This window comes from Corynebacterium sp. TUM25020 (assembly GCF_056388495.1).
This window is the reverse complement of sequence record NZ_JBWJFG010000010.1, coordinates 1-57,671: the sequence shown is the minus strand read 5'-3', so window position 1 is coordinate 57,671 and position 57,671 is coordinate 1. Positions and strand designations below refer to the sequence as shown.

46 protein-coding genes, 2 tRNA genes, 1 other RNA gene and 1 pseudogene are annotated in these 57,671 nt (G+C 61.6%); 22 read left to right on the top strand and 28 right to left on the bottom strand.

The window, feature by feature from the left end; translation table 11 throughout:
* Positions 1-609: 609 nt before the first annotated feature.
* From AC05K6_RS09410 to AC05K6_RS09400, 3 genes are all read left to right on the top strand, one after another.
* Positions 610-1,599 carry a DUF418 domain-containing protein gene (locus AC05K6_RS09410; RefSeq protein ID WP_476728406.1) on the top strand — a complete coding sequence of 330 codons (990 nt, stop codon included), beginning with the start codon at positions 610-612 and terminating at the stop codon, positions 1,597-1,599.
* Positions 1,600-1,616: 17 nt separating this feature from the next.
* The gene (locus tag AC05K6_RS09405) at positions 1,617-2,819 is read left to right on the top strand and encodes a trypsin-like serine protease (protein WP_476728404.1); all 1,203 of its coding nucleotides are present in this window, start codon (positions 1,617-1,619) and stop codon (positions 2,817-2,819) included.
* A 627-nt stretch (positions 2,820-3,446) separates the two neighbouring features.
* The gene (locus AC05K6_RS09400; RefSeq protein WP_448308477.1) at positions 3,447-4,484 is read left to right on the top strand and encodes a hypothetical protein; all 1,038 of its coding nucleotides are present in this window, start codon (positions 3,447-3,449) and stop codon (positions 4,482-4,484) included.
* A gap of 23 nt (positions 4,485-4,507) precedes the next feature.
* Here the strand turns inward: AC05K6_RS09400 and AC05K6_RS09395 are convergent, their stop codons facing one another.
* Positions 4,508-5,530, bottom strand: coding sequence for a prephenate dehydrogenase (locus tag AC05K6_RS09395; protein WP_476728403.1), 1,023 nt, complete (start codon positions 5,528-5,530; stop codon positions 4,508-4,510).
* A gap of 40 nt (positions 5,531-5,570) precedes the next feature.
* Here AC05K6_RS09395 and AC05K6_RS09390 point away from each other — a divergent pair, with 40 nt between their 5' ends.
* From AC05K6_RS09390 to AC05K6_RS09370, 5 genes are all read left to right on the top strand, one after another.
* Positions 5,571-6,086: a tRNA adenosine deaminase-associated protein gene (locus AC05K6_RS09390; protein ID WP_476728402.1), complete on the top strand. Its 516-nt coding sequence runs from the start codon at positions 5,571-5,573 to the stop codon at positions 6,084-6,086.
* A 147-nt stretch (positions 6,087-6,233) separates the two neighbouring features.
* Positions 6,234-6,662, top strand: a complete 429-nt coding sequence (locus AC05K6_RS09385; RefSeq protein ID WP_293790924.1) for a nucleoside deaminase — start codon at positions 6,234-6,236, stop codon at positions 6,660-6,662.
* Positions 6,663-6,898: 236 nt separating this feature from the next.
* Positions 6,899-7,057, top strand: a complete 159-nt coding sequence (locus AC05K6_RS09380; protein ID WP_011274294.1) for a hypothetical protein — start codon at positions 6,899-6,901, stop codon at positions 7,055-7,057.
* Positions 7,058-7,260: 203 nt separating this feature from the next.
* Positions 7,261-7,349 (top strand) — tRNA-Ser (locus tag AC05K6_RS09375).
* Between the two features lie 832 nt (positions 7,350-8,181).
* Positions 8,182-10,851, top strand: a complete 2,670-nt coding sequence (locus AC05K6_RS09370) for an MMPL family transporter (RefSeq protein WP_476728401.1) — start codon at positions 8,182-8,184, stop codon at positions 10,849-10,851.
* A 59-nt stretch (positions 10,852-10,910) separates the two neighbouring features.
* Here the strand turns inward: AC05K6_RS09370 and tgt are convergent, their stop codons facing one another.
* Together tgt and AC05K6_RS09360 are read right to left on the bottom strand one after the other, a co-directional pair.
* Positions 10,911-12,431 carry a tRNA guanosine(34) transglycosylase Tgt gene (gene tgt, locus AC05K6_RS09365; RefSeq protein WP_476728400.1) on the bottom strand — a complete coding sequence of 507 codons (1,521 nt, stop codon included), beginning with the start codon at positions 12,429-12,431 and terminating at the stop codon, positions 10,911-10,913.
* A gap of 459 nt (positions 12,432-12,890) precedes the next feature.
* A complete protein-coding gene (locus tag AC05K6_RS09360; protein WP_293790911.1) occupies positions 12,891-14,024 on the bottom strand; it encodes a hypothetical protein in 1,134 nt (377 codons plus the stop codon).
* 71 nt (positions 14,025-14,095) lie between these two features.
* On the opposite strand from AC05K6_RS09360, the gene gluQRS reads away from it, so the two are divergent.
* The gene (gluQRS, locus tag AC05K6_RS09355; RefSeq protein WP_476728399.1) at positions 14,096-15,100 is read left to right on the top strand and encodes a tRNA glutamyl-Q(34) synthetase GluQRS; all 1,005 of its coding nucleotides are present in this window, start codon (positions 14,096-14,098) and stop codon (positions 15,098-15,100) included.
* Here the strand turns inward: gluQRS and AC05K6_RS09350 are convergent.
* Positions 15,097-15,942, bottom strand: coding sequence for a crotonase/enoyl-CoA hydratase family protein (locus AC05K6_RS09350; protein ID WP_476728398.1), 846 nt, complete (start codon positions 15,940-15,942; stop codon positions 15,097-15,099). The two genes, gluQRS and AC05K6_RS09350, sit on opposite strands and share 4 nt — an antisense overlap.
* Before the next feature lie 111 nt (positions 15,943-16,053).
* Positions 16,054-16,142, bottom strand: a tRNA-Ser gene (locus AC05K6_RS09345).
* Between the two features lie 164 nt (positions 16,143-16,306).
* Between AC05K6_RS09345 and ffs the strand changes: the two genes are divergently transcribed.
* An RNA gene (gene ffs / locus AC05K6_RS09340) (signal recognition particle sRNA small type) lies at positions 16,307-16,401 on the top strand.
* 36 nt (positions 16,402-16,437) lie between these two features.
* On the opposite strand, the gene AC05K6_RS09335 is transcribed toward ffs, so the two are convergent.
* Positions 16,438-17,481 (bottom strand): magnesium and cobalt transport protein CorA, encoded by a 1,044-nt coding sequence (locus tag AC05K6_RS09335; RefSeq protein ID WP_011274287.1) that lies wholly within the window; start codon positions 17,479-17,481, stop codon positions 16,438-16,440.
* Between the two features lie 244 nt (positions 17,482-17,725).
* Here AC05K6_RS09335 and AC05K6_RS09330 point away from each other — a divergent pair, with 244 nt between their 5' ends.
* The 6 genes from AC05K6_RS09330 (at position 17,726) to AC05K6_RS09305 (ending at position 24,070) form a co-directional block, all read left to right on the top strand.
* A complete protein-coding gene (locus tag AC05K6_RS09330; protein ID WP_476728405.1) occupies positions 17,726-18,970 on the top strand; it encodes an aspartate aminotransferase type Ic in 1,245 nt (414 codons plus the stop codon).
* 62 nt (positions 18,971-19,032) lie between these two features.
* Positions 19,033-19,719: a hypothetical protein gene (locus AC05K6_RS09325; RefSeq protein WP_473964132.1), complete on the top strand. Its 687-nt coding sequence runs from the start codon at positions 19,033-19,035 to the stop codon at positions 19,717-19,719.
* Between the two features lie 44 nt (positions 19,720-19,763).
* Positions 19,764-22,382, top strand: coding sequence for a DNA polymerase III subunit gamma and tau (locus AC05K6_RS09320; RefSeq protein WP_476728397.1), 2,619 nt, complete (start codon positions 19,764-19,766; stop codon positions 22,380-22,382).
* A 132-nt stretch (positions 22,383-22,514) separates the two neighbouring features.
* Positions 22,515-22,829 (top strand): YbaB/EbfC family nucleoid-associated protein, encoded by a 315-nt coding sequence (locus tag AC05K6_RS09315; RefSeq protein WP_293790906.1) that lies wholly within the window; start codon positions 22,515-22,517, stop codon positions 22,827-22,829.
* Positions 22,830-22,859: 30 nt separating this feature from the next.
* Positions 22,860-23,579, top strand: coding sequence for a recombination mediator RecR (gene recR / locus AC05K6_RS09310; protein ID WP_293790905.1), 720 nt, complete (start codon positions 22,860-22,862; stop codon positions 23,577-23,579).
* 59 nt (positions 23,580-23,638) lie between these two features.
* The gene (locus AC05K6_RS09305; protein ID WP_293790904.1) at positions 23,639-24,070 is read left to right on the top strand and encodes a DoxX family protein; all 432 of its coding nucleotides are present in this window, start codon (positions 23,639-23,641) and stop codon (positions 24,068-24,070) included.
* On the opposite strand, the gene AC05K6_RS09300 is transcribed toward AC05K6_RS09305, so the two are convergent.
* The 3 genes from AC05K6_RS09300 to AC05K6_RS09290 all read right to left on the bottom strand — a co-directional run bounded on the left by AC05K6_RS09300 (position 24,067) and on the right by AC05K6_RS09290 (position 26,700).
* The gene (locus AC05K6_RS09300; RefSeq protein ID WP_476728396.1) at positions 24,067-24,876 is read right to left on the bottom strand and encodes a type 1 glutamine amidotransferase; all 810 of its coding nucleotides are present in this window, start codon (positions 24,874-24,876) and stop codon (positions 24,067-24,069) included. The genes AC05K6_RS09305 and AC05K6_RS09300 overlap by 4 nt on opposite strands.
* A complete protein-coding gene (locus tag AC05K6_RS09295; protein WP_476728395.1) occupies positions 24,877-26,286 on the bottom strand; it encodes a MurT ligase domain-containing protein in 1,410 nt (469 codons plus the stop codon).
* Positions 26,287-26,352: 66 nt separating this feature from the next.
* On the bottom strand, positions 26,353-26,700 hold the full coding sequence (locus AC05K6_RS09290) for an ArsR/SmtB family transcription factor (protein ID WP_476728394.1): 348 nt from the start codon (positions 26,698-26,700) through the stop codon (positions 26,353-26,355).
* Positions 26,701-26,805: 105 nt separating this feature from the next.
* Between AC05K6_RS09290 and arsB the strand changes: the two genes are divergently transcribed.
* Complete coding sequence (gene arsB / locus AC05K6_RS09285) at positions 26,806-27,912, top strand: ACR3 family arsenite efflux transporter (protein ID WP_476728393.1); 1,107 nt, start codon at positions 26,806-26,808, stop codon at positions 27,910-27,912.
* A 3-nt stretch (positions 27,913-27,915) separates the two neighbouring features.
* Positions 27,916-28,335: an arsenate-mycothiol transferase ArsC gene (locus AC05K6_RS09280; RefSeq protein ID WP_476728392.1), complete on the top strand. Its 420-nt coding sequence runs from the start codon at positions 27,916-27,918 to the stop codon at positions 28,333-28,335.
* A gap of 200 nt (positions 28,336-28,535) precedes the next feature.
* Here the strand turns inward: AC05K6_RS09280 and AC05K6_RS09275 are convergent, their stop codons facing one another.
* The 3 genes and pseudogenes from AC05K6_RS09275 to AC05K6_RS09265 all read right to left on the bottom strand — a co-directional run.
* A complete protein-coding gene (locus tag AC05K6_RS09275; protein WP_476728391.1) occupies positions 28,536-30,245 on the bottom strand; it encodes a DNA polymerase III subunit epsilon in 1,710 nt (569 codons plus the stop codon).
* Between the two features lie 66 nt (positions 30,246-30,311).
* On the bottom strand, positions 30,312-32,099 hold the full coding sequence (leuA, locus tag AC05K6_RS09270; protein ID WP_476728390.1) for a 2-isopropylmalate synthase: 1,788 nt from the start codon (positions 32,097-32,099) through the stop codon (positions 30,312-30,314).
* Positions 32,100-32,493: 394 nt separating this feature from the next.
* Positions 32,494-33,339 (bottom strand): annotated as a pseudogene (locus AC05K6_RS09265) (DMT family transporter); the annotation flags it as partial.
* A 285-nt stretch (positions 33,340-33,624) separates the two neighbouring features.
* On the opposite strand from AC05K6_RS09265, the gene AC05K6_RS09260 reads away from it, so the two are divergent.
* Together AC05K6_RS09260 and AC05K6_RS09255 are read left to right on the top strand one after the other, a co-directional pair.
* A complete protein-coding gene (locus AC05K6_RS09260) occupies positions 33,625-34,890 on the top strand; it encodes an aspartate kinase (RefSeq protein ID WP_293790898.1) in 1,266 nt (421 codons plus the stop codon).
* 89 nt (positions 34,891-34,979) lie between these two features.
* Positions 34,980-36,059: an aspartate-semialdehyde dehydrogenase gene (locus AC05K6_RS09255; protein WP_293790897.1), complete on the top strand. Its 1,080-nt coding sequence runs from the start codon at positions 34,980-34,982 to the stop codon at positions 36,057-36,059.
* 3 nt (positions 36,060-36,062) lie between these two features.
* On the opposite strand, the gene AC05K6_RS09250 is transcribed toward AC05K6_RS09255, so the two are convergent.
* From AC05K6_RS09250 to AC05K6_RS09240, 3 genes are read right to left on the bottom strand one after another with little or no spacing between them, the layout of a single operon-like run.
* Positions 36,063-37,337 (bottom strand): ferrochelatase, encoded by a 1,275-nt coding sequence (locus AC05K6_RS09250; protein WP_476728389.1) that lies wholly within the window; start codon positions 37,335-37,337, stop codon positions 36,063-36,065.
* A gap of 34 nt (positions 37,338-37,371) precedes the next feature.
* Positions 37,372-38,781: a TIGR01777 family oxidoreductase gene (locus AC05K6_RS09245; RefSeq protein WP_476728388.1), complete on the bottom strand. Its 1,410-nt coding sequence runs from the start codon at positions 38,779-38,781 to the stop codon at positions 37,372-37,374.
* Positions 38,782-38,801: 20 nt separating this feature from the next.
* Entirely contained in the window at positions 38,802-39,428 is a 627-nt protein-coding gene (locus AC05K6_RS09240; protein ID WP_476728387.1) for an RNA polymerase sigma factor, read from the bottom strand.
* A 77-nt stretch (positions 39,429-39,505) separates the two neighbouring features.
* Here AC05K6_RS09240 and AC05K6_RS09235 point away from each other — a divergent pair, with 77 nt between their 5' ends.
* Positions 39,506-41,137 carry a catalase gene (locus AC05K6_RS09235; RefSeq protein WP_476728386.1) on the top strand — a complete coding sequence of 544 codons (1,632 nt, stop codon included), beginning with the start codon at positions 39,506-39,508 and terminating at the stop codon, positions 41,135-41,137.
* A 160-nt stretch (positions 41,138-41,297) separates the two neighbouring features.
* The gene (locus tag AC05K6_RS09230; RefSeq protein WP_293790892.1) at positions 41,298-41,723 is read left to right on the top strand and encodes an organic hydroperoxide resistance protein; all 426 of its coding nucleotides are present in this window, start codon (positions 41,298-41,300) and stop codon (positions 41,721-41,723) included.
* 128 nt (positions 41,724-41,851) lie between these two features.
* Here the strand turns inward: AC05K6_RS09230 and AC05K6_RS09225 are convergent, their stop codons facing one another.
* The 13 genes from AC05K6_RS09225 to AC05K6_RS09165 all read right to left on the bottom strand — a co-directional run bounded on the left by AC05K6_RS09225 (position 41,852) and on the right by AC05K6_RS09165 (position 57,344).
* Complete coding sequence (locus AC05K6_RS09225; protein WP_293790891.1) at positions 41,852-42,253, bottom strand: Na+/H+ antiporter subunit G; 402 nt, start codon at positions 42,251-42,253, stop codon at positions 41,852-41,854.
* On the bottom strand, positions 42,254-42,532 hold the full coding sequence (locus AC05K6_RS09220) for a monovalent cation/H+ antiporter complex subunit F (RefSeq protein ID WP_293790890.1): 279 nt from the start codon (positions 42,530-42,532) through the stop codon (positions 42,254-42,256).
* The gene (locus tag AC05K6_RS09215) at positions 42,533-43,414 is read right to left on the bottom strand and encodes a Na+/H+ antiporter subunit E (protein ID WP_476728385.1); all 882 of its coding nucleotides are present in this window, start codon (positions 43,412-43,414) and stop codon (positions 42,533-42,535) included. It lies immediately after the preceding gene.
* Between the two features lie 3 nt (positions 43,415-43,417).
* Positions 43,418-45,100 (bottom strand): monovalent cation/H+ antiporter subunit D family protein, encoded by a 1,683-nt coding sequence (locus AC05K6_RS09210; RefSeq protein WP_476728384.1) that lies wholly within the window; start codon positions 45,098-45,100, stop codon positions 43,418-43,420.
* Complete coding sequence (locus AC05K6_RS09205; protein WP_293790887.1) at positions 45,100-45,588, bottom strand: cation:proton antiporter subunit C; 489 nt, start codon at positions 45,586-45,588, stop codon at positions 45,100-45,102. Before AC05K6_RS09205 ends, AC05K6_RS09210 begins: the two co-directional genes overlap by 1 nt.
* A complete protein-coding gene (locus AC05K6_RS09200) occupies positions 45,585-48,821 on the bottom strand; it encodes a DUF4040 family protein (protein ID WP_476728383.1) in 3,237 nt (1,078 codons plus the stop codon). The genes AC05K6_RS09205 and AC05K6_RS09200 overlap by 4 nt, the downstream gene beginning before the upstream one ends.
* A gap of 216 nt (positions 48,822-49,037) precedes the next feature.
* Positions 49,038-49,808, bottom strand: a complete 771-nt coding sequence (locus tag AC05K6_RS09195; RefSeq protein WP_293790885.1) for an ABC transporter ATP-binding protein — start codon at positions 49,806-49,808, stop codon at positions 49,038-49,040.
* 65 nt (positions 49,809-49,873) lie between these two features.
* Positions 49,874-50,998: a FecCD family ABC transporter permease gene (locus AC05K6_RS09190; RefSeq protein WP_293790884.1), complete on the bottom strand. Its 1,125-nt coding sequence runs from the start codon at positions 50,996-50,998 to the stop codon at positions 49,874-49,876.
* A complete protein-coding gene (locus AC05K6_RS09185; RefSeq protein WP_476728382.1) occupies positions 50,995-52,152 on the bottom strand; it encodes an ABC transporter substrate-binding protein in 1,158 nt (385 codons plus the stop codon). The genes AC05K6_RS09190 and AC05K6_RS09185 overlap by 4 nt, the downstream gene beginning before the upstream one ends.
* A gap of 162 nt (positions 52,153-52,314) precedes the next feature.
* Positions 52,315-53,736 carry an MATE family efflux transporter gene (locus AC05K6_RS09180; protein WP_476728381.1) on the bottom strand — a complete coding sequence of 474 codons (1,422 nt, stop codon included), beginning with the start codon at positions 53,734-53,736 and terminating at the stop codon, positions 52,315-52,317.
* A complete protein-coding gene (locus AC05K6_RS09175) occupies positions 53,691-54,836 on the bottom strand; it encodes a PLP-dependent cysteine synthase family protein (protein WP_476728380.1) in 1,146 nt (381 codons plus the stop codon). Before AC05K6_RS09175 ends, AC05K6_RS09180 begins: the two co-directional genes overlap by 46 nt.
* A gap of 19 nt (positions 54,837-54,855) precedes the next feature.
* The gene (locus tag AC05K6_RS09170) at positions 54,856-56,274 is read right to left on the bottom strand and encodes a Y4yA family PLP-dependent enzyme (RefSeq protein WP_476728379.1); all 1,419 of its coding nucleotides are present in this window, start codon (positions 56,272-56,274) and stop codon (positions 54,856-54,858) included.
* Positions 56,265-57,344, bottom strand: coding sequence for an ornithine cyclodeaminase (locus tag AC05K6_RS09165; RefSeq protein WP_293790879.1), 1,080 nt, complete (start codon positions 57,342-57,344; stop codon positions 56,265-56,267). Before AC05K6_RS09165 ends, AC05K6_RS09170 begins: the two co-directional genes overlap by 10 nt.
* Positions 57,345-57,671: the final 327 nt, after the last annotated feature.

The following is a 57,671-nucleotide window of genomic DNA, read 5'->3' as shown; positions in this document are numbered from 1 at the left end:
GTGGTCTGGGGTTATGGTGGCATGCGGACACACTTTTCTTTACTTAACCCGGTTCCGGGGTGTGGGTGCTGTGCGGGGGCCCAGGGTGGGTGCTGTGCGGTGGCTCCGGGGGCTCCGGGGGGCGGTGTGACGGCCGGCATGGGGCCAGTGTGGCTGGTGGGGTGGGGATGTCCAAAATTCCATATCTTAGAATATAACTATTCTGTTTGCGCAGGTCAGAGTGTTGCAATTTTCCGCTGCAAACTTGCTACTTTTGATAACTCGTAGATTTTGGACATTGGGACCCGTAAGACGTGGAAAGCGGCACGGTTTCAGGCAGGTCGGGGCTAGGTTGCCGGAAACTTAGAAGGAACTAACAGGGGGCTCACAAAGACGGGGCAGTGGGGCTCAAGGATTGGAGATTAAAAAAGACAATCGTTCCGCTTTAGCGGGTCGGCGCGCGAACCCTGCGCGCTGACTGCCGCAGTGCGGTTTGTTTGAGAATTTGAGAACTAAAAAGGAGATAGCTGGGTGGTTAGCACACCTACCTCTAAGAGCGCCGCGCGGGAGCCCGGGAAGCGGCAGCGCATTCTCGGGCTGGACATCGCCCGCGGAGGCGCGATCATCGGAATGGTCTACCTGCACCTTGGACATCCGCTGTGGCAGGCGAAGGTGGTGCTCTCCGGACTCCCGGCAGCACTATTCGCCGTTATCGCGGGCGTGACCATGATGCTTATTTGGAACAACGCCAAGCGCAGGGCCACTGTTGCCTCTGCCGCCGCTGCCGCCTCTGCTGCCGCTGCCGCCTCTACTGCCACCGTCGCCTCTGCTGCTACTGCTGCTACTACGTTGCAGACGGTAGCGAAGCTCGCAGCACGTGGAGCAATCATCACGCTCATCGGCCTGGCGCTGCTGCCGGTTGGTGGTGAAATCCAGGTGGTACTCGTCGTGCTGGGCATTACGATGCTCGCCACCGCCTGGATTCCTCCACTGCCCACAGCTGCGAAAGTCGCCCTACTGCTGCTGGCTACAGCCGCCGCAACGTGGCGCTACGCCCCGCTGGAACTGCCACTTCCATACCCTCACTTCGCGTGGGTCGCATACATCATCGCCGGGATGATCCTCTTCGACGTGTACGTAGGGAAGGATGGCACTGGGACTGGTGGCGTCATAAAAAAGGCAACGACTACCGCGTGCCTCATCATCGCAGGCATCGGCATTTACCTGCGCTTCCAGACGGACCTATCCGGCTGGGCGCGCACCACCGGCCACACGGGCGTGCTCGGCGAGATCGTGCTGTCCGTTGCCGTTGCCGCTATCGTGCTGCATCTCTGCCTGGTCATTGGCCAGCGTATGCGGGCAACGAATTCGCTGGTCGCGCTAGGTTCCATGGCGCTAACGGTTTACATCCTCCACGTGCTATCGGCCTTCTGGTGGCAGACACACGTGGCGCTGCACTCGGACCTGTGGGCGGCGGCGTTTATCGCGGCGTTCCTGGTGCTCGCATGGCTGTGGAAGAAGCTCGCTGACGGCCCGGCGAAAACGTTGTTTGCAGGACAAGGGCCGGCAGAGCGCTGCGTCGCGCAGACTGTCCGAGTGATTTCGGGGGAACGAGCATGAGCCGTGGAAGGACCAGCATGAAGAATTTTGTAACCAAGGGAGCTGCCGTAGCGGCAGTTGCTGCAACTTTGAGCGGCGCATGCATGGCACCCGCCAGCGCAATGGAATACGGCGAGCGCGCCGCGGACAACGCGGAATCGCGGGCCGTGGCCTCGCTGCGGATCGGGCGCGTAGGCAACTTCGGAGACTGCACCGGTACGCTCGTCGCCCGGCAATGGGTGCTGACGGCCCGCCACTGCCTGGAATCCGTCTCCAATGAGGGCACGCAGGCGCGCATCGGAGGTGCTGTGTATGACGCGGACTCGTGGTCGCTGTCTCCTGTTATGGACGCCGGGCTCTTGCACCTCACCCGGCCCGTCGAGGGAGTCGAGCCGGCGAAGTTGGCCGATAGTTCGCCAAAGAACGGCGACGAGGGGAACCTGTACGGCTGGAGTAGCAGCTCCCTGATGGCTCGCAAGGGTCAGCTGCCTGTGGCGCGAATGCGAGTGCGGGAGATTTTGACCGGGCCAGGCGCCTCCGGTTCGCCGGGCGGCGACGGAGGCGACGGAGGCGACGGAGGCGACGGCGGCGACGGCGGTGCAGGTGGTGCCGGTGGAGTCGCTGGATCGGATGGCAAGGTCGATGGCGGAGTTAAAGTGGCTCCGGGCGGCCCGGAGGTCCTCCACGGCGACGACTCCGAACTGATCCCCGGTGCACCTGCACCAGAGGCTTCCAAGAAGTCTGGCGCGAAGAAAGTCACTGAATCATCCAGCCCGGAGGGCGTGGAATCTGTTCCCGCAGACATTGCCATGGGTGGTGGGGCGATTCCCGCAGATGGAGCGGGTGGCGTCATGCCGAAGATCGCCGGGGGCATTCTTGAGGCAGAATCCCTCACGCGCGCGGCGATGCAAGGCGGCGACTCGGGAGCGCCATTCTTCGTCGGCGGGCGGCTCGCAGGCCTCGCAACCGCCGGTACCGCAAATGGTGACCCGGATCTGCCTTCGCCGACGGCGGCTATCACCACGCTGTCCGACGCCAAGTCCTGGATCGAGGACGTCACCAGCGGACGCGACACATCGAGCGTGCTGACAGCGGCCACTACCCCCACTCCGCCGAGAACCCCGCAGACCAGCGCCGATTACGTTGGGCGATATCTCGCGGGAGCACTGGCCGGGCTGGTGCTTGCGGTGGCGCTGGGCTGGTTTGGCCGACGGAAGGTGTCGGAGTTGCGTCAGGCCTGACCGGCGCCGGGCACTTGGCGCGTCTGACCGGCGCCTGGCGGGTCCCTGAAGTCCCTGGCTCGCGTCTGTAGCCCTCGCGGGACCGGGCCCCTGGCATCCCAGGGCGTCTCAGGTGCAAGGAGTCTTGGAGGGTAATGTCCCAAATTCCAGCTCTTAGAATATAACTATTCTGTTTTCGCAGGTCAGAGCGTTGCGTTTTTTTACTGCAAACCCGCTACTTTCAATAACTCGTAGATTTGGGACATCCAGGCTTTCACGACCGCGCCCGCTTGAGGGGTTTAAGCGTGGCGTCGTTGGAGACTAAGAGTATTGCTGCAGGGGGTTAAGAGTCTCTGCAATGGAAGTTGTACGGGGCGCAAGCATGGGGATTCCTGGCTAGACTGAACGCGATCGCTCTCGGTGGTGGTTTGTCGCACAGTGGAAACGCTGCTCGGAAGCGTTGAGCGGCGGAACGCTGCGTGGTGAAGTGCTAGGCGGTGGAGAGCTGCGTGGTGAAGTGCTAGGCGGTGGAAACGTTGCTCGGAAGTGTTGCGCGGCTGAGCTGCTGTATGGCGGACGTGCCACGCGGCGGAGAATGCGCAGCCGAGACGGAAGAGTTCGAAGAGACTGCTGGTCAAGGAGGAAAAAGTGGCGAGCAATGAACGCTCCGAAGAGAAGCCGCGGAGCGGAGGTGCCGGCGACCGCGGTGCCACCGGCGGACTCGTCGCGAGCCTCGGAGTGGGAGCCGCCGTCCTCGCCATCACGGTCGGTCTGGTAGTGGGGCTAAACGGCGGGGAAGGGGGCGTCGAGGAGAAGGGCGAAGAGAGCGCACCCGCCGCCAACACCGCCGCCGCGCCCGACAATGGCGGTAACGGCGGCAACGACAGCACCGACGGCGCAGACGCCACCCCGCCCACCGACGAGGAACAGCAGGCGAAGCTGGACAAGCTCGCCGCCGACATCGCCAAGAAGAATAATGTGCAGGTCGGCGTGGCAATCCTCGGTCAGGAAGGTCCGCTCCACGCGGGCACGCTCAACGCGGAGAGCGCCTGGTCGACCATTAAAGCCCCCATCGCAGGCGCCGTTGAAGAGAAACTGCGCTACGCCGAGGCTCACCACCAGTCCGCCCCGCGCGCGGCAATGGAAGCCGACATGGATGCGGCGATTCACTATTCGGATAATGACGCTGCCTTCCGCCTCTGGATGTACCTAGGCGACTGGTCCGACAGAACTGCCTCGCACAAAATCCAGGACTACCTCAAGCGCACGGGCGACCCGACCGCGCCGGGGAAGGAATACGACGAGGGGAAATACGTTGGATTCGGCGGCCTGACGTGGAAGCTGACGGATCAGGTGCGTTTCATGGATGGCTTCCGCTGCATGAACGGCTCCGACAAGGTGTTGGAGCGTATGGGGCACATCACCCCGGAGCACAGCTACGGCCTGTCGAAGATTAAGGGATCGCAGTTCAAGGGCGGCTGGGGGCCGGAGGACGACGGACGCTTTATATACCGGCAGCTGGGCCTGGTGCCCGGTAAAGACGGGGAAATGACGCCCGTTGCGATCATGGCGATCCCCAACGATGGCCTGGAGCCTACGTCGTGGGCAGGCGTGGATGCGCTGGCGAAGGGGCTGCCCGACCTGCTGGACGGCGCGCCCACAGCGAAGACGAAGGCGGACTGCTAGCTCGCGCAGCACTCTTGCGGTTGCTAGAAAATGCCGATCTGCGCGCCCATGGATTCTGCCGAATGCAGCTGATCCACCCACCCCGGCGCGCCCGGGCGCACGCGGATAATCGGACGGTTGGTGGCATCCCCCTTGTTGCGACCGGCCCGTGCCTCGAAGCGTCCGCGCGCTGCGTTGCCTTCCTCAGCCAGGGTTTTGAGGGAACTCTCTGGGTTGGCAATATCCTCGCGCGCGCCCTGCAGCAGCTCAATGGTCTGGTCCAGGGCATTGAGTACAGCGGGACGGTTGTTCTCCACCATCGCGCGGACTAGATCCGGCTCGGTGCCTGCCACGCGGGTGCCGTCGCGGAAACTCGACGCCGCCAGGCTCAGTGCCAGCGGTCCGCCAGCATCGCCCGCCACGGCCAGTGCCTCGGCCAGGATGTGCGGCAGGTGGCTCACGCGCCCTACGGCATCATCGTGCCTCCGCGCGATGGCGGGGACGACCGCCGCGCCAACTTCCTCCGCCAGCCCGACCACGCGCACCCACGTGTCTAGCCAGCGCTTATCGTCCCGCGCGTTGTCGTACGTTACGACCCACACTGCACCCTGGAAAAGTCCGTGCATCGTGGCCGCCCAGCCAGAGTTCGCCGTGCCCGCCATTGGATGCCCACCGACGAAACGGTCGGACATGCCCTTGGCCTCCACTAGGTCATGCACCTCCTGCTTCACACTGGTCACGTCAGTAAATCCGCAGCTCGGGGCGTGCTGAGATATGGCGTCAAGAAGGAAAGACAGCGCGGGCATCGGCACCCCAAGAATCAGCAGCGCATCGGCTTGTTCGGCGCGGCGCAGGGTGGCTTCCAGATCGCCCGAAACGTCGTAGCCGTCGCGACGCGCGCGGGAGACTGTCTTCTCCGATCGATTCCAACCGAACACCGGCCAGCCTGCTGCTTGCGCATCGCGCATCAGCGACCCGCCAATCAGGCCAAGCCCCAGGATGCACAGTGGTCGGCGATCCTCGGGGACGGTGCTAAGGCGGTAATCGGAAGAATTTTCGTGGCTCACGCTTCCCAGTGTTCCACAAAGCCGACTAGCGTTGGGGGACATGAGCACCGACAGCTTTGATAACGACGGCGACTTAACCTTCGCCGTTTCCGCCATCCGCGCCGACGGCCAGTGGCACTTGCGTGAGCTTCCCGCCCGAGCCACGGAAAACCTGCAGGATTTGGTCGAGGAGTTGCGCTCCTCGCGCGCGGAAGGGCCGGTCGTGGGATTGCTCTGCGTGGAGGATGACTGGTCCGCCGTGCTCCGCCCTGTGCCGGGTGGCGTGCGGATCTTACTTAGTGACGCCACCGCAGCGTTGGATTACGACATTGCCAGCGAGGTGCTGGACACTCTGGACATTGACGAGCCTTCGGAAGAGGAGGCCGACGCGTCCGACGATCCGTGGCCCGAGGGCGACTTCGACCTGCTGGAGGATCTAGGTGTCAGCGAGCAGATAATGTCCATCATCTTCTACGACGATGACCTGTACGGGGCGGAGCAGGTTTTGCGCGTGGCGGACGAGCTGGGATTCGCCGACGAGCTGGCGGACCTGGTGGGCGTGGAGCTGGAGTTCTAGCCGGTGGGGGTGGAGGGCGCGCCGGGCGCGCGCGGCGGTGAGGCGTGCGCGTGCAGCGGGGCTGAGGCGCGCGGTGAGGCTGAGGCTCAGGTGCGCGTGGGCGGCGGATTGCCGCAGGTCGCCGGGGATGCGCGCGCGGAAGCGCTGATGCGCCGGGCCCTGGACATCGCCGCGAAGACTCCCGCCGGGGACGTCCCCGTCGGAGCTGTGATTCTCGACCAGGACGGGCGGGAACTCGGGCGGGGCGTGAACCGGCGCGAAGCCGACAATGATCCCACCGCACACGCGGAGATCCTCGCCATCCGGGAAGCCGTGCAGGAGCTCGGGGACGCCTGGCGGCTGGAAAACTGCACGCTGGTGGTCACCCTGGAACCCTGCGCCATGTGTGCGGGGGCGCTAGTCGGGGCGCGAATTGGCAGCATCATCTTCGGAGCCTACGAGCCCCGGACCGGGGCGTGCGGCAGCGTCTGGGACGTGCCGCGGGAGTCTCCACTGCACTGGGCGGAGGTCCGCGGAGGCGTGCTGGCCGGGGAGTGCGAAAAACTGCTGCGGCAGTTCTTCGCCCGCCTGCGTTGACGGTTTGCGGCTGGCTGGGGTGGGGGAAACGTGGGCGTCTATAAGTTTTATAGAAAATTAATTCATGGCTCCCAACTGCGGGTTTAGCGGATAACGCTGGTTGTCTGAGGGGCTGCGGGTGGCGAGGGAGCGGGAACGTCCTTACGTTGGGATGTGTGCTTCTGGTCGTACGAGTTGCGGCTAGGGGCACGCAAGTTAGAACAAAGTTAATTACATCCGAAACTAAGGAGACCACAATGGACCTGAACAAGGCTAAGGACATGGCAGGCGAGCACCGCGACAAGATCCAGGACGGTGCCGAGAAGGCCATCGACAGCAAGCTGGACGGCGACAAGGCTGACAAGGCCAAGGACGGCCTGAACAAGGGCATGGACAAGGTTCTCGGCGACAACTAAAGCGCTGAAGCTGCAAGCCCGCTGCGAACTGGTGGAAGTTCGCGGCGGGCTTTCGTGTGCGCGGGGTGTGCGCGGGGGACGAGTGGATGCGCGTGCGCGGATGTGTGCGGATGTGTGTGCGGGGCTCTCGTGTGCGCAGGGTGGGGTTTTGTTGCGAAAATGTGGGGGTGTTACGCTAGTACGAGTCTGCAATCGCTGACTATGGTGGCGTGTCCGAGCGGCCGAAGGTGCTCGCCTCGAAAGCGAGTGTTGTTAGTAGCAACCGAGGGTTCAAATCCCTCCGCCACCGCCAGAATTTTTTGCCGCGTGCTGGTTCCCGGTTGAACACTGGGGCGGCGCGCGGTTTTCGCGTGCGCGGGAGTTTGGATTTTGGTGCGCGGGGTGCGCAACCGGGTGCCTGGGGCTGGGAATGAGGAGCGCTCGGGTGGGAATGTCCCAAATTCCACGTATTAGAGTATAACTATTCTGTTTGCGCAGGTCAGAGGCTTGCAGAATGTGGCTGCAAACCCCCTACTTTCAATAACTCGAAGATTTGGGACATTGAGCCTTTGGGTAGGAGGCCTGCGACCGGCGATGGGCTGGTTTTGGCGAAGTTAGGGCGCTCTACTGGGAGGGGTGTAAAAGAGGGCGAAGCGTTGTAAGCGCCGTAGACGGCCTGAAAGTGGCTGGGGGGATACCTGAGTAAGGATGCAAAACTGCGTCCCGCATTTCGGGAATGCGCCGAAAAGGGCACTTTGAGGCGTAGCGGGAGCGGAAAGTGTCCCAAATCTTCCACTCCGTTTTTATAACTTTCTGTTTCTGCAGGTCAGAGGGTTACGAAAATTTGCTGCAAATCTGCTACTCGTCGAAAGTGGAAGATTTGGGACATTTGCCCCTTGCATTGCCTACGACGGGGAAGTTGGGAGCGCGTCCGGAAGGTCCACCCAGAAGCTTGAGCAACACATGTCACACCTGTCACAACCCACCTGGGCTTTTGGCTACTGTAGGATGTATATTTCGAGAACTGTCTGCGGCGTGGGAAGCATCTCTCGGGAAACCCCCACCCCGCAGGAGCTGCCAGAGCGCAACCACGAACGCAAGCTCAAGGTCCTACACACACTCAACAGCCGGCGGAAGGTCAACCAGTGGCGAAAATCCTGTTTAACCTCGGACGATGGTCCTACCTGCACAAGAAGCGGGTGATTGCCGCCTGGCTGCTGCTGTTCGTCGGCATCGCGGCGGCCGCGCTGGGATTCCAAAAGGGCTTCAACGACGTCTTCGAAATCAAAGACGTGCCCTCCACGCACGCCACGGAAATGCTCCAAGAGAAATTCCCGGGCACGAAAAACCCCGCCGAATCCACCGACGTCAACGTAGTCTTTGAAGCCCCCGACGGGAAGAAACTCGAAGACCCAGAGCTGATGGCGGCGATGGATGAGACTGTGGCGTCGCTAAAGAACAACGTGCCCGACTTCAAAGAGGGCATGCAGTTCGGCAACCCCGTAACCCTCAACAAGAAGCTCGGCACGATGCTGGTCGAGCAGATGACGAAGCAAGGGCTGCCCGAAGCTACCGCGAAGTCCGACGCCGAGAATCTGCGGATGTACTCCGCCGACGGGCGCTACGGCACGATGTCTTTCAGCTTCGATGTGCCCCTGCCTGCCGACGTGACCAAAGAAAACCGCCAGGCGGTGTACGACGCCATCCAGATCTCGCGCGACGCGGGCATGACCGTGGAGGTCGGCGGCCCCGGCTTCGGCGATCCGATCGCTGTCGAACCGATCTCCGAGATCGCGGGCGTGGTGGTCGCGCTCGTTATTCTGGCCTTTACATTTGGCTCGCTGCTGGCGGCGGGATTGCCGCTGATTACCGCGATTGTGGGTGTGGGTATCGGCGCACTCGTGACGGTGGGGGCGACGGCATTCCTGCCGTTGAACTCCATCACCCCGACGTTGGGCCTGATGATTGGCCTGGCCGTTGGCATCGACTACGCGCTGTTCATCATGTCGCGCTACCGCGACGAACTGCGGCAGGGGCGCTCGCGCCCGGATGCGATTGGCTTGGCTGCAGGCACCGCGGGCTCGGCAGTAGTGTTCGCCGGGCTGACCGTGACCGTCGCGCTGCTGGGCCTGCGCCTGGCGAACATCCCATTCCTGTCGTACATGGGATACTTTGCGGCCGTTAGCGTGGTTGTCGCCGTGGTCGTGGCGCTGACGTTCCTGCCTGCTGTGCTTGGTGCGTGCGGCTCGCGGGTCTTTCGTAAGGACGCCACGTTCGGGTCACAGTACGCCTCCGCCCTCGCGGGGGAGGATGCGGCGCACGGGTATTTCACCGGTGGTCCGGCGGGGCTGGGCAACCGAAGCGGGCGTGCTGTACGCGCTGATGCAGAGGGCGACGGGGCTGGCGCAACCGCGGCGGCTACGGCGCGCGCGGTCCGCGGCGAGCACCAGCGCGTGGACGACAGTAAGCGCAAGCACGGCTTGGCGAGCCGGTGGATCAGGATGGTGTACAACTTCCCTGGCATTTCCATTGCAGTGGTCATGCTGGCATTGGCAGCGCTGACCCTGCCCGCGCTGAATTTGCAGCTTTCGCTGCCGAATGACAAGACGTCCAACGTGGACTCCACCCAGCGCAAGGCCGCCGAGATGACAGAGGCCGGCTTTGGGCCAGGGCGCAACGCCCCGTTCCTGGTGGTGGTCAACGGTGAGAACGCAAAACCGGATTCGCCCGCACTTGCCACCTACATCACCGGCCAGGCGGACATGCAGGCCAACAAGCCGGCTGAGGGCGAGGCTGGGCAGGGCGAGGCAAGTCAGAGCACGCCTGAACAGGGCGACGCCGGGCAGGGCGCCGGCGACTTGCGCAAGGCCGCCGCGCAGGCGTCATTCATGTACACGATGGAGAACCTCGGCAGCAACATCCATGTGAAGCATGCACAGCTGATCGGCCAGAGTGAAGACGGGCTGACCGCGCAACTGCTGATCACGCCCGAGGGCGGGCCGACCGACGAAGGCACCGCCGCATTGATCCACGCGTTGCGCAGCCAACAGAGCGTGATCGAGAACGAAACCGGCGTGGACATGGGCATCACCGGTCTGATCCCTATTCAGCAGGACGTTACGACACAACTTTCAAACGCCATGCCGGTGTACTTGGCGCTGGTCGTCGGCTTGGCGCTGGTTCTGCTGTTGATGATTTTCCGCAGCATCACCGTGCCGATCATGGCCGCACTCGGATTCCTACTCTCCGTCGGTGGTGCCTTCGGCCTGACCGTGCTGGTGTGGCAGGAAGGCTGGGGCGGCCTGTGGGACTCGCCGGGACCGCTGATCAGCTTTATGCCGATCTTCCTCATCGGCGTGACATTCGGGCTGGCGATGGATTACCAGGTGTTTATCGTTTCGCGCATGCGAGAACGCTTCAAGCACGAATCCTTCGAAGCCGCCAAGGGCTCCAAGTACACACCCGTCGAAGACTCCGTGATCTTCGGCTTCGGCATGGGTGCGAAGGTTGTGACGGTGGCGGCGCTCATCATGATCGGCGTATTCGCCAGCTTCATTTTCCAGCCACTGCCGTTCGTGCAGATCTTCGGCTTCGCACTGGGCGCGGCCGTGCTATTCGATGCATTCCTGGTGCGCATGACATTCATCCCCGCCATGATGATGCTGCTCGGCAAAGCCACCTGGTACATGCCCAAGTGGCTGGACCGCGTGCTGCCGACCTTTGACATTGAAGGCTCGCAGCTGGAGCGGGACTTCCGCTCCGGCGCCATCCAGCGCTTCGACAACGAAGGCCGGACGCTGGAGCGCGTGCGCTAGCGCGCAGGCGCGCGACATGCATGCCCGCGCCTGCCCGCCGACCATCCGGCCTGCCCGCGCTAGTGCTGACCCAGGCGCTCCTGCCAGGTTGGGCCGTAGTAGCGAGACATGAATTCCTCCCGGAACTCATAGAAACGCCCCTGCTCCATGGACTCGCGGATCCGGTCCACCAGCCCCACCATAAAGTGCAGATTATGCAGCGTGCACAGCGTGCCAGCGAGGAATTCCTTCGCCTTTAGCAGGTGGTGAATGTACGCGCGCGAATAATTCTCCGAGACGTAGCCGCCTACTTCGGCGTCAATAGGAGAAAAATCCCTCTTGAACCGAGCGCCCATAAGATTCAGGCGACCGTCGAGCGTGTACACGCCACCGCGGCGGCCCAGGCGGGTGGGCGCGACGCAATCGAACGTGTCGGCGCCGGCCTCGATCGCGGTGAACAGGTCGTCCGGCTCCGATATGCCCAGCAGGTGGCGGGGCTTATCCTCCGGGAGTTCCTCGGCGACCCAGCGGACGATAGTGCCGAGGTTTTCCTTCTCCAGCGCGCCGCCAATGCCGAAGCCGCCGAACCCGCGGTTGCCCTGAGCCTCCGCTTCGCGGGAGAGCTCCACCAGGCCGCGCGCTGCCTGCCGCCGCAGATCCTCGTACTGTGCGCCCTGCACCACGCCCCATAGGGACTGCAGTGGCCGGTGTTGGCGAATGTCCGTCAGGCGCTGGTGTTCCGCCAGGCAGCGGCGGGCCCAGCGGTGCGTGCGGGCGACGGATTCCTCCTGGTAGGAGCGTGTATTCACCAGGGTGGTCAGCTCGTCGAAGGCGAACATGATGTCCGCGCCCAGCTGGTGCTGGATCTGCATCGACACCTCCGGCGTGAAGCGGTGCTTGCTGCCGTCGATGACGCTGCGGAAATCCACGCCGTCCTCGTCGACCACGGCCATGCGCTTCTTCTGCTGCTGGATGATGTCTGCCTCGCTGCGGCCTTTTGTGTCCATGGCCAGGACTTTTTTGTAGCCCACGCCGAGGCTCATGACCTGGAAGCCGCCGGAGTCCGTGTACGTCGGCCCGTGCCAGTTCTCGAATTCCGCGAGCCCGCCGCCTTCGTCTACGATGTCTGGCCCCGGCTGCAGATATAGGTGGTACGCGTTCGAAAGCATGGCCTGCGCGCCCGTCGATCGCACCTGCTCGGGCGTGAGGGTCTTCACCGTTGCTTTTGTCGCCACCGGGATGAACGCGGGGGTGCGGATCGTCCCATGCGGTGTTTCTATGACGCCCGTACGCCCCAGCGGTCCCGCTTCTCCCTTTTCGCGGGAGGGGCCGTGGGCTGTGGTCTCTCCGGTTATGTCGCCGCTGGTGCTTGCGCCCCCGGTTGCGGTTCTGCGGGTTGTGGCCTCTCCGGTTGTGTCGTCGCTGGTGCTTGCGTTCCCGGCTACGCCTCCGTGGGTTGTGCGCGTGCTGGCGCCTTGCGCGCCGGGGCTGTCAGCCAAGCGAGTGCATACCTTAAAAGACAGGTCCGCTGCAGCACTTTGGAGTCCCTGACCTGCGCGAACGTCATCGTCTGCGCCGGTGTTTTCCTGATCATCGGTCATGGCACCCCAGTTTATCGTCCGCTTCGCTGTTTCCACTTTCCGCGCTGCCGATTCCCCGCCGTCCCCAACCTCGGCGCTACCGTTCCCAACCTCGGCGCTCTCATTCTCCGTCCTCGCGCCACTCACCCCGCCGTTTCTTGCTTCCTTTCGCGGGCGCCCCCCCGAAAGCCGTCACATCAACCCCATCGGTCACACATCGCGCAGCTGCTGGCTCGGGCTAAAGTGTGGATGTCCAAAATCTACGAGTTATTGAAAGTAGCGAGTGTGCAGCACAAAATTGCGACGCTCTGACCTGTGCAAATAGATTAGTTATATTTTAAGACGTGGAATTCTGGACATTCCGCGTCGTGAGTGTCGGAAAATGTGCAAAACCTCCCCTGCTCGCCTGGCTGATCGGCGCGCCCCCGCCCCTGCCGGCGCATCAAAAATCGCTTAAACGGGCTGAGAATCGCTTAGCCGTCACGGGGCTTCCCACGCTGGCACGCCTCCCCGGTAATTGGCGGCGGGAAACTCGAGCCCATGCTGCGTCATCTGCCTGTGGAGCCTGCAAATATCCGCCACGGCGGTGCCATCGCGGAAGTTGTCTCGGTCCACTCGGTAAATCCGCGCACCGAGGTTCTGCAGTTTGCGCTCTCGTGCCCGCTCGCTGATGATTTGCCGCGCTGCGAACACCTCTTCGTTGACCATCCCGCCAGGCAGGCCACCGGACAGGCCGCTGGACATCCTGCCGGACAGGCCACCGGACAGGCCGCCGGCCTGACCGGGTTGGTACTTGCTCTGGCCGTCGTATTCGATCACCAGCCCGCACGGGTAGAAAAAGTCCACCCGACCTGCGAAGTAGCCCTCGTAGTGCAGCTCCACTTGTTGCATAGGCGCAGGTAGTCCAGCCTCCCAGAGCTTCACCTTCAGCGCGGATTCCCGTGGACTCTCGGACGCGCCATTGATCAGCCGAAGCGCTTCCCTCGCCTTCGCAATCCCCCGGAGTCTCCGCAGTCCGTTTGCGTCGGCGCGCAATTCCGCTATGAACTCCGGAGTTCCCAGTCCGCCCATTGCGGCTCGGGCTGCGAACTCTGCGGCCACGACTGCGTCTGCCACACTGTGCCACCGAGCGAGATCGATGATCGTATCGTTAACGCCGGTGAGCCGCACCTCCCGCAATCCGTTCGAGGTTTCTATTTGCAGCGTTTCAGCACGTTTGGCGGCGGTCGCGTGCAATGGCCGTGGGGTTCGGAGCTGCAGTTTCGCGGTTGTCCCTTCCGGCGGATGGAAGCCGATTTCCGCGTTGGGGTCAGCCCGCCTGGCGATCGGCAGCCCCCACATCAACGCTGCGGACTGTCCGCAGAGGATCCCGTTCGTGCAGCTCAGCACATGTGCAATCCCGTGTAGTCGCAGTTTATCGTCGCGCGACAGTGCCTCCCATCGCGCGCGCTCGGCGTAGATCCCCGGCGCAATCTTGTAGTACCGCTGCCCGCGCCCGAGTCCACGCCGTGCGCCGGGCGGGAGTCTCTTCCCCTCTATAAGCAGCGTTGTGGTTTTTGCTTCGTGACGCCCCCACGTCTCCAAACCCACATTCCCCCTAAAGGTCTGAACCATCCCCCTTTGGCTTAAAAGTATGACAGATCCACGGGTAGCCTTGCCAGGGAAGCGGAACAGGAGGCGTTGGCATGGAGGATCTGATGCAGCGAGGGGCGGGGCGGTACGCGCCCAGCCCCTCTGGGGATCTGCACCTGGGGAATTTTCGGACTGCTGTGCTGGCGTGGATGTTCGCGAAGCATGAAGGCCGCGAGTTTCGGATGCGCGTCGACGATATTGATGCTCAGAGGTCCTCTGAAGCCGCTGCGCATCAGCAACTACTGGACCTTTCCACTATGGGGATCACTTACGATGGGGAAATTCGGCGTCAACAAGAAACCTGGTCGGAGTACGAAAAAGCGTTAAACGATCTGCGCGAACAAGGGCTCGTGTACGAGTGCTATTGCTCGCGGAAGGACATCGCGGAGGCAGTTCGTGCGCCGCACGCCGCACCGGGGGCATACCCGGGAACGTGTCGAGACTTAGGTGAGTCGGCGCGGGCGGCGAAGCGCGCGGAGCTGGCGGAGCGGGGGCGCGTACCGGCACTGAGACTGCGCGCGAGCGTTGAAGAATGGGAAGTCCGCGAAAGCTTTGCTGCAGGCCGGCGTGGGGGCGGAGCGTACCGCGGGGTGGTGGATGACATGGTGCTGCGGCGCGGTGGAAACGCTCCCAAGGGCGCGGGCAACGCCGACGCCGCCGGCCACGAGGCGGTGAACCGGGATTACGCCTACAACCTGGCAGTCGTCGTCGATGATGCGCTGGCCGGGGTGGGGCAGGTTGTGCGCGGGGATGACCTGCTGAGCTCCGCCCCTCGGCAGGCGTACCTTGCGCACCTGTTGGGACTTCCACCTGTGGAGTATGTACACGTTCCGCTGGTGAGGGGACCCGACGGGAAGCGTTTGGCGAAGCGGGACGGGGCCGTCACGCTTCGGGACTTCCCCGGCGGGGCGGAAGGGATGTTGCTGTGGATCGCGGAATCGCTAGGTCCGGCGGTGGATATCCGCGCAGCCGGAGGGGTGCAACCCGCCGAGCTGCTGGCGACCTTCGAGCCGGAGCTGTTGCCCCGTGAGCCAGTCACCTGGGCACCTGTGGATTAGCGGACCGCGCGGGGGCGGAACTTCGGCGGGACCTTCTTCTGCGCAGCCTTCCGCGCTATAGCCGCATTTTTGCTGACCAGCAGCCGTGCCTGGCGCAACCGCTCCTTGGCGAAGGTACGCCGCGGCCCAAGTTCCCACGTCTCGTCGACCAGCTTCTTCGCCAAGGCCACCGAATCCGGCGAGCGCTCGACGATCTTTCGCGCTAGTTCTTCTGCCGCTGCCAGTGGATCCTCGGCCACCTCGGCCAGACCTAGCTCCGCGGCGCGTTCTCCGGAGAAGGTCTCCCCGGTCATGGCCAGTTTCTTCACCACGTCAACCGGCAGCAATTGCTTGAGGGACATGATCCCCGACATGTCCGGAACCAGGCCCCATTTCGCTTCCAACACGGACCAGTGGGCGTCATTGCTAGTAAACCTAAAGTCCGCACCAAGAGCGATCTGGACACCACCGCCGAAACAGTAGCCCTCTACCGCGGCAATCACCGGAAACGGCAGACGACGCCACGCCCACGGCGCTTCCTGGAAAGTGTTGGTGCCGCGCAGGGGACGCGGGATGAAATGCGAAAGCATACGGGGTGGGCTTTTCAGGGTATCCGCGAAGTCCAGACCGGAAGAGAAATTGCCGTCTGTGCCGGAGAGGATGACGGCGCGGACGGAGCGGTCGCGGCGCAGCGTGTGTGCGGTATCGATGAGCTGCTGGAGCAGGTCGATCGTCAGAGAGTTCAGCTTGTTGGGGCGGTTCAGGCGGACGTGAACGAGGCCGGGAATGGACTCGGAGTATTCCGTGGTGACGAGAGGGGCAGTGGTGGGGGGAGTGCTCGTCGGCGTGCTCGGTGCGTTCATGCATTCCAAACTAAGGCACGGGCCGGGCAGTGTGGGCGGGTTTGGTGAATCAGTGAGAATGCGAAAACCGGCGCCCCCGGAAATTAAAACTTTGGGGGCGCCGGTTTCAAATGGCGGAGGATGTGGGATTTGAACCCACGAGGGATGTGACTCCCGCACGCGTTCCAGGCGTGTGACATAGGCCGCTAGTCGAATCCTCCATGCCGAACGGCAGAGCTAAAAGCAATGGCTCTGACGTACTCGTGACAGGTTACACAACGCGGCCTGTGGTTTCCAAATCGGGTGCTGGCGCCTGGAAAGTGGGCGTCAATAGGGAAGAAGAGTAGGCCTTTGGAACAACGAGCGCACGTGCGTTACTATGGGCAACGGATTCCGCGCGGCGTGTATCTTGTGAACTCCCCCAGGGCAGGAATGCAGCAAGGGTCAACGAGCTCTGACGGGTGCGCGGGGTCCCCTTTTTTATCTACTACCGGGGGACGGGGCTCGGGAGCTAGGCTATAGCCAGTTGTTGTGCTTAAACCACCACCACATCAACGCGACTACGCCAACCATCGCCGCTAAGCAGACGTAGTACGCGTAGTGCCACTGCAGCTCAGGCATGTTTTCGAAGTTCATGCCGTACACACCCGCAATCATTGTCGGGGCGGCGGCCATACCGACGACCGCGGAAATCGTGCGCATATCTTGGTTTTGACGCAAGGAAATGATCGCCGAACCCGCCTGAATAAGGGACGATAGGCGCTCGTCGAAGGAATCGATCTTGTCCTTTGCCAACATGGCGTGATCCAGCACATCGCGGAAGAAGGCCCGAATCTGCTTGGACGTGAGATCCTTATGATTTTGAATCAACGCGCGCAGGGCGGGGATCAGTGGGTCGATAGCATGCCGCATTTCCAAGATCTCGCGCTTGAGGGTGTAGATGTTCTCGATGTCGAACTCGTCCCGGAGGGTGAAGACTTCCTCTTCGAGATCATCGACCCGGGTTTCGAGCTGTTCGGCGATGCGTGTGTACTCGTCGACTAGATAATCCGAGATAGCCCACGCAATAGAGAGCGGCCCTTTGCTGCGTAGCTCCGGGGCCTGGTGGAGCCGCATCTCAGGGTTGGGGAGATCCGTGCCGTGGGAAATGACGATGATGAACTTCCGGCCAATGACCATCTGCACTTCGCCGGTTTGAATGATGTCGCGCCGGTCGATGATGTCCTGGTTATCCGCATATTGGACGGAGCGGATGACAGAAAACAGCTGATCCTCGTAGCGCTCCACCTTTGCACGCTGGTGGGCATTGACGGCGTCTTCAACAATCAGTTCGTCGACGCCATAGCGCTGGGCGACACGCAACATCTGTTCCTCGGAGGGCTCCTCCAGGGTCACCATGACAAAGTCCTGACTGGTGCCATCCGACAGCTCCTCGATGTCCTTGAGAGCCGTGATGTAGTTGGCCTGACCTGGGTACTGCTTGCCCTGTACATAAAGGCGACACTCGCGGATAGCTCGTTCGACGGGGACCCGGATCCGGTTTGGTTCGTGCTTTGCCATGGTGAGTCCTTTCCAACTAAACCCGGTGGTTCGCGCGGTGCTACACCGCTGCTTGTCCCTCGCAGCCTGTCGATATCCTAACCGTCAGCCCGTAGCACTGCAGATGTGGGTGCCGGTGCGCTGTCCGAGGGTTCAGTTAGACTTGCACACAAAGCTAAATCCAGTACGGCTAAATCCAGTACGCCACAAGCGGGAGAGACATTTTATGAACATCGATAACGTCAACACCGACCTCCTCCTCAGCATGAAAGAGGATGTGCGCCAGGCTTACGAAGAACTACATTCTAAGGGCTTGAACCTGGATCTCACGCGCGGCAAGCCGTCGGCGGAGCAGCTCGATTTCTCGGTTGATCTGCTGAGCCTGCCAGGGGAGAACTTCACCTCCCCATCGGGACTGGATGTACGCAACTACGGCGGTGGCGTAGGACTGACCGAGATTCGCGAGCTGTGGGCCGATGTGCTGGGCCTGCCGGTGGAGAACGTCATCGCTGGCGATTCCTCCAGCCTGAACATCATGTTCGACCTCATCAGTTGGGCATACACCTTCGGCACAAACGATTCTGAGCGTCCATGGTCTGCGGAAGAAAAGCTCAAGTGGATCTGCCCTGTGCCGGGCTACGACCGCCACCATTCCATTACGGAACTATTCGGCTTTGAGATGGTTACCGTCGATATGACAGACGAAGGCCCCGACATGGATCAGGTACGCGAGCTGGCGAAGGATCCGGCGGTCAAGGGCATGTGGGCCGTGCCGATGTTCGCCAACCCGACTGGTGTGACCTACTCCCAGCAGACTGCAGAGGCTCTGGCCGCAATGGAAACCGGTGCGCCGGACTTCCGCATCGTGTGGGACAACGCCTACGCAGTCCACACCCTGACCGACGAGTTCCCAGAGATCATCAACATCCTCGACGTAGCCGAGAAGGCGGGCCACCCGAACCGCTTCTGGGCTATGTCTTCCACCTCCAAGATCACTCTCGCGGGCTCTGGCCTGGCCTTCTTTGCTTCCTCCACGGAAAACCTGGAGTGGTACAAGAAGATCGCGAACGTGCGCGGTATCGGGCCGAACAAGGTCAACCAGCTTGCCCACCTACAGTTCCTGAAGGATGCCGAGGGCGTACGCGACCTCATGCGCAAGCACGCAGGTTCGCTGGGGCCGAAATTCACCCGTGTGGTGGAGATCCTGGAGCGCCGCCTGGGCGAGGCCAATGTTGCCGAGTGGACCGTCCCGGAGGGTGGCTACTTCATTTCTGTGAACCTGCTAGATGGCACCGCTTCTCGGGTGGTGGAGCTGGCCAAGAAGGCCGGCGTAGCTCTGACCGCCGCGGGTTCCACCTACCCGCTGAAGCAGGATCCGAACGATCGCAACCTGCGCCTGGCGCCGTCCATGCCGACGATCGAACAGCTGGAGATCGCCATGGATGGTTTCGCCACCTGTGTGCTGTACGCCGCCATTGAGATGGTCGAGCACGCCGCCGGGCAGCGCTAGATCCCACTGGAACCAACCAAGGGTTAGCCCCACAGTGAGCGCCATTAAGCAGGAGGATCGCCATTAACACCGAAGAAACATTCGTTTGGGTTCAGGGCTTGCTGCCCGGCGAGCCGACCATCGCACGCCGCAGGATCAACGATTCCTTCCCCGAGTTCGCTGTCGCCGAGGTGTTTCTTGGTGACGCCCCCACGGATCAAAACCCCTCATCCCAGGATGGCGCTGTAGAGGCCGTGCTGGCTGAGACGGTTGCCATGACCATCGACGCGGGGCGCATGGAATCCGGCCTGCAGACCGAGGACGGTTCCGATCTGCGCGTCGAATTGCTGACGGTGGTCAGCGGACACGACGATACCGCTGCTGATTTGTTGGCACATGCAGCCTCGATGATCTCCCAGGATCCAACTCACTGGCCGCCGCAACCCGGCACGCTCCTGCCCGACGTTGTCCAGCAGATGGACGCGGAATCCGAGCGGAAGATCACCGCCCGCAATGGCCTGTTGGTTGTGCCGTACGTATGGGACGATGGCGTGCCGCACGTTCACGAAGTCACCTCTGGCGGAGCGAGCCGCCACTCCAAGGAAGATGACGCGGACGTGGAGTTCACTCACCCTGGCCGACTGACCATCGCAGCTCAGCTGGTGATGCTCACCGATGAAGAGCTGGAGCTGGCGCAGACGGCCGGTGTAGCCGCGGTGCAGGAGCGGTTGGTACGTGAGGGCGTCAATATCAATAACATCTGGCGCTAGACCAACCGTAATGGGTCGTCGCAGGCGGAATGTAGGCTAGGTTCGTGGCACTTTATAGGAAATACCGTCCGGCAACATTTGCCGAGGTCGTGGGGCAATCTCACGTGACCGAACCGCTGTCCGTGGCGCTGGATAGCGGGCGGATTAACCACGCATATCTGTTTTCGGGGCCGCGCGGTTGCGGTAAGACTTCCTCCGCGCGCATTTTGGCGCGCTCTCTGAACTGCGTAAAGGGGCCGACGTCTACGCCGTGCGGGGTGTGCGAGTCTTGCGTATCACTGGCGCCGGGCGGGCCGGGAAACCTGGACGTCACAGAGCTGGACGCGGCGACGCATAACGGTGTGGACGATATGCGTGAACTGCGCGAACGTGCTTTCTACGCGCCAGCGGAATCGCGCTACCGGGTGTTTATTATCGACGAGGCGCACATGATCTCCACGGCGGGTTTCAATGCCCTGCTGAAGATTGTGGAGGAGCCACCGGAGCACCTGATCTTCATCTTCGCCACGACTGAGCCGGAAAAGCTGCTGCAGACGATTCGTTCGCGTACCCACAACTATCCCTTCCGCTTGCTGGCGCCGCCGGATATGCGCGGGCTATTGGAATCGGTGGTGTCCGGTGAAGGCGTGCCGGTGGAAGATGCCGTATATCCGCTGGTTATCCGTGCGGGTGGCGGGTCGCCACGCGATTCGCTATCCATCATGGATCAGCTGCTCGCCGGTGCCGGGCCGGAAGGCGTGACATATAACCGCGCGCTCGCTCTGCTGGGAGTGACGGATTCCACCCTGATCGACCGGGCCGTGGACGCGCTGGCGGAGCATGATTCCGCGGCATTGTTCGCTGTAGTCGACGAGGTGATAGATGCAGGCTATGACCCGCGCAGATTCGGCGAGGACTTGTTGGATCGTTTCCGTGACTTGTTGGTCGTGCAGGCCGTGCCGGATGCCTTTGACCGGGGGCTGGTGAATGCGCCGGAGGAGTCCCGTGAGACTTTGCGTGAGCAGTCGGAAAAGATGGGGCAAGCGACGCTGACCCGCTGTGCTTCCCTGGTAAATGAAGGGCTGGCACAAATGCGCGGGGCGACGGCGCCGCGACTGCTGCTGGAGATTCTATGTGCTCGCATGGCGCTGCCCGCTGCGGGTATGACAGTGGAAGCACTGGCGCAGCGCGTGGAGGCTTTGGAAAAGGGGCGCGGAGGCGCAGCTACCAGCGCGGGTACCGGCACCGGTGTGCGCGGTAGTCGAGCGGAAATGTTTGCGCGCCGGAGGAAAGCTGCGACCCAGCCGGATCAGCCAGGCCAACCAGCACAGGAAGAACAGCCCGACGAGCAAGCGCAACAGTCGCAACAGCCGCGGCAGCTACAGCAGCCACAGCAAACACAGCCTGAGCAGCCTAAGCCCGAGGAGACTGGTGCACCGGTCACAGAACCGATTGCAGAGGAAGAATCCCCGGCAATCGCTGAGGCGCGCCGGGCTCGGGACATCATGCAACGCCACCGCAGAGCCGGAGCTGCGGAACAAGCAGGATCAGCTGGACCAGCAGAACCAGTGGTACCAAAGGAGCCGACGGAACCAGTGGCTCCAGCGGCTCAGGCAGAGCCTGCTGCTACGGCAGAATCTACGGAGACGACTGACTCCGCTCCCGCCGAGCCTGCACCGACGGCAATGGACTCGGAAACGTGGGTGCGGATCATGGATGCCGTCCATGACAAGGACCTGAGCGCCTGGATTGCGCTACGGGGAGCAACCCCGCGTGCAACCCAGCCCACTGCGGGCGAACTGCATGTGAACCACCACACCGGATCGTTGGCGCGCCTTGTCGGTGGGCAGAAAAACGCAGGCGTCTACTCGGAGGCGATCAAAACCGTCACGGGGAGCCCAGCCCGCATCGTGGTCTACGTCAGCGGAAAACCTGTTGGGGACGAAGCCGCAGGAGGCGATGCAAAGGGAAAAGCTGAACCGGCGGAGGCTCAGCCCGCCGCCGGTGAGGATCAGGAAACAGCCCCGACGTCCACGGCGCCCACTGCCACTCCTTCCTCCACCCCGGTGAACCCCGTACCAGCGGAAACCCCGATGGATGCGGTGGCCTCCCGCAGTGCCGCCAACAGTGCCCTGGAACGAGCCCGCGCGATGGAAGAAGCGATGCGCAAAGCCTCGCACTCTCACCGCAACGGTAAATCCAATGCTGATGCCAACCAAACGGATACTCCTGCGCAGGACGATCCGAACTCCGGCTGGCGTGCGCGCGCCGAGCGGGCCAAAGCGCGCAAGAAGTACAACATGGAAAATGGCTTTAACGGAGTGCCTTTGCCCGATGAGCCGCCTGCTGATGCTTTTGCCGACGGACCAGTCGACGCCTGGGACGGCAGCGCTGCCGCTTCCGTTGCCAACCCCGCCGACTCAGCTCGGGACTATGCGGCCGATGCTCCGCTACCGCCGGAACCCATGGAGGCCGAACCTCAGCCAGCGGAGAACCTCCCGCAACCCCAACGTGAGATTGGGGGAAAGGAGAGCGAGGGGGCGTCACAAAGAAATGAACAAAGAGAACGCGACGAGCTGCTCGCAGACATCGAGCGCGCCCCCGGCGAGCGCGATCACCGCACACCATTGGAAATCGCAGGTGAGCTGATCGAAAAGAGCCTCGGCGCGGAGCGAGTTCGCTAAGCGTGAACACCACAGCGACCACACGCGACGGCGCCTAACACGCCTGTCGGGACCGACCGGTAGAGTTGTGGAAGAGCAAAATCCAAGCATGGAAAACACCCCATGAAAAACACCAACGAAAGGTAAAAACACATGAGCCAGCCAGACATGAACCAGCTAATGCAGCAGGCACAGCAGGTACAGGCACAGCTGCAGGAAGCACAGCGCGAGATCGCAGCTTCCACCGTTAAGGGCGAGGCAGGCAACGGCCTGGTCACCATCTCCGTCGCCGGCACCGGCGAGGTCACCGACATGGAGATCGACCCCAAGATCGTCGACCCAGAAGATATCGACACCCTCAAGGACCTGCTGCTCGGCGCGTTCAAGGATGCGAACCAGAAGTTGCAGACCCTGGCTGAGGAGAAGATGGGCCCGCTGTCCCAGGGCATGAACGGCCTGGGCTTCTAAGCCTTCTAAGAACTCCAAAGAGAGATCTAGTTGTTCGAAGGACCACTACAGGACGTTATCGACGAGTTCTCACGGCTCCCCGGCATCGGGCCAAAAAGCGCACAGCGCATCGCCCTGCACCTGCTGAATGAGGAGCCGGAAGATATCGAACGCTTCCAAAGCGCACTCGGCCGCCTGCAGCGCGGCGTGACGTTCTGCCGTATCTGTCACAACATCTCCCAAGAGGACGTGTGCCGGATCTGTGCGGATTCCCATCGCGACAAGAGCATCATCTGCGTGGTGGAGGAGTCCAAGGATATTCAAGTCATTGAGCGCACCGCGGAGTATCGCGGGCGCTACCACGTGCTCGGCGGGGCGCTTGACCCACTCAACGGAATTGGGCCAAAGGAACTCAACGTAACCCCCTTGGTGCAGCGCATCGGCGGGGCACTGCCGGATGTTGCGCTCGGCGCGAAGGGCAGCGGTGCTTCACTTAGTGACGCCACATCCACCGTCGGTGACGGTTCCCGCACCGGCGACGTGGAAAATGATATCGAGTATGACACAGCCCCCGAGATCGCCGAGGTTATTATCGCCACCGACCCCAACACGGAGGGCGAGGCAACGGCCTCTTATCTAGCTCGCCTGCTGCGCGACTTCCCCGGGCTGAAGGTCACCCGCCTGGCCTCGGGCATCCCGATGGGCGGGGACTTGGAGTTCGTCGACGAGCTCACGCTTTCCCGCGCGTTTGCGGGGCGCACCGCGCTGTAGCCTCTATACCCCTGTCGCCTGTATACCCCCTGTCGCACGGCGGGACTACAGTGGCGCCCATGAGTAAAAACCCTTTGCACAACGCCATCCGTCCGCACCACCTGTCCCGCGCGGCCGGCATCCGCTCCGCCGTATGGGGAACCGTCTTCGGCATCGCAGGCGTACTGCACTTTGTTAAGCCGGAGGACTTCGACCAGATCGTTCCAGAGGAACTCCCCGGCACCCCGCGCGCTTGGACGCTCGGTTCCGGAGCCATGGAAATCGCCCTGGCCACCAGCATCGCGGCATGTAGCCTGAAGCCCGAATGGCGCCGCGCGCTACGCAGTACAATCGCCCCCGCCGCCGCACTCTTCCTAGTCGGCGTGCTCCCCGGCAACATCAAGATGGCCTGGGACTGGCGCGCCAAACCGCAGCCTGCGCGCGCCATCGCCTTCGCGCGCGTCCCCCTTCAGCTGCCGATGATCCTTAGCGTGGCCAAGCTCGGTGCTTAGAGGCGCTCTTTTCTTAGCGACGCCACCTCACGGTTCAACTGCTCCGCCAGCTCACCCTGGAACTCGGGCAGCTCGTTGAGTGCAACCCCCATCGCGCGGGCGAGCAGCCAGTCCGCCAACTGCGGATTCCTGGCCAGCACGGGGCCATGCATGTACGTTGCCACAACCGAACCCTGCACCGCGCCTTCGGCGCGAGTCTGCCGGTGAGCATCCTCGCCGGAGAGCCCAGCGGTCTCCGCACCATGGCTGTCGGTGTTGCCCGTGCCCCGGGTAAGGCGCCCCAGGGGCTCGGCATCCGCGCCCAGGATGGTGGCACCCATGTGGTTGGCAAATCCCGTCAGTGGTTCGGTCAGGCCTGTTTCCCCGCCGATTACGGCGGAGGCTGCCGGGGTGGAGGCGATTTCGCCGATCATGCGCTTGGCGAGTTGAGACGTGGTGGCGTCGATAAGCCCCAGTCCCTCAACGGTGCGACCGTGGCTGGTGAAAGACTCGCCAAACACCTGTAGACCAGCACAAATGGCCAGCACCGGGCGGCCGGCGGCGACGGCCCGGGTAATACCACCATCGCTGATAAGGTGCTCGGCGGCCAGAACCTGCGCGGTATCCTCGCCGCCACCGACGGTGTAGATGTCGAAGGTCTCTGGGACGGGCTCTCCCAGGTGAATTGGTTGGATCTCCGCCGCAATACCGCGCATACGGGCGCGCTGCCGCAGCACCAGGGCATTGCCATCGTCGCCATAGGTGCCGAGCACGTCGGGCAGGATCAGGCCGATGTTGAGGTCTGCAGGTTTGTTGGCACTGCTCATTTACGCTTCCCCTTCCTTGTCCAGCACCCGCTTCAAATCGCGGAACGCTGTGTAGTTCGCCAGAACCTCCACGCGGCCCGGCGGGCAGGAACGGATCGCCTCGACCGTATCCTTAATCAAGTTGTGCTCGACGGCGGCGTAGCCCAGGCGAACAGCCAAATCAGTACCGCGCTCGCCGGCGGCCACCACGTGCACGCCCTCGAAGTTCTCGAAGCGAACGTCCCATAGCCACGACAGGTCCTGCCCGTCGGCAACCTGACCATTTACGCTGATCACGAGGCTATCGGCGGTGCGGTCCACCATGGAAAGTGCCTCTTGCCAACCGGCTGGGTTCTTCGCCAGCATCAGGCGCACCTCGTGGTCGCCGAAGCGCACCACGGAGTAGCGGCCTGCGACATTATCCACCTTCTCAGCCGCGGCGATGGCCTGCTCGGTGGGGATCGGACGGTGCAGCAGTTCTCCCACGGCCACAGCCGCTGCGACGGCCTGCGTGGCATTGCCGCGGTTCGCGTTGCCGGGAAGGGTTAGATTCATGGGGTGCAGTTGGCCCTCACGGTCGATTAGCCCTTCATCCGTGATTCGCCAATCGGGGGTTGGCCTGCGGAATTCGCGACCGTCCGGGAGTTTCTTTGCGGCGAACCAGTCCACCACGCCATCCTCGCCGGTGCGGTGGATGATCGCGCCTTCGGTGCGCGGGCAGCTGGTGGAATCGCCCGCCCACCCAAAGCCGGCGCTGACCCACTGGACGTTTGGGGAATCCCAGGCGGCGGAGGTGACAGAAACGTCGTCGCAGTTCGCGATGATCTGCATGTGTGGGCGTGCTTCCACGCATGCCCGCAGTGCCCGTTCGATCTTGTTGATCTCGCCCACGCGGTCCAATTGGTCGCGTGAGAGATTCAGCAGCACCAGTACATCTGCGTCCAATTTCTCGGCAATGCTGGGGACGTGCAGCTCATCGACTTCGAGAACCAGCGCTTCGGCATCACGCCCGGCGAGTAGAGCGCTAATAACACCAGCATCCATGTTGTCGCCGCCCTCGTTGGTGCAGACGGTAGCTGCAGAGCGAACGGCGCTGGCCAGCATGCGTATGGTTGTGGACTTGCCATTCGTGCCCGTGACCAGCACCGTTGGTCGCTTCACGCCACCTTTGCCCGGCCCCAGGCTCGCCATCAGCTGCGGGTCGATGGCCCCGCCGACCAGGCCGCCGATCATGCCGCCGGCTCCGCGGCCCGCTTTTCTTGACGCCCACGTGGCCAGTTGCGCCATGCGGATCGCCACGGAGCTGCGGATCCGCTGCAGGCTGGAGCGACGTGCGCCGGCGGGCTGCCGTTCTCCGTGCTGCGTGGAGCGCTGCGTGGCCGTGCGCTGTTCAGTGCCGGGCTGAGCGCCGGTTCGATCTGATTTACCCATGGGGACTAAGTGTACCCGCAGAGGCGTGCTGGAATTTGGAGGCTGGTGCGCCGGAGATGGCGAGCGTTAGTCCATTTGGAGAACAGCGCGAAGTTCAGCGAAGAGTTCGGGCTTTACTAGGTGTGTAACAGTGCGACCTGTTCGGGCCTTGCGGAGCAGACCTGCATCGGTAAGCCGTTTTAGGTGATGTGAGACCGTGGGCTGGCTTAGTTCCGTGATGTCTGTTAGCTGGTTTACGCTGATTGGTTCGCAGCCTTTGGCTGCCAGATGGGAGAGTATTTGCAAGCGGGCGGGGTCGGATAGGACCTTGAACAAGGTGGCATAACGGGTGGCCTCGGGATCCGATAGCGGTCCTTTGCTCAAGGAGCAGCATGTGGAGATGTCTGCGAGCGGAAAAATCTGCGGGGTGGCCATACGGGCATCTTATATTGACAGATATCAATATGTCATTTATATTGACGAGCGTCAATATGTCACTTGGTTTTATATCGACGCGTGTCAATATCTAAGGAAGGTTGCATGACAGCTTCGTTGCGTCCACGGATGTCCTTTTTGGATAGGTTCCTGCCCGTGTGGATTATCCTCGCGATGGTTGCTGGGCTGCTCGTTAACCGGGTGGTGCCAGAAATCGGAACGAAGCTCGGGGAACTGGAGGTGGGAGGGATCTCGCTTCCGATCGCACTCGGCCTGCTGGTCATGATGTATCCGCCGCTAGCGAAGGTTCGCTACGACAAAACCCGGCAGATTGCGGCGGATAAGCGCCTGATGGCGGTTTCCCTCGTCCTCAACTGGGTCGTTGGGCCCGCGTTGATGTTCACCCTGGCCTGGGTATGTTTGCCCGACGAGCCTGAGTTGCGCACCGGGCTGATTATCGTCGGCCTAGCCCGGTGCATCGCGATGGTTCTGGTGTGGTCGGAGCTGTCCTGCGGGGATAGAGAGGTGACCGCCGTCCTTGTGGCGATCAACTCTGTGTTCCAAGTGCTCATGTTTGGAGTGCTGGGCTGGTTTTATCTGCAGATTCTCCCTGGCTGGCTGGGGCTTCCTACAACCTCGGCAGACTTTTCCTTCTGGTCGATCGTGGTATCCGTCCTGGTTTTCCTGGGTATCCCGTTGACGGCTGGCTTGGCTTCCCGCGTGCTCGGGGAGAGGCTGAAGGGGCAGCAGTGGTACGAGGAAAAGTTCTTGCCCGCGGTTTCTCCTCTCGCGCTGATCGGCCTGCTTTATACGATCGTGCTTCTGTTTGCGCTGCAGGGAGAGCAGATTACGGACCACCCGTGGACGGTGGCTCGCACGGCGGTCCCGCTGGTGGCCTACTTCGCTGGAATGTTTGCCCTGGCGCTGGCTGTGTCCAAGGCTGCGGGGTTGAATTACGCCCAGTCGGCCTCTGTGTCTTTTACCGCTGCGGGCAACAATTTCGAGCTTGCCATCGCCGTGTCTATCGGTACTTTTGGTGCGACCTCTGCGCAGGCACTGGCTGGAACGGTCGGCCCGCTGATCGAGATTCCGGTGCTAGTCGGTCTGGTCTACGTCATGCTGTGGGTGGGTCCTAAGCTCTTCAACGGCGATCCGACACTGCCCGTGCGGTACAGCAGTCCAGCACGTTCCGTCTCGATGGGGGAGGATTAAACCATGAGCAATAAACCTAAGGTACTTTTCGTCTGCTTAGGCAACGGCGGCAAGTCGCAAATGGCGGCCGCCTTAGCGGACAAGCATGCTGGCGAGGCCATTGAGATTCATTCCGCTGGCACCAAACCGGCAACGAAGCTCAACACGGAGTCGGTGGAATCCATCAGCGAGGTCGGCGCGGACATGTCCGACGGCCGCCCAAAAGCGGTGGACCCGCAGTTGCTGCGAGAGGCTGACCGGGTGGTCATCCTCGGCAAGGACGCTCAGCTGGAGCTACCCGCCGACGCGCAGGGGACCCTCGAGCGGTGGGTTACTGACGAGCCCTCCGAGCGCGGTATTGAGGGCATGGAGCGCATGCGACTGGTGCGTGATGACATTGACGCTCGCGTGCGCGCACTTATCACCGAGCTGAAGGGCGACTAACCGGCGCCGAGCTGCCAGCTGGCTTTTGGGGGTGATGTCCAAAATTCCAGGTCTTAAAATATAACTAATCTATTCACGCAGGTCAGAGGGTTACGTTTTTGGGCTGCAAATGAGCTACTTTTAATAACTCGTAGATTTTGGACATTGACGCTCTAGCCGCCCCCTGCTCCGGCGCCTTCGAGGGGGCGGGGCACACCGGGCTAGTTTCCGCCGTTGGCGGAACCCCCGGAACTCTTGCGGCGCCGACGCCTCCGACGATTTCGCTTGCCGCTGGGTCCCGGGATTTGCCCCTCGTGGCCGCCAGAGGTGGCGTTGCCCTTGTGGCCGGAGTGGCCGGAGCTGCCAGAGGTGGCGTTGCCCTTGTGGCCGGAGTGGCCGGAGTTGCTCGGGCGACCGTTCTTGTTCGACTTCTTAGACTTGCCGGATTTCCCCGAACCCGACCCGCCAGCGCCTGAGCCGCCACGCGGACCTGCCAGCCCACTGGTCCGGGGACGCGCGCCGGCACCCGGCTTCGTTGGCTTGGCCTCCTTCTCGCCGGGCTGCACATTAGCCAGCAACGCCAGGAAGTCCTCATCGCGCACCAGCGGAATGCTCTTCCGGTCAGCGTGCATCGCCTTACCGCGCAGCTCGTAGTTCTCGTTGCACACCACAAGCGAGCTGCGACGATTTAGCTTTTCGCTATACGCCAGACCCGCGGCAACACCTTGGCCAATCAGCTCGTCCGGGTCGATTGCCACGTCCGGGCTGACCACAAACTCCATACCTTCAACTAGCGGCTCCCCGCTCTTCCACACGCCAGGATTCACGAAAGGCCGGGGAGAATTAGCGGCGTCAATACGAAGGCCACTGCGCCGCAGCCCGAACTGATCGGCTGCGAGGTCTTCGGGATCCAGCACCGTCAGCTCGCCGCCTCGCTGTTGTGCGACCGCGAGGGCCGCGGTGAGTCGCGCGTTTGCTTCTAGCAGCGCGTCGGGGTCGATCTCTCTCTTGGTTAGTGACGCCGCCGCACCAACCTCCGGCAGTGCTGTCGCAGGGACGTGCACGGCGGGCCTGCTGGAGCTTCCAGATGCGTTTGTGCTGGTAGAAGCCTCAGTCTGGGAAGCGTCACCGGCAATACCGTAGCTGGCGACGATAGCGCGCAGACGAGGGTCGGTGGAATCGATGGCCTGGCGGCGAGCGGTGGCGAGCGTGTCGATGATGGAAACCGGTGCGGGCATTGGAATGCGCCGACCCCCGCGACCGCGGCCACGGCTGCGACGGCCGCGGTTCGCGGAGCGTTGTACCAGCTTGAACTCATGAGTGAGGAAGCCCCACACATAATCGGACTCATGCATGATGAGTGTGCGCCCGTCCAGCGCCTGGTGGATCAGCTGCGCGCTGGAGTTAAAGCCGAGAGCTTGGGAAAGCTCGTTGACCTGGTAACCGTGGAGGTGCCAGGGGCCTGCGTCCTCGCCGGGGTTGAGGTGGCGGGTAAGCGCAGTGACCTCCTGGCCGATGTTGATGGTGGGCAGGTCGGCTGTGTCGGTGACGCTGGCAGCATTGTTCGTCGTGGGGGCTGCGCCGGGGCCGAAGAACACCACGGAAAGAGCCACCAGACGAGAGGTCTTCGGGTGGATACCGGACGTGGAGATGCTGACAGCAGCGAACGGCGCCTCTTCCAAAGACGGGAGGTCGTGCAGCGCGGATTCGAGTTCCTCGCGTGGGCTCGACTGGTCGGCGCTCTCGGGGGAGTCAGGGGAGGAGCCAGCGTCTGCGTCAGCGCGTGAACCAGCGTTATGGCTTGCACTCACATCCGAAAAAGTTACAGCGAGAGAACCTGCCGGGCGGCTAACCCTCCGGCGCGGGCGCCGGCGGCGGCGCGCGCCGGTGTGCTCGGGGCCGGGGACGGCCGAGTGATCGTTCTCATTCATGGATTACATACTACCCAGCAGGGTGGGGTCTCCTGTGGCCAGGCTTCAGCCCGGCAGACAGGGGCTTTAAGCACCCTGGGAAACGCCCGCAGCAGCGTCTTGGGAACGGTTCACCGCAGAGGTAATGGCCTTCAGTGAGGCGTAGGTAATAGAGCTTGCAATGCCCACACCCCAGTACTTTGCGCCGTTAACCTCCGCCAGGACGTAGGCTGCAGCTTCGGCGTCATCGCCCGAGGTACGAGCGTGCTGGCTGTACTCCTGCACCTCCACGTCGTAGCCCAGCTCTTCCAGCGCGTTGCAGTATGCGCTGATCGGACCATTTCCGCGGCCCTGCACGGTCTGCGGTTCGCCGTTGAACTCGATCTGGCCGGTGACCTTGGCTTCCTCACCCTCACTTTGGCCGCCGTCGACGGTCAGAGAGATCGTCTCGATCGGGGAGACGCGATCCAGGTATTCGCCGGAGAAGATATCCCACATGGCCTTCGGGTTTACCTCGCCGCCTTCGGCATCGGTCACAGCCTGTACGACGGAGGAGAACTCCACCTGCATTGGCCGCGGCAACTGCAGGTTGTGGTCAGTCTTCATGATGTAGGCCACGCCACCCTTGCCGGACTGAGAGTTCACGCGGATCACGGCCTCGTAGGAACGGCCAACGTCCTTCGGATCGATCGGCAGGTAAGGAACCTCCCAGGTATCTTCCGCGAGAGCGTCCAGACCCTTGTTGATCGCATCCTGGTGAGAGCCAGAAAACGCAGTGAACACCAGGTCGCCACCGTAGGGGTGGCGCTCCGGCACGCGCAGCTGGTTGCAGTATTCAACGGTGCGGCGTACCTGGTCGATGTCAGAGAAGTCGATCTGCGGATCCACACCTTGGGTCAGCATGTTGAGCCCCAGGGTCACCAGGCAGACGTTTCCGGTGCGCTCGCCGTTGCCGAACAGGCAACCTTCAATTCGATCCGCACCGGCCATATAACCCAGCTCGGCAGCGGCCACGCCGGTGCCGCGGTCGTTATGCGGGTGCAGCGACAAAATGATGGAGTCGCGGCGGTTCAGGTTACGGTGCATCCACTCGATGGAGTCCGCGTACACGTTCGGGGTGGTCATCTCTACCGTGGAGGGCAGATTCAGGATGATGGGGTTCTCCGGCGTCGGATCCATAACCTCCACGACTGCATCGCAGACTTCCTTGGCGTAGGCGACCTCGGTGCCGGTGTAGGACTCCGGGGAGTACTCCCAGCGCCAGTTGGTATCCGGGTAGTCGGCGGCGATGGACTTGATCAGCTCGGCGGCGTCGGTGGCCAGCTTCTTGATAGCTTCCTTGTCCTTGCGGAACACGACCCTGCGCTGCAGCTTCGAGGTGGAGTTGTAGAAGTGGACGATGACGTTCTTTGCGCCCTCGCAGGCTTCGAAGGTGCGGCGGATCAGGTGCTCACGAGCCTGCACCAGCACCTGGATGGTGACGTCATCGGGGATCATGTTGTTCTCGATGATCTCGCGGACGAAGTTGAAGTCGGTCTGGGAGGCGGAGGGGAAGCCGACCTCGATTTCCTTGTAGCCCATGTTGACCAGTAGTTCGAACATGCGGCGTTTGCGCTCTGGGCTCATGGGGTCGATCAGCGCTTGGTTGCCATCGCGCAGATCTACGGCACACCACTGCGGGGCACGGTCGATGACCTTGTTGGGCCAGGTGCGGTCCGGCAGAGTGATTTCCTCTACCTCTTCGAAGAAGGGCTGGTAGCGGACGTGGGGCATGGAGGAGTTGCGCTGTTTGTTCCATGCAGGTTGATCCGCGGGGATCTCGCCGTTGGGGGTATTGATGCGGGCGGGTGCGGAGATGAAAGTGTCGTTAGACATAGGTGGGGGCTCCTGAAAGGACGGGGAAGAAGTTGTTTGTTCTTTGTTGTGATTCCCGACCGGCAACACCAAACTCCGCGACGGGGTGCCGGTCGGTGGGTGAGCTGTTTGCTCACTATCGCTTAAAACCTTTGAGCCCCGCCGCGTCACAGAAGCAGGTTGCGCGCTGGCGTAGTCATGTTTCCGACTATAACCCGACTATTAGCTACGTCACATGAGAATGATGTTTTGTCCCACTATTTGGGATATGTGTCCCTCATTGTGGGGTGGTTGTTGTGCTGTTTGGCGACGCCGTCATATCAGTTGCCCCAGTTTCGGCGGTCGCATTAGTCGCGCTAGTCGTGGTTGTATTGGTCGTCGTATTGGTCGTTGTATTGGTCTCTGTGTCGCCATCCTCTTCGAGAGACTTCCGGCTGAGAATCACTGTCGAGATCAGCATGACGGCGATCGCAGCTGCCATGTAGGCGTATTCCCATTCTGTAATGCGGAACTTCTCGCCCAGCACGATATATCCCAGAATGAACGCAAAAATCGGCTCCACTACCGTCATTGCGGGCAGGGAATTCTTAAGCGGGCCGGCGTTAAATGACGCTTGTTGTACCGCCGTACCCACTGCTGCGAAAGCCATGAGCGTCCATAGCTCCCAGGAGGCGAGAAGTGCGGGCGCCCCGGAATCGCTAAAGACGTCCACCACAGCCTTCGATAGCACGGCCACATAGCCCATGATCGCGCCGGTGATGGATCCCAAAATCAGCGCGCGCAGCGCCGCTGCCTGCTCCAACGCGTAAACGAAGAAGGCTAGTAGAACCACTGCCCCAATGCCCAGGCAAATAAGCCAGACCGTTAGATCGGGCTCGCGGTGTCCAGGTGCGGGGTTGCCGCGTATCACCAGCACAGCTACTGCTGCGGTTAATAGTCCCGCCCATGCGGTTTCGGACGCCGATATCCGTCGTCCGTCGTACTTCGCCGACAGTGGCAGGGTGAACATCAAGGAGAGGACCAGGATCGGCTGTACTACCAGCAGTGTTCCAAATGCCAGCGCAATGATCTGCAGTAAGTATCCAAAAAGGGCGCTGGCAACACCGACCCACCACATGGGCTGTTTGATGGCATCCATGATGGCGCCGCTGCGGTTTTCGCCGGAAGCGATAGCGATGCGGTGGCGTACCACCGTCCCCCAGGCGATGGTGAGGGCTGAGCCGAGGGCGAAAACAACTGCAAGAGCGTTGTTTTCGATCATCGCGCCCCCTTACCTTTTCTATGCCGTTTCTATCTGCTGTGTTATCTGTACTGCGTTGTCATCTGCACTGCGTTTTTCTCAAAGCTTTACTGGGGTAACTGTATCGGACTCGGGGAGGGGAGTCGATTATTGGTCAGTGGCGCGCGTGTTACGTAAGTGGCGCATGTGATTGTCTGGGGTGGGGCGTCATAAAGAAGAAATAGTTCCCCGAAACCTAGCCTCAACCAAACAGACCAACTAGTCTAAAATCTGATTAAGACTAGAACCGGAAGGTGGCAACAACCAGTGGCGCTCATCGTTCAGAAATACGGCGGCTCCTCGCTGGAAAGCGCGGAGAGGATCCGGCGCGTAGCCGAGCGAATCGTGGAAACCAAGAAGCAGGGAAACGACGTGGTCGTCGTGTGCTCTGCCATGGGAGACACCACCGATGATCTGCTGGAGCTTGCCGAACAGGTCAACCCCGTGCCGCCCGCACGCGAGATGGACATGCTGCTGACCGCCGGTGAGCGCATCTCTAACGCGCTGGTCGCCATGGCTATTAACTCCTTCGGTGCCGAAGCGCAGTCCTTCACCGGTTCCCAGGCAGGTGTGCTGACCACCGAGCGGCACGGCAACGCGCGCATCGTCGACGTGACGCCAGGGCGCGTGCAGGAAGCGTTGGACAACGGGAAGATCTGCCTGGTCGCGGGTTTCCAAGGTGTGAACCGCGAGACGCGCGATGTCACCACCCTGGGCCGTGGCGGATCGGATGCCACCGCCGTCGCGCTCGCCGCCGCGCTCAACGCCGATGTGTGCGAGATCTACTCCGACGTCGACGGCGTGTACACCGCGGATCCGCGCATCGTGCCGAATGCGAAGAAGCTCGACACGATCTCTTTCGAAGAAATGCTGGAAATGGCAGCCGTCGGTGCGAAAGTGCTGATGCTGCGCAGTGTGGAGTACGCTCGCGCATTCGATGTGCCCCTGCGCGTTCGCTCCTCATACAGCACCGACATCGGCACCCTCGTCTCTGGATCAATGGAGGATATTCCCATGGAAGAAGCAGTACTCACCGGTGTGGCCCACGACCGCTCCGAAGCTAAGATCGCCGTCCTCGGTATCCCGGACTCCCCGGGGGAAGCGGCGAAGGTTTTCCGTGCCATCGCTGATGCGGAAATCAACATCGATATGGTCGTGCAGAACATCAGCAAGATCGACAACAACCGCACCGACATCACCTTCACCTGCCCACGCACGGATGCAACCCGCGCGATGCAGCTGTTGAAGACCATCAAGGAGCAGAACGACTGGCAGGACCTCATCTTCGACGATCACGTGGGCAAGGTGTCCTTGGTCGGCGCGGGCATGAAGTCCCACCCCGGCGTAACCGCCGACTTCTGCGAAGCTCTGCGCGATGTAGGTGTCAACATCGAACTGATTAGCACCTCCGAGATTCGCATCTCCGTGCTGATCCGCGACACCGACGTGGACAAGGCCGTACGCGCTATCCACGATCGTTTCCAGCTCGGTGGCGATGAAGAAGCCATTGTGTACGCTGGGACGGGACGTTAAAGTAGTCAAAACAGCAGCTCACATGTGCTGCATGGGCAGCTGAAGAGCGCTAAGCAACACCCCGAAAGATAGAAGAGGTAGATCCCCGAATGACCACCATCGCCGTCGTTGGAGCAACCGGCCAAGTGGGCCGCGTCATGCGCGACATCCTCGTCGAGCGGAACTTCCCGGCGGACAAGGTGCGTTTCTTCGCCTCCGCCCGCTCGGCGGGCAAGACCCTAGAGTTCCGTGGCGAGCAGATCGTCGTCGAGGACGTCGCCGCCACCGCCACTGAGGATTTGCGTGGTATCGACATTGCCCTGTTCTCCGCAGGCGGCGGAACCTCCCGCGAGCACTCCCCGCGCTTCGCCGAAGCTGGCGCGATCGTCGTAGATAACTCCTCGGCATTCCGCAAGGACCCGGAGGTGCCGCTGGTGGTCTCCGAGGTCAACCCGGAGGATGCCAAGCACACCCCAAAGGGAATCATCGCCAACCCGAACTGCACCACCATGGCTGCCATGCCCGTGCTGGGCGTACTGCACAAGGCCGCGGGGCTGAATCGCCTACACGTCAGCTCCTACCAGGCGGTTTCCGGCTCTGGACTGGCCGGAGTGGACGCGCTGGTGCGTCAGGTGCTGGATAACCTGGGCAGTGATGTCAACGGCGAGGCCGACAATAGCGAGGTCGATCAGTCCGAGGGGCTGCGTAAGCTGGTCCACGACGGCTCTGCCCTGCACGCCGACAACCTGGAGCCATATGTAGCGCCCATTGCCTTCAACGCACTGCCGCTGGCTGGCAATCTCGTGGACGATGGTTCCGAGGAAACCGATGAGGAACAGAAGCTGCGCAACGAGTCCCGCAAGATTCTGGGAATCCCCGAACTGCGCGTCGCTGGCACCTGTGTCCGCGTGCCCGTCTTCACCGGTCACACCATGACGATCCACGCAGAATTCGACCGCGAGATCACCCCGGATACCGCCCGCGAGCTGCTGGCCGAGGCTCCGGGTGTGAAGGTAGTGGACGTCCCCACCCCACTGGCTGCCACGGGCATCGACGAGAGCCTGGTCGGACGCGTCCGCCAGGATCAGACCGTCGACGGCAACCGTGGCCTCGTGCTGGTCGTCGCTGGCGACAATCTGCGCAAGGGCGCGGCTCTGAACACCATTCAGATCGCGGAGCTGCTGGTTTAGCGGCTAAACCTCGCTACCGCAGCAGCCCGGAGCACACGGCTTGCCGTTGAACGTGTGGCCGAAATCCGGAACCGTGGTCAGTTCACCGACCACTCGTGCCGCCAGGTTTCGCGCGGCCAGCTGATCTTCAGAGAGGTTGGAACTGGGGGCGTCGCTACCAACAACAAGATCGACGACCATCTCGGCGAAACCGGCGGTCAAGCCCGGAGTGGCAACACGCACGAAGGGGATGCCCGCCTTCGCAGCGGCATCGCGTGCCTCGGTATCCAGGTCCCACTGCACCTCCACGTGATCGGTAATGAAACCGACCGGGCACAGCACGATAGCGCGCTTATTGCCAGCCGCAGCGCGCGCCTCAATATGGTCGCACACATCCGGCTCAAGCCACGGCACATGCGGGGAGCCGGAACGTGACTGCCACACGACCTCGACGTCGAGGTTCGTGCCGACGCCGACATCAACCCCTACCGTTTCACCCGTGTGAGCAGGGCCATCCCCGCGGCCACCGACCTTATCGTGCCGAGCCAAATGGCCGGTCCAGCCATAATCCGCGCCGCTGCCGGGGTGGTCGGCGAAGCTGCTGGACTGCTGAATCAAGCGCGAAGCATCCAACACCTGCTGGGAGTACAGATTCCCGCCGAACTTATGCGGACCGGCGGCCTTATCCGCCACAGTCGGCACGGAGTGCGCGGTGAAGATCAGGTCTGCGTCCTCCGCGATGTCCGCGCCATAGTCAGCCCGCAGCTGAGCACGGGCAGCATCCACTGCCTGGGAGAACTCTGCGATGAAAGTAGGGTGGGAGTGGAACTGCGGAAGCCGCTCCACGGTCGGGGGGTGCAGGCCAGCTTGCTCGCACGCATCGATCGCCCTGCGCAGATCTTCCTGGTACTGCGAACAACCCGAGTAACCACCCCAGGCACTGGTGGCGAATACGTAGACGTGGCGGATGCCATCACGAGTCATTTGCTGCAGCGTGTCCTCTACATAAGGCTCCCAATTGCGGTTGCCGAAATAGACGGGAAGGTCGATGCCGCGCCGGGAAAGCTCAGCCTCGATATTGCGAATCAGCTGCTTATTTTGGTCGTTGATCGGGGAGCGGCCACCAAGCGCAAAGTAGTGCTCGCCTACCTTTTCCAGGCGTTCGCGGGGGATGCCACGGCCACGTGTGACGTTTTCCAGGAAGGGCACCACGTCTTCGGACTTCTCCGGGCCGCCGAAAGACAGCAGAAGGAGAGCGGAGTCGGGGGCGATGGGCTGGTTGCTGGCGCTCGTGCTCATGTAGACAAGCCTAGCCCTAGCTACCTGACATTCCTTAAACCAGCTGCGCGTCTTCTCGCCCCAGTTCGTGCCGCAGCGCAGCCTCCACAGTGCGGTAGCGGAATGGGTGGCCCAGTTCCTCTAGACGCTTCGGCACCACGTGTTGGTCGGCCAACGCCAGCTCTCTAGCGCCCTGCTTTCCCAGCAGCACCTCCGGGGCCTGCCTGGGCACGGGGATCAGCGGGAAACCACCTCCGACCTTCGCCAGGATCTGTGTGAACTCGGCATTCGTCAGCACTTGCGGGCCCACCGCGTTCACCGGGCCGTTAAGGTTCGGGTCGATGGCCGCACGGTGGTACACATCCACCACATCGTCCAGAGCCACCCATGCGAAGTGCTGGCTGCCGTCACCTAGATGCCCACCGCCCATGCGCACGCTGGTGAGCAGTAAATCCAGCATTTGGGAACCGCCGCCCAAAACCAGCCCACTGCGAACATTTACTACCCGCTTACCCGCTGCACGAACCGGTTCGGTTGCCTGCTCCCAACCCGCTACGATTTCCGCCAATACGCCACCGCCCTGTTCTGCGGATTCATCCGCGAGGGTGGCGCGATCATTGCCGTAAAACCCGACGGCAGAGGCACACACCATCGTCTCCACGCTAGGGGTTTCCGCCACCAGTCGCGCCAGCTTCTCAGTCGGGCCCAACCGCGAATCGCGTACTTTCGCCACATGCTGGTCGGTGAACCGGCCTGCGATGGGGTGGCCACCCAAGTGGATCAGTACGTGCACTCCGTCGAGCAGACCGCGCGCCGGGTTTTCTGGGTTCCACTTCCGCACCGTATCGCTTAAGCCCCTACCCCCAGCGCCGTGGGCGCTGCCATTGCCGCGCTGCAGACGAATTACCTCATGCCCCGCCAGTTCCAATAGTGCGCACAGTTGCGTGCCTACCAAACCACCAGAGCCAGTGACCGCGATACGTAGTGGATCCTCGTGCAAACGCCGGGCGAAATTCAAGTGCTGCACATCAGCCTGCAGCTGGTTCTGCCGATATGCGAACACCCCCTCAAAAGCCTTTTTCGCAGCCCACCTCGGCAGATTGGTGTGCACAGTGTCAGTGATGACTGTCGCCGCTGCCTTGCCTTGTGTGTCCGCAGACCGGAACTCATGTGTGTGTTCCCACCCCGTGAGCGTGCCGAGCGCCGGGGTTGCGCACACATCGCGAAAAGCCCGCCGATCCGGTGCAGCTCCCTCATAACCTCCAGCCTGGTGCTGTGCCACCCAGGTCACCCCGCCGGGCAGCGCAAACGTCGTCACCCCATCGCGCAGGGACTCTGCCTGTTCGATGAGTTTCATGCGCGTGAAACCTGGCGTCAGACGACGAACGATTCCTGGGCGCCCGTGCAGCGCCCAGACGTCGTCCAGGCCCAAAGGAATGCGGTGAGAAAAGGCGATGGTGCTCATGCCCGCCACCTTATATAAAGCTAGGCCACCCCGAAGCGGCGCTTCGGGCTCTTCTGCCCTTCCTTGGTGACGCCACCGTGCCCCTCGCCGGCCATCTCAACCAAATCCGCACGCGCGCGAGCTACACGAGAACGGATCGTGCCGACGCGCACATTCGCGATCTTTGCGGCCTCGGCGTAGGTGTAGCCCAGTACCTGCGTAAGAATCAGGGCCTCGCGCCGGTCGGCTTCCAGCCGGTCGATGAGGGCGCGGGTGTCCACCCATTCCGCCCAGCTCTGACCGCCAGTGGTCTCGGCGGCGGGAGTGGAGCTGGTGGCGTCCTCGATCTCCATGGCAGAGCTACGAGGACGAGCCATATCGTGGCGAACACTATCGACCCACACGCGGCGCGCCAGAGACAGGATCCAGGTGCGTGCCGTGGAACGCGCAGCGAAGCGGGGGAGGGCACTTAAAACCCGCAGGTAGGTCTCCTGCGTTAGGTCATCCGCGCGGTCTGTATCTGCAAGGTGTGCCAGGAGGCGCCACACGTCGTCGTGTGTTGCAGAAATAAACTCCGTGAGTGCCTGGCGGTCGCCACTGGCGGCGCGCAGGGCGAGATCGGTGACAGCGGCATCGCGTGCCTGGCTGTCTAGTGCCTGGCTGGTCATGGAGTGATCCTAACACGCGGTGCTCGGAATTCTGGCAAGGTGGGTTGAAGAGCCGACTCAGGTATCAGGAGGTACCCATGACTGCTACAAACGACAAACACAACAGCACAGAGGCCATCACATCCGCGAAGGACGTAGCCTCCCGCGGCGTGTGCCCATACTCCGGGGTTTCAACGAACGTGAACGGCTCCCCAGTCAGCACCGAAGAGCATTCGGCCACGGTGGGCGAGCAAGGTCCGCTGCTGCTGTCCGACGTACACCTCGTGGAAAAGCATGCGCACTTTAACCGCGAGCGCATCCCAGAGCGCAATGTGCACGCCAAGGGTTCCGGCGCCTTCGGCGAGCTGACGATCACCGAGGATGTATCCAAGTACACCAAGGCCGATCTGTTCCAGCCAGGCCGCGTGACCCCGATGCTGGCCCGCTTCTCCACCGTTGCAGGCGAGCAGGGCTTCCCCGATGCGGTACGCGACGTACGCGGATTCTCGCTGAAGTTCTACACCCAGGAAGGCAACTACGACATCGTGGGCAACAACACCCCGGTGTTCTTCCTACGCGATGGCATTAAGTTCCCCGACTTCATCCGCTCCCAGAAGCGCCTGTCGGATTCCGGTCTGCGCTCGGCGGATATGCAGTGGGACTTCTGGACCCGCTCCCCGGAGAGCGCACACCAAGTGACCTATCTGATGGGTGATCGCGGTATCCCGACCGATTTCCGTCACATGGACGGCTTCGGCTCCCACACCTACCAGTGGATTAACTCTGCCGGCGAGCGTTTCTGGGTGAAGTACCACTTCAAGACCCGCCAGGGTTGGAAGTTCTACAGCGATGACGAAGCCGCCGAGGTCATTGCTTCCGGTAACTTCGATTCTTCACGCCAGGATCTTTATGACGCCATCGAGCGTGGTGACTTTCCGACGTGGGATGTAAAGGTACAGATCATGCCTGTTGCCGAGGCCGAGGGCTACCGTTGGAACCCCTTCGACCTGACCAAGACGTGGTCGCAGAAGGATTACCCGTTGATCCCGGTCGGCCACTTCACGCTCAACGAGAACCCGCAGAACTTCTTCGCGCAGATCGAGCAGGCTGCTTTTGCGCCCTCGAACCTCGTGCCGGGTATCGGCCTATCCCCGGACAAGATGCTGCTGGCTCGCGCCTTCGCTTATGCCGATACGCAGCGCTACCGACTGGGTGTGAACTTCCACCAGCTGCCTTCTAACCGCTCCGTGGTGGCAGAGAAGAACTACTACACGGCCAAGGACGGCGCGGGTAACCAGGAGTTCCCACCGTCAGGTACGCCCGTGTACTCCCCGAACCGCTTTGAGCGCCCCGAGGGTGCCAACGACGTCAACGATGGTTCCGGCGCCGTCGAACAGGGAGTTGGTGCTGGTGAGTCACAGTACGGCTTTGGCCGGGGCCAAGAATCCGCCCGCACTGCCGCCGAGGAGTTGGGTCTGTTTGATGACCTGCACGGCACCGACCTCACCCGTGGCGCCTATGTCCGCCACCCGGAGGATGATGACTTTATCCAGGCAGGCCAGCTGGTGCGCGAGGTCTTGGATGACGCTGCCCGGGAGCGCCTCGCCGGCAATATCGCAGGCGCTATGGAGGGTGTATCTGACCAGGTGGCAGAACAGTGCTGGACTTACTGGGGCAAGGTGGACGAGAACCTGCGCGACCGGGTGAAGGAGATCTTCACCAGTAAGTAGGCACTATGCGCCCCAGAGCCATGCGGAGGCGCGAGGTAAGCGAGTTCACGTAGGCTGGGCGCCGAGCGGTGGCGACAAGATCACCCCGCCCAGAGCGAGCTTTAGAAATAACGCTAGAGATCACTTCGACAAGCAGATTGAAGAAAGGACTGTTCTTCACATGAGCGACGTACTGTACACAGCAAAGGCAATTTCTACCGGCGGTGGCCGCGACGGCCACGTCGCTACCGATGACCGTCAGATCGATCTGGACGTTCGCCCGCCGCAGGCACTGGGTGGTTCCGGCGAGGGCACCAACCCGGAGCAGCTTGTATCCGCCGGTTGGGCAGCATGCTTCAACGGCGCTCTGCAGAAGACCATCAAGGAAGCCGGCGTCGAGATGGAGCAGACCCCGGAGGTTACCGTCGAAACTTCCCTGAACAAGGTTCCGGAAGGCTTCCGTCTGTCCGCGAAGATCACCGCCACCATCTTCGGCGTGGATCAGGCTAAGGCCGATGAGCTGGTCGCTGACGCACACGCGTTCTGCCCTTACTCCAAGGCCATGCGCGGTGAGATCGACGTGGAAGCCGTTGCCGTCGTCGGCTAAGAGTTTTTAGCTTTCGCGGGAGACCCCCGTACAGCGAATCCAAAACAAGGGAGCCAGCCCCCCACCTTTGCGTGGGCGCTGGCTCCCTTGATGTTTGCGAGACTGGGAATCTCGCTCTGCCTGGAAGCCTACTTCGGCTCCTTCGCTTTTTGACCGCCAGACAGCGGCACCGTGTGATCCCAGTGCGTGGCGTGCAGCGCACGGCCCATCACATACGAGCCGACAGCACCCACCACCAGCAATGCGGTAATTGCCACAATGGCGCGGATCAGCTCTCCTAGAATGAATCCCTCCGTCGACCAGGAGTACACAAGGTTGGAGCAGATCAGCAGAGGAAGTCCCACGCCGACAGCTGGGCCTACCATGTTGACCTGACTGAGGGCGTCCGGAGCAAGGTACATCGCGCGGGCAGAAACAAAGATAAAGATGGACCCCAGAATGGCAAGCACACCTGCGGTAATTGCGCCGAGCCACCCGGGCTCGCTGAACTCGACCATGTCGCCGGCAGCGGCGAGGAGTGTGGTGGACATTTAGCGCCTCCCTCGGGAAATGATGCGGGCATAAGCGATCGTCGACAGTGCGCCGAACAGTCCGGCGAAGAGCGCGACCTCGTAGGTGATTGCTGTGCGGTGAAAGATCGAATAGCACAGGAACAACCCGGCCATCGCCATGAATACCATGTCGGAAAGGACAGCGCGGCGGGCGTCATTATGGGTAGACACCGCGCGCCACAGCACCGTAAACAGGGCGATAACAACGATGGCGGCGGCGATGCCCACCAGGATGTTGAGTAGGTCCTTGGGCTCCATCTACTTGCCTTTCTGCTTCGGGGTTTTCTTGGCTCTGCCTGGGTGTTCCTTCGGATACAGCGGATCGTACAAAGTCTCTCCGGGTTTGGTCTTCCCCTCCTGGTCGGGTAGCGACGCCCCCAGGTTGTCCCCGCGGAAAGTATCAATATCGGGGGTGGCGTTCGAGATCCGCGCCTTGGCGCGTTCCGCATTTCGGCGGGCGATTTCGTAGCGCTCCTTTCGATCCATATCCCGCACGTCGGAGGGGTTCTTCTCTTCCTCATCAGACTGCAGGATCGCGGCAACGAAGGCAGCGGCGTGTGGGGTGGAATCCACCTTCTCCACATCGAAAACCGTCTCGTCGGAGGCACGGCCGCCACGGGAACCTCGGAAACCGCGCGGACCGGGGCGCCCCTTCTCCACCAGGTACTGCACATCGAAATTCAGCGGCCTTTCCTTCACCGAAGGAGCGAGGTGCTCCTCCATATCCGCCAAGCCATCCAGCAGTTCCTGGGGATCTGAACCGTACATGGCGTGCACTGCCAGGAAGCGTTGTACGTGGTACAAACCGTGAGTGTTGAACTCCGAACGGGCTACGGCGAATGCGTCCTTTGAGTTGCGTTCGCCCGCCGCCGCGTCGTAGTCAACCTCTTTCGGGCCCGTCACACCCAAGGACAGGGTGCCGGGGGTCATGGTGATCGAAGCGATGAAAGCGGCGATATCCCGCTCGCTGGTTACGCGCAGCGGGTAGTAGATCACCACCGGTGCGATATTGCGGCCAGTGCCGAGGGTATCGATGGCCATCACTACAGATTCCTTGATGATCTGCCCCGTCAACCAGGTGGCGTACCACAGCGCGTGGCCGGTGGATTTCACCGCGCGGACAATACTGAACTTTGCCATGGCTTAGTGTTCCTCCCCGTGCTGGGCCGGTTGCTCTTGGTTCTTCCTTTCGACACGCTCCTTAAGGGCGTCATCGTTCGTCGAACTCCGAGCGTCCGTAGGGACGTTATCCAATCCGCTTGGCCCGGGCGGCAGAACCACGCCGATGGCCTCATCTGGATCGCCGAGCACCGCTTCAACGTAGGCCGTCGTATCGGTTAGGTTGTCGGCGGCTTTGTTGATCTGCTGGAAGACCGGACCGGCACCGATGAACATGCCGACGGAAATCAGCATCATCACTGCCGACGGCCATACGTAGCGGCTCGGCACGCGCAGCTCCGGGTTGGTTTCGTTGGCGTTCATTTGTCGTCCCCAGAACACCTCGCGCCATACGTAGATCATGGAGACCAGGGCACCAATTGAGGAGATGATGATCGCGCCGATGGCTACCCATGTCTTCCATGTACCGTCCTGAGCTACGCCGAAGACGAGGGCGAGTTTGCCCCAAAGGCCGGAAAACGGAGGTAGGCCGACAATCGCCAGGGCGCCTGCGGCGAAGACAATGGAGACGAAACGGTCGCGGCGTAGTAGGCCCGACAGTTTGCGCACACGGCCGGAACCGTACGTTTCCTCGATCGCGCCGGAGGCCATAATCAGTGCCCCGGCGACGATCATGTGGTGCAGCATGTAGAACAGCCCGGCGCTGATCATCAGGCGCGCATTATCGCTCAAGAACGCCAGGCTGATCAGGATGAATGGGATGCCATTGACCATTTGATAGGCAAGGACGCTGCGCATTGTAGTTTCGCCAAGGCCGGCAAAGCCACCGATCAGCATGCCCAGCACCATGATCACCAGGATGGCCCACGACCAGGTGGGATCCCCCTCGAAGACGGTAAGGTATACGCGGAAAATGGCGTAGATGCCGACCTTGGTATGCAGGGCGGAGAATAGTGCCATCACCGCGGGGGAAGTAGAGGGGTAGGCGCGGGGCAGCCAGGTGTGGACTGGCGCCACGCCTGACTTAACGGCAAGTGCTAGCAGCACCATGCCAAGGGGGATAACCAGTTGCCATTGATTGCCGAACACTCCCTCGGCGAATTCGGTGCCGCGCGGGCCGGCGGCGCCCGCCAGAGCTGCGAGGTTGGTGGTGCCCACAACTGCATAGACCAGCACTACGCCAGAGAGCAGCAGCAGGGAGGTCACCAGGTTCACGACAATGAACATCCTGCCCGCGGCCAGGCGTGCCCACGTGCCCGTCATGGCCAGCAGGCCGAAGGAGGGCATCAACATGACCTCGATAAACACAAAGAGGTTGAACAGATCCGCGGTAAGCAACGCACCCCACACACCGCCGATAAGCATCAGGGTGAGGGCGGGGTAGAAGCGGGTTCGTGTCTCCCCAACCACGTCGGCAAACCAATTGGCGACAAGGGCGACGACGGAGGTCGTCAGGATCATGATGCCCGCCAGATTGTCGGCGGCCAGGGGGATGGAGATACCACCGATAAAGCCGCCGACGTTATCGACCATCACCGTATGGGGTTCGCTGACCTTGGTCAGTATCCACAGGCTAGCGCCGATGCCGAACATGGGCACCAGCAGGCCGAGTGCGCGACGCACAGCACTCCATGGAGCCATCGCAGCGACGGCAGCAGAGAGCAGTGGAACGGCGATAAACAGGCTGAGTAGGGAGCTTCCGGTCATTACTTCTGTCCCTCCTGTAGGCCATCTTCGTCCGCGCTTGAATGCACCTCGGTGTAGTCGTTCGCGCCGAGTTTCTTGGACTTGTGCTCCTCGACCACACCGCCGTGCGTCTTGGCCTCCTCGTAGTTCTTCCACCCCATCGTCTGCAGGGTGCGCAGTCGGCGGGAGGCGGTCTCTACGTCATCGGTGCCGATAGTGTCATCGTCGCGGCCAAGCGCGGCCATGGCGAGCATGACGGCGGTGGAAGCCATTGAAATCACGATCGCGGTCAGCACGAACGCCTGCGGCAGCGGGTCGGCAGCCTGCTCCGGGGTAGCCCGATCCATGAGGGGATCCGTGCGCCACGCGCCAATGCCCGCGGCGAGGATCAGCAGGTTCACACCGTGGCCCAAGAGCGTGATGCCCATGATGATTCGCAGCATTCCACGCTGCATCACCAGGTACACGCCGCCGGCGACCAGGATGGCGATGATGGCTGCGATGATCACTGTTGCTCTCCCTTCTGCTCGTCTGGTTCTTCATTGGTGACGCCGTCAGGCTCATCTGCCTGCACAGTCCCGTTGTCTTTCTGCGTCGGCACCGGTGCACGGGCCGCTTCGCGCTCTGCCCGGTGGGCTTCTTCCTCCGCCTTTGCAGCGGCTGATACCTGGGAAGGATTCAACGGAATATTGCTGCCACCAACGGTGACGGCGACTGGCGAAGGTTTCTTGGCCGGGGTTTCCTTGCCCTCGATAGGGGCGGGGCGCTTGCCCTTGGAGTTCAACCCCATCTTCTGTTTTGCGTTCTGGGCACGGAACTTCGACTTCAGTGTTGCCGGGTCCGTACCCGGCCGTTCGCGACCACCCATCTGGTTGATAACAATGACCACCAGGCCGAGCACTGCCAAGTACACACCACCGTCGAAAATCAGCGAGGTGGATACGTGCTGCCCCAGAATCTCTCCGTGGATGGGGGCGAGGAAGCCGTCACTGATGTAGCCGATCAAGCCGGTGATAAGTGCCATCGCCATACCGGCACCGACGAAGGTGTAGGCAACCTGGTCAGTGAACATCTTCCTCGCCCTAGCCTGCGCCAGGTAGTACATGAAGATGCCACAGGCCGCGATCAGGGCGGCGACGAATCCGCCGCCGGGAGCCTGGTGCCCGCGCCAGAACGTCGCGGCAGACAAGAGCGCCAGGATCGGGATCAACGGATATAGCGTCATCCGGGAGTTAATTGAGTTCAAGTGCGTGGAGCGCAGGTACTTGGAGTAGAACGGTGCCAGCTCCGGAACCTTGTGGACATCCGGGAACCGAGTGGAACCGGGTGCGCGGAATAGCTCTGCGGTAGAACCCGGGCCATAGCCCGGAACCGGGGATCGCGGGATGGACTTGATCAGTGCGGCAATCACAATGCCCGCCATGCCCAGCACCGACAGCTCGCCCAAAGTATCGAAAGCGCGGAACTCCACCAGGATGACGGCGACGACGTTGTTGCCGCCAGAGATCTCCGGGGTTTTTTCCAGGTACCACTGTGCGATCTCGGGTTTGTCGTGGCGGCCGATAAGCAGCCACGAGCCGAGGAAAGTAACTAGGCCAACGAGCACCGCCAGAACCGTGGCGAAGCGCGTGCGGTTGGCTCCTTCGCGCAGGTACAAGCGCGGTTGGTGGCGGATAACCAGCATCATGATGACCACCACGCAGAACTCAACCAGCAGCTGGGTCGTAGCCACATCAGGTGCGCCCAAGGTCAGCATGACCCAGGAAACACCCGCGCCAACGATGCCAACCAGCACAACGGAGGCCAGACGCGAACGCGTTCCGATCATCGCCAATACACCCAAGCCAACGATCACCAGCCCCACCAAGTCGACGACGTTGTCGATTCCCTCGACCCGCGGGCTCAAATCCGCCAGACCCTCGATACGCCCCGGCCCCAGCAGGGCAAAGCCCGCCAGCAGGATCAGCATGGAGAAGATCCACACCACGTGCCGGTTGGGGTTCACAGAGTTCGCCAGGCGGCCAAAAGCGCGCCCGAACTTCGTGGAACGTTCGATGAATGCGGTAATCATCTCCGCGCCCGTTGCCACCCCGAGTCGCTTGCCCTCGAGCGGCTGGAGCAGGGGGCGTCGATAAATAACAACAATAAGACCCACGACCAGTACCGCGACAGAGATACCCAAAGGCACCGTCAGTCCATGCCAGAGCGCTAAGTGCGTATGTGCATGGCCGAGCCCTGTAGCCTCCACCACCTGATCGATCGTCTCATCGAAGATACCCATGAACGCGACAACCGGCAGCGATAGCACGCCGGGCAGCACGGCAGGCAGCCATAGATTCACCGGGGCTTCCTTGACATGCGAGACATCCTTGGGCCCGTCGACAAAGGCACCCAGCACATAGCGGGCGGAGTACACGAGCGTGGCAAGTGCGCCGATACCCGCCGCGACCAGCAGGACGATGACGCCCACATTGCTCAGTGGCGCATCTTCGAAGGCAGTGAGCATGCCTTCCTTCGAAACGAAGCCGAAGGTTGGGGGAATCGCTGCCATTGACGCCGCCGCGATCACAGCGGAAACGAAAGTGAAAGGCATCTGGCGCCACAGCGGGCCAAGGCGGCGAATATCGCGCGACCCGGCTTGGTGGTCGACCACACCGGCGATCATGAACAGGGAGGACTTAAACAACGCATGGGCGGCGGTATGAACCAGCGCGGCGCTGATAGCGAAGGGAGTGCCCACGCCGATGGTCGCGACGATCCAGCCCAACTGGGAGACAGTGGAGTAGGCGGTGAGCTTCTTTAGATCCGTCTTTTGGATCGCGAACACGGCGCCCATGATGGCGGTCGTCATGCCGATGACGATGAGCAGCGTATGCCAGGCCATGACGCCCTCGAAGAGGCCGGAGAAGCGCAGCAGCAGATACACGCCCGCCTTCACGACGGCGGCGGCATGCAGAAAGGCAGAGACCGGGGTGTCAGCGGCCATGGCCTCGGGCAGCCAGAAGTGGAAGGGGATTTGTGCGGCCTTTGAAAACGCGGCCAGGGCGATAAGGACGGCGACGATAGCCAGACGCACGTCCTGGCCGTCCCAGGCGGGGGAGTGCAGCATGGCCGTGAGATCCGTCGTGCCCGTGGTGACCACACCGATACCGAGTGCCGCCAGCAGGAACAGACCACCGACAAAGGTCAGCAGCAAGGTGCGGATCGAACCGGCCTCGCCGCCGGAACCCGAGCGGGCGATAAGGAAGAACGAAGCCAGGGAGACAAGCTCCCAGCCGATGAACAGCAGCGCTACGTCGTCCGCCAGTACCAGTAGTAGAACTGCCAGCATAAACGAGGTCATGAGCACGTAGAAGCTCATGATTTTGTCGCCCCTGTGCAGGTAGGCGGCGGAGTAGATAAAGACCACGGCACCGATAAGGAGAGCCAGGAGGGTGAAGAACAGCCCCAGAGAGTCCATCTTCAGAGACAGATCGAGGGCTGTTGAGTTGCCCGTGGATGCTGCGCCCGCGCTTGCGTTACCTGCGCCGCTCGCTCCGGATAGGAAATTTTGGATCCAGGTGACAGACCACGTGGCAGTCTCGCCATTCAAGACCGGGTCGGCATGTTTGATCACGTACCCCGCGAGCGCCAGGAAAGTCAGGCCCAAGGGCCAGCCGGCGTTTCGGTCAAGAGTCTTGACCAACAGGGGGACGAGGATGAGTGCCACCGCTATGGTGACGGGGACGGCCAACAATGCCACGTGTCTACAACACCCTAACCAACGAGTTCGACGACGATTTCTTAGGCAAACACATAATCGCCTTCAACGTCCCGAACTACGGAGCCGATCGATCGCTCCTAGTGTCCCCAAGATGCGCGGGAGTGTGGCTCCGGGGGCTAGAAAAAATTGGGCGGTCCGTCACGTCGGAACATGAACGGAAAAAAATTTATGTGACTCGCCAAGTTTAGCAGACCCTCAAATGGCTCTTGACGTGGTGATCGCTACAGTCCCATCGCCGGTGGGCGTGACAGTTCCATCGACTCGGTAGACTTCTCGCAACATGTTCTCGGTGAGTACTTCCTCCACGGCTCCGTGTGAGTAAACGGTGCCATTGTGGAGCACTACGATACGATCGGCGAAACGCGCTGCGTGCGATAAGTCGTGCATCGTGACCACTACCGCTGCTGGCGCCTCGACGGCGTAGGTGCAGATATGCTCCATCAGTGTCAGCTGATTGCGTAGGTCGAGGGCGCTGGTTGGTTCGTCCAACAATAGGGCTTGGGGTCGGCGCACGATCGCCTGGGCGAAGCTCACCAGTTGGCGCTGCCCACCGGATAGCTGGGACATCGTCCGGGCTTGGAGGTTTTCCAGACCCAGTCGTGCGAGGACCGTACTGACTCGATCCTGTGTAGTTGTGGCCACTCGCAATCCTCTGAACCCTGTGCGGGAGTGTTGGAGCGCCAACAGCACTGATTCGAACACTGTAAGGGTGCTTTCCGGCGGGGGATCCTGTGGCAAATAAACCGCGTCAGGTCCGGTGACGCTGCCACTGAATCGGCACAGCTGAGCCATGCAGCGCAGCAGGGTGGATTTACCAGCGCCATTGGGGCCGACAAGGGCGGTGACGGTTCCGGCGTTGATCCCCGGAAGAGACACGCCATTCAGGATCTGCGCTGCTCCGTGGGAAAAACTGAGGTCGGTGACCTGCAGCGCGGTGGCTGACGGAACCGTGGCGGGCTGTTCCACGAGGTTGTCCTTTCTGGGGTGAGGGAGGGGCTGGAGCGAGAAGAAGTGGGCGCGGCGAGGGGGTATTAGGTGGGAGAGGAGACGGTTCGGGGACGGCGCAGAACGATGAGGACGACGAACGCCGGCACGCCCACAATCGCCGTGATGATGCCGACGGGCAGGATCGCGCCGGGCTGGATCAGCTTGGAGACCACGGAGGCTGAGGTAAGCAAGAGCGCCCCGGAGAAGATGGATGTAGTGAGGAAAAAGCGCTGATCCTCGCCGACAAGCATCCTGGCGATGTGCGGGCCGACGAGGCCGATAAAGCCAATCGTCCCGGCCATCGAAACGGCAGTCGCAGCCATGAGGGAGACGCCCACCAGTGTGAGCGTGCGCAGCCTGTTGACGTTGATTCCCATGGACCTGGCGCGGTCGTCTCCCATTCGAAACGCCGTCAGTGTCCACGCGTTGCGGTAGAAGAATGCGATGACGATCAGCGAGACGAGTGCCAGGAGGCCGATCTGGGGCCACGTGGCGCGCGTGATACTGCCCATCGTCCAGAAGACCACCTGCTCTAGCTGGGTCTGCGAGGCGAGGTATTGCATCAGTGCCAGGAGAGCGTCGAAAAGGAACACGATTGCAATGCCTAGCAAGATCATTCCCTGCGTGCCGGCGCTCTTTGACCGGGAGAAGAGGACAATCACCGCGCATGCTGCGATCCCGAACACCCACGCGCTGCCGGCCATCCCCAGCGTTGCACCAATTCCTGCGGCGGTGAATCCGGAGACGGTGGCGAAGGCGGCGCCGAAGCTGGAGGCGGCGGAAATACCCAGTGTGTAGGGCTCAGCGAGGGGGTTGCCCAGGATGGTTTGCATCTCTGCACCAGCGGCAGCGAGGGCAGCGCCGATGAGGACCGCCGTGATGGTCATTGGTAGGCGAATATCAAAGATGATCTGTCGGTCAACAGGGCGGGAATCGCTGGGGTGAAATAGCACATATATCGCCTCATTAGCAGGCATGCTGCTGCCGATGAGGAAATCTGTGGCGGTGACTGCACATAGCAGAGCCGCGAGCCCGGCGATGATTGCCACCTTGCGCCTGCTGGCTGCTCGGTACCAGCTCACGCCGGGACGTTGACGTTGCGGGATGCTGTCTTTGTGATCCTTCCCGTTTACGGCAGGGATTGACCGTGTCGGGGCGACGTGGCTCATGGCAAACCAGTCCAGAAGGTGCCGCTCGCCTCCACGGGGAGGAATTTTTCGTGCAGTTCCTTCATGTCAGCCTGCGGGTCAATGTCGGCAAACAGGTCGGGGTGCATGGCCTTGGCGAACCACTCGATGGCCAGGTAGTTGTACGGAGAGTCGTAGAAGTGATGCCACGCGGCGTAGGCTCTCTTGTCCTTGACGGCTCGCATTTCCTTGAGGACAGGTTGCCCGTTAACGACGCGCTGAAAATCCCGGGCTGCCTGATCGGCGGACTCGTCGTAACCGAGGGGGATAAAGCCAGTCTTTTTTTGCTGCTGCTTGGCATCAGTCCAGTCAGCGCCGGTGGCGATGATGACGTCCGGGTCTTTTCCAGCCAGCGCTTCGGAGGAGACTTGGCCTTGCTTACCTTCAATCATGTCGTCTCCCAGGTTCTTACCACCTGCTGCGGTGACTAATTGAGCCAGGTTGGACTTGGCGAAAGTGGAGCAGCAGTCGAAGTAGCCGGGAGCTCGCCAGAGGAAGGTTGGGGTGGGAGTGGCCTTGGCTTTTTCCAACCGGTCGTGAACCATGTCCACCTTGGATTCGTAGAACCGGGCGTACTTCTCCGCCTCCTTTTCGTGCCCGAGTACTTTGCCGAGCAAGCGCACACTTGGTGCGGTGTTTTTTACTGGGTCAGTGAAGTAGTCGACGGCGACGGTGGGGATTCCGGCCTTGTTAAGACCGTCGACGATGCCGGCGTCTTGGGCGGCGTCGAAACTGTTCGCGGAAACAATGAAGACATCTGGGCGAGATTCCAGGGCCTGCTCGACGGACATCGAGCCATCGTAAACCTCACCGGTCTGCTTAATATCCCCGATCTCGGAGAATCTCTGTTGGTACTTCTTGTAAGTGCCGGGGTCGTTCTGCTGCAAGTCATCGGGCCAAGCGACGATCCCCTGGAGCGGGTTTTCCTTGTTGAGGATAGCGGTGGTGTAGAGCATTCTCTGTCCGCCCATGAGAACCCGCTCAACCTTCTTCGGAACCTCGACATTGCGCCCGAGGATGTCGGTGATCTGCTGTTTTTCTACGTTGGTTGCGGAGTGCGCTCCATCACTGGTGCTACAGGCGGCAGCCATAAAAAGGCCGGTGGCAGCGACGGCTGAGACGACTGCGCGAGCCATGCGAAGATGAGGGTGCATGGGGGATCGGGGGCTGCGAGCCCTAAGTGACGTGAGGGTCAACTGTGTTCCTTTCTTTGGGTCGACTTACTTAGATTAGCCAGACCTTATGTAGATGGCAATGCTTGGAAGAGAATGTCGTCATTTCGCTGCCCCACACCCCCGTTAGCTAAGTGAAGCGAGGCGTCGAAAAAAGGCTCGTAGTAGCAGCACCGCAGTGGTGGCGAAGCCGACAATCAACCCCCACCACACGCCGTAGCCCTCCCATTTCAGGAGCTTGCCCATCACCAGAATCCCGGGTACGCCGACCAGCCAGTATCCAATGAGAGTGCAGCGCAGCCCGGAAGTAGTGTCCTTGAGCCCTCTCAGTAATCCCACCGCCACATTCTGAATTCCCTTAGAGAACTGCTGTAACACCGCGAGGCACAGAAGCAGGACAGCGATATGGAAGGTGGTGGCGTCGGCATCTCCCAGGAACGGGCTCAGCACCCAGCGCCCCAGCAGGAGCCATAGCATTCCCATAGCCCCTAGGTACGTGACCACGACGAGTAATACGCGCCGGGTCACCGCGCGTACCGCGTTGGCACCTTCGGCTCGTGCCCTCGTGATGAGCACCGACCCGCCGTGGGAGAAGCCGATGCAGACCTGGTAGACGATGTATGCCAGCTGGTTTACCACGTTATGTGCCGCCAACATCTGTGGACCGAGGGTTCCCATCACCAATCCGGCGATTGTTGTAATCGCCGCCTCCGAGCCATAGGTCAGACTGACTGGTACTCCGAGACGCACTAGGTGGCGTATAGTCTCCCCATCGCCTGCGCGGGGAAAGACGTGAAAATAGGGTTGCAACTCGGGTAAGCGCAGCACTATCACACGGAAGGCCAACAGAGTTAATAGTTGGACGATAGTCGTGGACAGTCCGATGCCCGCCACTTTCCATGCATCCGATGTCGACAAAGCCATAAATGTCCAGTTCAGAGCTATGTTGACGAAGATTGATACCAGTGTGATGCCTAGAAGAGAGCCTGGTTTCCGCATGCCTACGGCGAACTGGCGCAAGACATTGAGCCACAACATAGGGATGAGTCCCGGCGCCAATGTGAGCGTCATGGCGAAGGTGAGACGGGCGACCTGCTCGTCGATGGGCAGAGCAAGAACCAGTGCTCCGAAGCAGATGGCCAATAGCGCGCCGAGAATCGCAGTACCCGTGCCCACGGCGAAAGAGGAGCGCACGGCTCGGCGGATCCTCTCCGCGCTTTCCTCGGAAGGTGGATCTGAAGGATCCTTCCGCTCCATCTCTGCCGCAGCTTCGGCTACGAGATTTGAGCTGGCTGTCACCATACCCACGCACATCGTGCGGATCTGGTTGTAGAGCTGCATCGCCAGGCCACCGCCGGCGATCGCCATTACGCCCACGGATTGCAACATCAGAACGTCCGTGGTGGTCAGCGCTACCCCAGCGAGCTGCACCCCGGCGATGGGAAGAGAAATTCCCAGGACTTCGCGATACTTCTGCATGGAGCTCAACCTCGCGGCCACCTTCATCTCCGCACCGCGCTGCAGCGTGGCGCCTGGCAGTCGGCGCATAACGAGCGAGAATCGCGGTAGGCGCGAAGCATGTTTTCCACGTGTCGCTCGGCAATTTCGGAGCGTAACCCGTGGCTATCCAGCCATGTGTCGTTAAACACCGTGTCCAGGTATTTTTCCCCAGCGTCGCACACAAGCACCACAACGGTGCTGTTCGCGGGGCAGGTCTGCAAGGTCTGCAGTCCTTCATGGATTGCTGCCCCGGCAGTTCCTCCCACCATTAGTCCGTGTCGCCGGGCGAGTACACGCGAGGTGGCGAAGGCCTTGACGTCGCCCACCTTGATTTGCTGATCAATAAGGGAATAGTCCACGTTTCGCCCGATAGTGAAGCCGCCGGGAGCACCCGCGCCAGATTGTTTGTAGGAGCCGGCCGACCCTCCGAAGATGATAGATCCTTCTGGCTCGACGCCCACCGTCTTTACCTCATGCCCCATTCTCCTAAGTTCACGTGTGGTTCCGCAGAGTGTGCCGCCCGTGCCCACGGCGGCGACGAGCACGTCAACGCCGTCCAGGCATTGGATGGAAAGCTCGTGTGCGAGTTGTGCATATCCGGCCGGGTTGTCCGGGTTGTTGTGTTGGTCGGGCCACCAGGCGTTTGGGTCGGATTCGGCGATGTGCTTCGCCATGTTCCGCCGGGCTACGGTGGAAGGAGTGCTCGCCTCCGGTGAGCCGACGAACACCAGCTCGGCACCGAGGGCACGCATGGCATCGAGTTTGTCTTTGGCAGCGTGATGATCCACCACTGCGGTAAACCTGTACCCGCGCTGGGAAGCAGCGATAGCCAGGCCAAGTCCTGTGTTTCCCGAGGTGGGCTCAACGATCCTGCTACCTGGATGTAGGAGTCCAGCCCGCTCGGCGCCTAGTACCATTTCCATCGCCATACGGATCTTGACGCTCCCGGTGGGGTTGAAGCAGTCCAATTTGAGAATGAGACGGCTTCCGGCGCCGGTGCTGCAAAGCTCCAGTGCGGGGGTGTTACCAATTAAGTCGCAGATTTTGGTACTGACGCTTGGCGGGGCAACCGTGCCCACGGCAGGGTGCGGTATTTTGCCTCCCGTGCCGGACATCGCTAGGCGGGGAGTGCGAGTTGAGATTTTCATGGTGTGTGCCAATAGCCTTTCAGAGTTCCACATGCACGGGGTGATCACGACGAATGGTGGGGGTTGAACTATCCCAGACGAAGCGGCTGGGAAGCGGAAGTTGGTGGAAGGAGCTCTCGTTCTTATCCATTTGGTATCCAGCCGTGTTGTGATAGATCAGTAGGTCTCCACGCTTAGGCATGCGGGGAAAGCTGATGGTTCTCCAAGTGAGCATGTCGTATTCCATGCAGCTCGATCCGCCGACGCAGGCGCGTGTAGGAGTGCCTGCGTGTTGTGGCCAAAGGGTGGGGTCCGGCAAAAATTCGCTGGATTTCCATTGTTCGGATAGGCTCATGCTGAGCCCTGCGGCGGTGAGTATCTGGTATCCATGGCGCGAATTTTCGTGCAGATTGATGTCTGGGGAGTTGTGTTCCGTCTTTGCGCTTTTCACTCCCTGAACTGGGAACACTGTCAGTCCGCAGCCATCGAGGAGCGCTCTTCCAGGTTCAAGTGCCAGCTTTACGTTCTCTGCGCGCAACCTCTCGGCGAGGTTCTGCCCGTCGGCGTGTTTGGTGGGGGTATTCAGAATAGCGCGTAGCATCTCCGGCCCGGTCGCTTTCTCCCCTCCGTAGGGATAGGAGGCATTGGGGACGTGGCCTGCGTGGAAAGCGCTCGCGTCTGTCAACGTAGGCTTGAAAGCTGCCCAGTCGGCATCCGTGCTGTAGCGAACTGAGAATCCCCCACCAATGTCTAGAGTGTCCGCTCTCCACCCTTGGCGGCGCAGTTCGCGCATAAAGTCCAGGTTGCGGTGTGCTTCTCTGCCCCTTTGTTGGGAGCTATAGCCGTTGAGGTGGAAGCAGGAACCGGCGATATCGACGTGCTTCCGGAGCTCAGGCAGACCCGAAATGCAAGCTGACCACTCTTCGGGCGTACTGCCGAAGCGACTCTCAGTCTGCTCGGCGGGCAGAATACGCAGCAGTACGCGGGGGTGGTCGTCGGTCGGGTGCGAAGAGGCCTCCAATCGGGCGATGTTGAGTATTCTTTGCAATTCACCGGGCGAATCCACTGCGATCGTGCATCCGTGACGGATACCTAGCCACAGCAGATTGTCTGGTTTCTCCGCGCCGGTGATCACCAATTTTGTCCCGCGAATTCCTCCGGCTAGAGCGCCGACGAGCTCCGGTCCGCTGGCCACGTCTACTCCCTGATCTGCGGCGACGATTTCGCGCAGCCAACACTCGGCCTTGTTTGCCTTGCGCGCGAAGAATACAGTGCAGTCCACGTTCATATCCTGGGCGATGGTGGCAAAATCACTCAGATTGGTACGCAGTTGAGCTGGATACAGCACATGGAAAGATCCCGACGCCAACTCCCGCATCTGGGGCAGAGTCCAGGGGTCGTTTAGTAGTTCCTCCTCCCACGCTTGTAGGAGCGGTGGCAGGCTGGGCGCTAACTCCACAGTCCGACCTCACTTCCCCTTCCTGCGGAAAACGCCCGCACAGCGAGTTCGTGAGCTACGGGAATGTCTGTGATGATCATTCCGCTGCAAAAGGCGAAAATGCGTTCAGAGTCGCTGGTACGACCCGGAATCTGGCCGGCGAGGATGGAAGGGAGTGTGGCGTCGAGTTGCACATCGCGCCCCTGGAGGAGCCTCTGGCCGACGAGGTCGAACTGCCCTTGGCTGGTTGCGATAACACGGTCGGCCTCCGCAACAGCGCCATCGGCTACGCCCTTCGACGCAACAGAGATCAACAGTCCGCCTTCGGGAATCCAGCTGGTATGGATCTTTGGGTGCCAAGCGCGACCTGACGCCACCACGGTGATGTCGCTGGTCGAGACTGCTTCGCGTACGGCGTCGGCGTCCGGGGTGATGATGTCGCGGGCTGAGGTTACAGCGGCAGAGTTGCTTTCTGAACTCGTGTTAACCAGTGATCTGGCGTTTCCGATGAGTTCGACGGAGCGGTCCGGGAACCAGCGACGCAGAATGCTCAGTGTGTCCTTGATACCTTCACGGTGCGTGCCGTGGAGGCGGAGATTCTGGAGATTCGGCAGGACCGTGAGCAGATATGCCAGCGTGTTCGTGCTCTGCAGTCCGGTTCCGAGCATCGTGACGGAGGTGGCGTCTGCGCGCGCACACTCGCGAGCGATGAGCGCGGTGGTTGCCGGGGTGCGAGAGGCGCCGACTTTCTGGCAGTCCATGAGGGTATAAGGCAGACCGCTTTCGTCATCGTACAGGGTAATTGTGGTGTAGTACTGGTCTCGGTTGTCGCTGCCTTTGCGGTATGAAGTCTTGTATCCGACGAGATCTCGCGCGGCGTCGAAACCGAGCATAGAAAAGGCGATGGAGTCGCGGCTCTCTACGGGGAGGTCGATCATCATTTTCGTAGGGCAGCGGGAGGCTCCGGATTCCAGAGCGAGGTAGCCGTCTTCGACGGCACGGATGACTTGTTCGGGAGGGAGTTCGATGTCTGCGAGATCGCTACGAGTAAGGATGCGTAGCGATGGGCCGGAATTGGCTGAATGCTCCATAGTTGTACTTGTTGAACCTTGTCTCGTGAGGGGAAAGTTTCCATTTGTCCCGGGCTGCCTGCGAAGCAGTCCCGGTGCCCACAGAGGTAGCGATCACTTTGAGGGAGCGATCCTTCCGTATGGATGAGGTTAGGTTAGGCTAGGCTACTAAATTCTGGGGCTAGTAACTTCTTACACTGTGAGTGATAGGGGCGCAAGGAGGGTTAAGTAAAGAAAAGTGTGTCCGCATGCCACCATAACCCCAGACCACACACCACAAATCACCAAAGAATAGCTCCCCGAAAGCTATTACCCACACCATCCCGCACCTCCGGCCACATTTGTGCT

Excerpts from the sequence above, each read along its gene's own strand:
- AC05K6_RS09410 (WP_476728406.1), top strand. The coding sequence starts at position 610 with ATGGTCTACCTGCACCTTGGACATCCGCTGTGGCAGGCGAAGGTGGTG.
- AC05K6_RS09405 (WP_476728404.1), top strand. The coding sequence starts at position 1,617 with ATGAAGAATTTTGTAACCAAGGGAGCTGCCGTAGCGGCAGTTGCTGCA.
- AC05K6_RS09390 (WP_476728402.1), top strand. The coding sequence starts at position 5,571 with ATGAGCACCGACAGCTTTGATAACGACGGCGACTTAACCTTCGCCGTT.
- AC05K6_RS09385 (WP_293790924.1), top strand. The coding sequence starts at position 6,234 with ATGCGCCGGGCCCTGGACATCGCCGCGAAGACTCCCGCCGGGGACGTC.
- AC05K6_RS09380 (WP_011274294.1), top strand. The coding sequence starts at position 6,899 with ATGGACCTGAACAAGGCTAAGGACATGGCAGGCGAGCACCGCGACAAG.
- tgt (WP_476728400.1), bottom strand. The coding sequence starts at position 12,431 with ATGACCGATGATCAGGAAAACACCGGCGCAGACGATGACGTTCGCGCA.
- AC05K6_RS09360 (WP_293790911.1), bottom strand. The coding sequence starts at position 14,024 with ATGGTTCAGACCTTTAGGGGGAATGTGGGTTTGGAGACGTGGGGGCGT.
- gluQRS (WP_476728399.1), top strand. The coding sequence starts at position 14,096 with ATGGAGGATCTGATGCAGCGAGGGGCGGGGCGGTACGCGCCCAGCCCC.
- AC05K6_RS09350 (WP_476728398.1), bottom strand. The coding sequence starts at position 15,942 with ATGAACGCACCGAGCACGCCGACGAGCACTCCCCCCACCACTGCCCCT.
- AC05K6_RS09335 (WP_011274287.1), bottom strand. The coding sequence starts at position 17,481 with ATGGCAAAGCACGAACCAAACCGGATCCGGGTCCCCGTCGAACGAGCT.
- AC05K6_RS09330 (WP_476728405.1), top strand. The coding sequence starts at position 17,726 with ATGAAAGAGGATGTGCGCCAGGCTTACGAAGAACTACATTCTAAGGGC.
- AC05K6_RS09315 (WP_293790906.1), top strand. The coding sequence starts at position 22,515 with ATGAGCCAGCCAGACATGAACCAGCTAATGCAGCAGGCACAGCAGGTA.
- AC05K6_RS09305 (WP_293790904.1), top strand. The coding sequence starts at position 23,639 with ATGAGTAAAAACCCTTTGCACAACGCCATCCGTCCGCACCACCTGTCC.
- AC05K6_RS09300 (WP_476728396.1), bottom strand. The coding sequence starts at position 24,876 with ATGAGCAGTGCCAACAAACCTGCAGACCTCAACATCGGCCTGATCCTG.
- AC05K6_RS09295 (WP_476728395.1), bottom strand. The coding sequence starts at position 26,286 with ATGGGTAAATCAGATCGAACCGGCGCTCAGCCCGGCACTGAACAGCGC.
- AC05K6_RS09290 (WP_476728394.1), bottom strand. The coding sequence starts at position 26,700 with ATGGCCACCCCGCAGATTTTTCCGCTCGCAGACATCTCCACATGCTGC.
- arsB (WP_476728393.1), top strand. The coding sequence starts at position 26,806 with ATGACAGCTTCGTTGCGTCCACGGATGTCCTTTTTGGATAGGTTCCTG.
- AC05K6_RS09280 (WP_476728392.1), top strand. The coding sequence starts at position 27,916 with ATGAGCAATAAACCTAAGGTACTTTTCGTCTGCTTAGGCAACGGCGGC.
- AC05K6_RS09275 (WP_476728391.1), bottom strand. The coding sequence starts at position 30,245 with ATGAATGAGAACGATCACTCGGCCGTCCCCGGCCCCGAGCACACCGGC.
- leuA (WP_476728390.1), bottom strand. The coding sequence starts at position 32,099 with ATGTCTAACGACACTTTCATCTCCGCACCCGCCCGCATCAATACCCCC.
- AC05K6_RS09255 (WP_293790897.1), top strand. The coding sequence starts at position 34,980 with ATGACCACCATCGCCGTCGTTGGAGCAACCGGCCAAGTGGGCCGCGTC.
- AC05K6_RS09250 (WP_476728389.1), bottom strand. The coding sequence starts at position 37,337 with ATGAGCACGAGCGCCAGCAACCAGCCCATCGCCCCCGACTCCGCTCTC.
- AC05K6_RS09245 (WP_476728388.1), bottom strand. The coding sequence starts at position 38,781 with ATGAGCACCATCGCCTTTTCTCACCGCATTCCTTTGGGCCTGGACGAC.
- AC05K6_RS09240 (WP_476728387.1), bottom strand. The coding sequence starts at position 39,428 with ATGACCAGCCAGGCACTAGACAGCCAGGCACGCGATGCCGCTGTCACC.
- AC05K6_RS09235 (WP_476728386.1), top strand. The coding sequence starts at position 39,506 with ATGACTGCTACAAACGACAAACACAACAGCACAGAGGCCATCACATCC.
- AC05K6_RS09230 (WP_293790892.1), top strand. The coding sequence starts at position 41,298 with ATGAGCGACGTACTGTACACAGCAAAGGCAATTTCTACCGGCGGTGGC.
- AC05K6_RS09225 (WP_293790891.1), bottom strand. The coding sequence starts at position 42,253 with ATGTCCACCACACTCCTCGCCGCTGCCGGCGACATGGTCGAGTTCAGC.
- AC05K6_RS09220 (WP_293790890.1), bottom strand. The coding sequence starts at position 42,532 with ATGGAGCCCAAGGACCTACTCAACATCCTGGTGGGCATCGCCGCCGCC.
- AC05K6_RS09215 (WP_476728385.1), bottom strand. The coding sequence starts at position 43,414 with ATGGCAAAGTTCAGTATTGTCCGCGCGGTGAAATCCACCGGCCACGCG.
- AC05K6_RS09210 (WP_476728384.1), bottom strand. The coding sequence starts at position 45,100 with ATGACCGGAAGCTCCCTACTCAGCCTGTTTATCGCCGTTCCACTGCTC.
- AC05K6_RS09190 (WP_293790884.1), bottom strand. The coding sequence starts at position 50,998 with ATGAGCCACGTCGCCCCGACACGGTCAATCCCTGCCGTAAACGGGAAG.
- AC05K6_RS09185 (WP_476728382.1), bottom strand. The coding sequence starts at position 52,152 with ATGGCTCGCGCAGTCGTCTCAGCCGTCGCTGCCACCGGCCTTTTTATG.
- AC05K6_RS09180 (WP_476728381.1), bottom strand. The coding sequence starts at position 53,736 with ATGCGCCGACTGCCAGGCGCCACGCTGCAGCGCGGTGCGGAGATGAAG.
- AC05K6_RS09175 (WP_476728380.1), bottom strand. The coding sequence starts at position 54,836 with ATGAAAATCTCAACTCGCACTCCCCGCCTAGCGATGTCCGGCACGGGA.
- AC05K6_RS09165 (WP_293790879.1), bottom strand. The coding sequence starts at position 57,344 with ATGGAGCATTCAGCCAATTCCGGCCCATCGCTACGCATCCTTACTCGT.